The sequence below is a fragment of the Streptomyces xantholiticus genome, assembly GCF_014651015.1.
Classification (GTDB): Bacteria; Actinomycetota; Actinomycetes; order Streptomycetales; family Streptomycetaceae; genus Streptomyces; species Streptomyces xantholiticus.
The window spans coordinates 1-56,788 of the sequence record NZ_BMWB01000035.1; the positions used below are offsets into that span (position 1 = coordinate 1).

General features: G+C 68.3%; 42 protein-coding genes and 11 pseudogenes. 19 read left to right on the top strand and 34 right to left on the bottom strand.

Annotated features, from left to right (window positions below; all coding sequences use genetic code 11):
* Positions 1–122: 122 nt before the first annotated feature.
* A pseudogene (locus tag IE198_RS31905) lies at positions 123–611 on the top strand (IS701 family transposase); the annotation flags it as partial.
* 115 nt (positions 612–726) lie between these two features.
* On the opposite strand, the gene IE198_RS36230 reads toward IE198_RS31905, so the two are convergent.
* The 7 genes and pseudogenes from IE198_RS36230 to IE198_RS31930 form a co-directional block, all read right to left on the bottom strand.
* The gene (locus tag IE198_RS36230) at positions 727–852 is read right to left on the bottom strand and encodes a hypothetical protein (protein ID WP_268246517.1); all 126 of its coding nucleotides are present in this window, start codon (positions 850–852) and stop codon (positions 727–729) included.
* A gap of 9 nt (positions 853–861) precedes the next feature.
* Positions 862–1,188, bottom strand: a pseudogene (locus IE198_RS36830) (phosphotransferase family protein); the annotation flags it as partial.
* Between the two features lie 1,919 nt (positions 1,189–3,107).
* A complete protein-coding gene (locus tag IE198_RS35820) occupies positions 3,108–3,386 on the bottom strand; it encodes a transposase (RefSeq protein WP_229834642.1) in 279 nt (92 codons plus the stop codon).
* Between the two features lie 86 nt (positions 3,387–3,472).
* Positions 3,473–3,769: pseudogene (locus IE198_RS36450) on the bottom strand (hypothetical protein); the annotation flags it as partial.
* Between the two features lie 287 nt (positions 3,770–4,056).
* Positions 4,057–5,232, bottom strand: a complete 1,176-nt coding sequence (locus IE198_RS31920; protein WP_189892986.1) for a low temperature requirement protein A — start codon at positions 5,230–5,232, stop codon at positions 4,057–4,059.
* A 718-nt stretch (positions 5,233–5,950) separates the two neighbouring features.
* Positions 5,951–6,544, bottom strand: coding sequence for a hypothetical protein (locus IE198_RS31925; RefSeq protein WP_229834644.1), 594 nt, complete (start codon positions 6,542–6,544; stop codon positions 5,951–5,953).
* A gap of 210 nt (positions 6,545–6,754) precedes the next feature.
* A complete protein-coding gene (locus IE198_RS31930; RefSeq protein WP_189892988.1) occupies positions 6,755–7,348 on the bottom strand; it encodes an MBL fold metallo-hydrolase in 594 nt (197 codons plus the stop codon).
* A gap of 94 nt (positions 7,349–7,442) precedes the next feature.
* On the opposite strand from IE198_RS31930, the gene IE198_RS31935 reads away from it, so the two are divergent.
* Entirely contained in the window at positions 7,443–8,387 is a 945-nt protein-coding gene (locus tag IE198_RS31935; RefSeq protein ID WP_189893051.1) for a GlxA family transcriptional regulator, read from the top strand.
* Positions 8,388–8,496: 109 nt separating this feature from the next.
* On the opposite strand, the gene IE198_RS31940 is transcribed toward IE198_RS31935, so the two are convergent.
* Entirely contained in the window at positions 8,497–8,712 is a 216-nt protein-coding gene (locus IE198_RS31940; RefSeq protein WP_189892990.1) for a hypothetical protein, read from the bottom strand.
* Between the two features lie 359 nt (positions 8,713–9,071).
* Here IE198_RS31940 and IE198_RS31945 point away from each other — a divergent pair, with 359 nt between their 5' ends.
* Entirely contained in the window at positions 9,072–9,653 is a 582-nt protein-coding gene (locus IE198_RS31945; RefSeq protein ID WP_189892992.1) for a protoglobin domain-containing protein, read from the top strand.
* 442 nt (positions 9,654–10,095) lie between these two features.
* Here IE198_RS31945 and IE198_RS31950 read toward each other — a convergent pair whose 3' ends face one another.
* The 3 genes from IE198_RS31950 to IE198_RS31960 form a co-directional block, all read right to left on the bottom strand.
* Complete coding sequence (locus IE198_RS31950) at positions 10,096–11,031, bottom strand: enoyl-CoA hydratase/isomerase family protein (RefSeq protein ID WP_189892994.1); 936 nt, start codon at positions 11,029–11,031, stop codon at positions 10,096–10,098.
* A 301-nt stretch (positions 11,032–11,332) separates the two neighbouring features.
* Positions 11,333–12,478 (bottom strand): acyl-CoA dehydrogenase family protein, encoded by a 1,146-nt coding sequence (locus IE198_RS31955; RefSeq protein WP_189892996.1) that lies wholly within the window; start codon positions 12,476–12,478, stop codon positions 11,333–11,335.
* Positions 12,479–12,614: 136 nt separating this feature from the next.
* Positions 12,615–13,268, bottom strand: coding sequence for a TetR/AcrR family transcriptional regulator (locus IE198_RS31960; RefSeq protein WP_189892998.1), 654 nt, complete (start codon positions 13,266–13,268; stop codon positions 12,615–12,617).
* 56 nt (positions 13,269–13,324) lie between these two features.
* Between IE198_RS31960 and IE198_RS31965 the strand changes: the two genes are divergently transcribed.
* Positions 13,325–14,410: a DUF2855 family protein gene (locus IE198_RS31965; protein WP_189893000.1), complete on the top strand. Its 1,086-nt coding sequence runs from the start codon at positions 13,325–13,327 to the stop codon at positions 14,408–14,410.
* Positions 14,411–14,687: 277 nt separating this feature from the next.
* On the opposite strand, the gene IE198_RS31970 is transcribed toward IE198_RS31965, so the two are convergent.
* Together IE198_RS31970 and IE198_RS37030 are read right to left on the bottom strand one after the other, a co-directional pair.
* A complete protein-coding gene (locus IE198_RS31970; RefSeq protein WP_229834647.1) occupies positions 14,688–15,176 on the bottom strand; it encodes a hypothetical protein in 489 nt (162 codons plus the stop codon).
* Positions 15,145–15,255 (bottom strand): toxin C-terminal domain-containing protein, encoded by a 111-nt coding sequence (locus tag IE198_RS37030; RefSeq protein ID WP_506417286.1) that lies wholly within the window; start codon positions 15,253–15,255, stop codon positions 15,145–15,147. The genes IE198_RS31970 and IE198_RS37030 overlap by 32 nt, the downstream gene beginning before the upstream one ends.
* On the opposite strand from IE198_RS37030, the pseudogene IE198_RS31975 reads away from it, so the two are divergent.
* Positions 15,232–16,190: pseudogene (locus tag IE198_RS31975) on the top strand (transposase); the annotation flags it as partial. The gene IE198_RS37030 and the pseudogene IE198_RS31975 sit on opposite strands and share 24 nt — an antisense overlap.
* Positions 16,191–16,509: 319 nt before the next feature.
* Here the strand turns inward: IE198_RS31975 and IE198_RS31980 are convergent.
* From IE198_RS31980 to IE198_RS31995, 3 genes are all read right to left on the bottom strand, one after another.
* Positions 16,510–16,998 carry a DUF4265 domain-containing protein gene (locus IE198_RS31980; RefSeq protein WP_229834670.1) on the bottom strand — a complete coding sequence of 163 codons (489 nt, stop codon included), beginning with the start codon at positions 16,996–16,998 and terminating at the stop codon, positions 16,510–16,512.
* A 204-nt stretch (positions 16,999–17,202) separates the two neighbouring features.
* The gene (locus IE198_RS31990; protein WP_229834650.1) at positions 17,203–24,315 is read right to left on the bottom strand and encodes a polymorphic toxin-type HINT domain-containing protein; all 7,113 of its coding nucleotides are present in this window, start codon (positions 24,313–24,315) and stop codon (positions 17,203–17,205) included.
* Positions 24,316–24,426: 111 nt separating this feature from the next.
* Entirely contained in the window at positions 24,427–28,044 is a 3,618-nt protein-coding gene (locus tag IE198_RS31995) for a laminin G domain-containing protein (protein WP_229834653.1), read from the bottom strand.
* Positions 28,045–28,880: 836 nt separating this feature from the next.
* On the opposite strand from IE198_RS31995, the gene IE198_RS32000 reads away from it, so the two are divergent.
* Positions 28,881–29,309, top strand: coding sequence for a hypothetical protein (locus IE198_RS32000; protein WP_189893007.1), 429 nt, complete (start codon positions 28,881–28,883; stop codon positions 29,307–29,309).
* Positions 29,310–29,847: 538 nt separating this feature from the next.
* On the opposite strand, the pseudogene IE198_RS35830 reads toward IE198_RS32000, so the two are convergent.
* From IE198_RS35830 to IE198_RS36835, 4 genes and pseudogenes are all read right to left on the bottom strand, one after another.
* Positions 29,848–30,023, bottom strand: a pseudogene (locus IE198_RS35830) (lamin tail domain-containing protein); the annotation flags it as partial.
* Between the two features lie 431 nt (positions 30,024–30,454).
* Positions 30,455–31,105, bottom strand: coding sequence for a DUF4328 domain-containing protein (locus IE198_RS32005; protein WP_189893009.1), 651 nt, complete (start codon positions 31,103–31,105; stop codon positions 30,455–30,457).
* Between the two features lie 1,284 nt (positions 31,106–32,389).
* A complete protein-coding gene (locus IE198_RS32010) occupies positions 32,390–33,010 on the bottom strand; it encodes a hypothetical protein (protein WP_189893011.1) in 621 nt (206 codons plus the stop codon).
* Positions 33,011–33,359: 349 nt separating this feature from the next.
* A pseudogene (locus IE198_RS36835) lies at positions 33,360–33,464 on the bottom strand (hypothetical protein); the annotation flags it as partial.
* A 632-nt stretch (positions 33,465–34,096) separates the two neighbouring features.
* Here IE198_RS36835 and IE198_RS32020 point away from each other — a divergent pair.
* The 4 genes and pseudogenes from IE198_RS32020 to IE198_RS35840 all read left to right on the top strand — a co-directional run.
* On the top strand, positions 34,097–34,321 hold the full coding sequence (locus IE198_RS32020) for a hypothetical protein (protein ID WP_189893013.1): 225 nt from the start codon (positions 34,097–34,099) through the stop codon (positions 34,319–34,321).
* Between the two features lie 882 nt (positions 34,322–35,203).
* Complete coding sequence (locus IE198_RS32025) at positions 35,204–36,415, top strand: hypothetical protein (RefSeq protein WP_189893014.1); 1,212 nt, start codon at positions 35,204–35,206, stop codon at positions 36,413–36,415.
* A gap of 111 nt (positions 36,416–36,526) precedes the next feature.
* Positions 36,527–36,853, top strand: a pseudogene (locus IE198_RS37035) (AbeC-like domain-containing protein).
* Positions 36,846–36,997: pseudogene (locus IE198_RS35840) on the top strand (IS5/IS1182 family transposase); the annotation flags it as partial. The pseudogenes IE198_RS37035 and IE198_RS35840, both read left to right, overlap by 8 nt.
* Before the next feature lie 131 nt (positions 36,998–37,128).
* On the opposite strand, the gene IE198_RS32035 reads toward IE198_RS35840, so the two are convergent.
* Together IE198_RS32035 and IE198_RS32040 are read right to left on the bottom strand one after the other, a co-directional pair.
* Positions 37,129–38,247, bottom strand: a complete 1,119-nt coding sequence (locus IE198_RS32035; protein ID WP_189893019.1) for a hypothetical protein — start codon at positions 38,245–38,247, stop codon at positions 37,129–37,131.
* A 950-nt stretch (positions 38,248–39,197) separates the two neighbouring features.
* Complete coding sequence (locus IE198_RS32040; RefSeq protein WP_189893021.1) at positions 39,198–39,791, bottom strand: TetR/AcrR family transcriptional regulator; 594 nt, start codon at positions 39,789–39,791, stop codon at positions 39,198–39,200.
* Between the two features lie 58 nt (positions 39,792–39,849).
* Here IE198_RS32040 and IE198_RS32045 point away from each other — a divergent pair, with 58 nt between their 5' ends.
* Positions 39,850–40,800, top strand: a complete 951-nt coding sequence (locus IE198_RS32045; protein ID WP_189893023.1) for a patatin-like phospholipase family protein — start codon at positions 39,850–39,852, stop codon at positions 40,798–40,800.
* Entirely contained in the window at positions 40,797–42,248 is a 1,452-nt protein-coding gene (locus IE198_RS32050; protein ID WP_189893025.1) for a flavin-containing monooxygenase, read from the top strand. The genes IE198_RS32045 and IE198_RS32050 overlap by 4 nt, the downstream gene beginning before the upstream one ends.
* 49 nt (positions 42,249–42,297) lie before the next feature.
* Here the strand turns inward: IE198_RS32050 and IE198_RS32055 are convergent, their stop codons facing one another.
* Complete coding sequence (locus IE198_RS32055) at positions 42,298–43,947, bottom strand: serine/threonine-protein kinase (RefSeq protein ID WP_189893027.1); 1,650 nt, start codon at positions 43,945–43,947, stop codon at positions 42,298–42,300.
* 745 nt (positions 43,948–44,692) lie between these two features.
* Here IE198_RS32055 and IE198_RS32060 point away from each other — a divergent pair.
* The 4 genes and pseudogenes from IE198_RS32060 to IE198_RS32075 all read left to right on the top strand — a co-directional run bounded on the left by IE198_RS32060 (position 44,693) and on the right by IE198_RS32075 (position 47,268).
* Entirely contained in the window at positions 44,693–45,058 is a 366-nt protein-coding gene (locus IE198_RS32060; protein ID WP_189893029.1) for a S26 family signal peptidase, read from the top strand.
* A 40-nt stretch (positions 45,059–45,098) separates the two neighbouring features.
* A pseudogene (locus IE198_RS32065) lies at positions 45,099–45,410 on the top strand (helix-turn-helix domain-containing protein); the annotation flags it as partial.
* A gap of 152 nt (positions 45,411–45,562) precedes the next feature.
* Positions 45,563–46,207 (top strand): class I SAM-dependent methyltransferase, encoded by a 645-nt coding sequence (locus IE198_RS32070; protein ID WP_229834671.1) that lies wholly within the window; start codon positions 45,563–45,565, stop codon positions 46,205–46,207.
* 458 nt (positions 46,208–46,665) lie between these two features.
* Positions 46,666–47,268, top strand: coding sequence for a DUF6000 family protein (locus IE198_RS32075; RefSeq protein ID WP_189893031.1), 603 nt, complete (start codon positions 46,666–46,668; stop codon positions 47,266–47,268).
* Positions 47,269–47,330: 62 nt separating this feature from the next.
* On the opposite strand, the gene IE198_RS32080 is transcribed toward IE198_RS32075, so the two are convergent.
* The 5 genes from IE198_RS32080 to IE198_RS32100 form a co-directional block, all read right to left on the bottom strand.
* Positions 47,331–48,929, bottom strand: a complete 1,599-nt coding sequence (locus tag IE198_RS32080) for an ISL3 family transposase (protein ID WP_308426892.1) — start codon at positions 48,927–48,929, stop codon at positions 47,331–47,333.
* Positions 48,930–49,135: 206 nt separating this feature from the next.
* Positions 49,136–49,870, bottom strand: a complete 735-nt coding sequence (locus IE198_RS32085) for a DUF1775 domain-containing protein (RefSeq protein WP_229834661.1) — start codon at positions 49,868–49,870, stop codon at positions 49,136–49,138.
* A gap of 31 nt (positions 49,871–49,901) precedes the next feature.
* Complete coding sequence (locus tag IE198_RS32090) at positions 49,902–51,416, bottom strand: PepSY-associated TM helix domain-containing protein (RefSeq protein ID WP_373300041.1); 1,515 nt, start codon at positions 51,414–51,416, stop codon at positions 49,902–49,904.
* A gap of 242 nt (positions 51,417–51,658) precedes the next feature.
* A complete protein-coding gene (locus tag IE198_RS32095; protein ID WP_229834668.1) occupies positions 51,659–52,270 on the bottom strand; it encodes a hypothetical protein in 612 nt (203 codons plus the stop codon).
* Between the two features lie 263 nt (positions 52,271–52,533).
* Positions 52,534–52,722: a heavy-metal-associated domain-containing protein gene (locus IE198_RS32100; RefSeq protein WP_189893035.1), complete on the bottom strand. Its 189-nt coding sequence runs from the start codon at positions 52,720–52,722 to the stop codon at positions 52,534–52,536.
* Between the two features lie 190 nt (positions 52,723–52,912).
* Here IE198_RS32100 and IE198_RS32105 point away from each other — a divergent pair, with 190 nt between their 5' ends.
* The gene (locus tag IE198_RS32105; RefSeq protein ID WP_189893037.1) at positions 52,913–53,122 is read left to right on the top strand and encodes a hypothetical protein; all 210 of its coding nucleotides are present in this window, start codon (positions 52,913–52,915) and stop codon (positions 53,120–53,122) included.
* A gap of 203 nt (positions 53,123–53,325) precedes the next feature.
* Here the strand turns inward: IE198_RS32105 and IE198_RS36235 are convergent.
* From IE198_RS36235 to IE198_RS32125, 4 genes and pseudogenes are all read right to left on the bottom strand, one after another.
* Positions 53,326–53,427 (bottom strand): annotated as a pseudogene (locus tag IE198_RS36235) (YnfA family protein); the annotation flags it as partial.
* A gap of 10 nt (positions 53,428–53,437) precedes the next feature.
* On the bottom strand, positions 53,438–53,758 hold the full coding sequence (merT, locus tag IE198_RS32115) for a mercuric ion transporter MerT (RefSeq protein ID WP_189893038.1): 321 nt from the start codon (positions 53,756–53,758) through the stop codon (positions 53,438–53,440).
* On the bottom strand, positions 53,739–54,185 hold the full coding sequence (locus IE198_RS32120; RefSeq protein WP_189893040.1) for a MerR family transcriptional regulator: 447 nt from the start codon (positions 54,183–54,185) through the stop codon (positions 53,739–53,741). The genes merT and IE198_RS32120 overlap by 20 nt, the downstream gene beginning before the upstream one ends.
* Positions 54,182–54,517 carry a hypothetical protein gene (locus tag IE198_RS32125; RefSeq protein ID WP_189893043.1) on the bottom strand — a complete coding sequence of 112 codons (336 nt, stop codon included), beginning with the start codon at positions 54,515–54,517 and terminating at the stop codon, positions 54,182–54,184. The genes IE198_RS32120 and IE198_RS32125 overlap by 4 nt, the downstream gene beginning before the upstream one ends.
* Positions 54,518–54,857: 340 nt before the next feature.
* Between IE198_RS32125 and IE198_RS32130 the strand changes: the two genes are divergently transcribed.
* Positions 54,858–55,082 carry a hypothetical protein gene (locus tag IE198_RS32130; protein WP_189893045.1) on the top strand — a complete coding sequence of 75 codons (225 nt, stop codon included), beginning with the start codon at positions 54,858–54,860 and terminating at the stop codon, positions 55,080–55,082.
* Between the two features lie 181 nt (positions 55,083–55,263).
* Positions 55,264–55,524: pseudogene (locus tag IE198_RS32135) on the top strand (IS5/IS1182 family transposase); the annotation flags it as partial.
* 11 nt (positions 55,525–55,535) lie between these two features.
* Here IE198_RS32135 and IE198_RS32140 read toward each other — a convergent pair.
* Together IE198_RS32140 and IE198_RS32145 are read right to left on the bottom strand one after the other, a co-directional pair.
* Complete coding sequence (locus tag IE198_RS32140; RefSeq protein ID WP_229834669.1) at positions 55,536–56,090, bottom strand: hypothetical protein; 555 nt, start codon at positions 56,088–56,090, stop codon at positions 55,536–55,538.
* Positions 56,091–56,438: 348 nt separating this feature from the next.
* A partial coding sequence (locus IE198_RS32145; protein WP_506417287.1) for a DUF8817 family protein occupies positions 56,439–56,788 on the bottom strand: 350 nt, incomplete at its 5' end.

A 56,788-nucleotide genomic window follows, 5' to 3' on the forward strand; every position in this document is an offset into this window, starting at 1 on the left:
GGAACTGACGCACCAGCAGCAGAAGTCACACAAAAACTAACGATCAACTACTGGCGCAGGACACTAGTAGTGCTTTGTTAGCTGCTCTTGTCACGGCTTGTGTTCGGTAGTTCGCTGGCTGTATGAGGGCTGGGGAACTTGCTGCGGTGCGCTTCCAGTTGGAGGGGTTCGCCTCTGAGGTGTTCGCCCCGTTGGTCCGGCGGGATCAGCGTGCCAAGGGCTCGCTCTACTTGCGGGGGCTGTTGCTGGACGGGCGGCGGAAGTCGATGCAGCCGATGGCCGAACGCCTCGGTATCGATCACCAGCAGTTGCAGCAGTTCATGACGTCCTCGACCTGGCCCGTTCAAGAGGTACGGGCCAGGTTGGCCTGGCGGGCCGCGAAGGTGGTCCGGCCGCAGGCGTGGGTGGTGGACGACACGGGCCTTCCCGAGGACGGCATTGCCTCGCCCGGGGTGACCCGCCCCTACTCGGGCACTCTGGGCAAGGTCGGCAACTGCCGGATCGGCGTCAGTGTTCATGCTGTCTCCGACACCGCCTCGTGCCCGCTGTCCTGGCGCCTTTTCCTGCCTGCCGGCTGGGACACGCCCGAGGCGGCCGACCGCCAGGAACGCAAGCCACACCAGCGGTTCAGCGGTTCAGGTAGGTGACCCAGGCCCTGCCGGCATCGACCGCCCGGGCTCGGTACGCGCGCAGCTGCGGGGACCCCTGGTCTGCTCGGCGGGCCCATCATGTGGTCAGCGCGGAAGCGAAGGCGCTGACCGCTTGGCTGCTCACTTGCTCGTAGGCGGGGATGAGAGTGGCCCACTTCTCGGCTTCTGGGGCCGTGTGTCCGGCGAGGATGAGCTGTGGCACGAGGAACGCGGTGTCGATCCAGGCTGGACCACGGTGTGGCCAGGCCCAGTCGATGACCCGGATCCGGTTGTCCTCTGCGATCAGGAGGTTGTCGGCGTGTAGGTCGCAGTGGAGCAGCGTGCCGCCGGTCAGCAGTTCGCAATGCTCGGCCGCGTCTTCAAGGACCGGGTTGGTGGCGATCTCGGGGGCGTCGGGGAGCGGGCACGGGATCAGCGAGTCGTGGAGCCGGCCGATCGCGTCGATGACGGGCTGCAGATTTGGGGAACGGGCGTCAGGTCGGGGTGGCGGCCGGTGATGAAGCCCAAGGCCAACCCCATCCGTCCGTCGCTTTCGAATGAGGTGAGCAGCCGGGACCGATCCCGGTCGGCAGTGCTTGGTTGGCGGCGGCTTCCGCCCGGTACATGTCTGTCACCCAGTCCCCCAGCTTGACCAGCTCGTCGTAGCGTTCCCGGGTCACACGGCCGATCATCTCGGGCAATCGGACACCACCCCCACAGGCCGACCCGGGGGCGGCACCCTATCCAGGCCGCCAACTTGCCCTGGCAACCGGTTACTTCGCACCGTCCGAACGCCCTCCGGCCGCCTGAAAGGGCGTGTGTCCCCGGCGCGTGGAGCAGCCTCGTGGCCGCCGGATCCACGGTCTCACATCCCGCGCTGCCCAGTGCGCCGCCTGTGCCAGGCCCGTTTGCGGCAGCGGGGAGAGCAGGAGATTGCCGAGACGGGATGCTCGACGCCTACGGTCCAGGACACCCTGCACTCCAGGCAGCTGGACATCAACCCGGCCTGGACCGCCTCGGTCCTCGCCCGTGTCCGCCGCATCCGCCGCCAATGCCGCGACCGGCAGGCGGACGAGCAGAACACCGCCGCCGCCTTCGCCGTCGGCATCAGCGGACCTCCGCACCCGCGGCACAGCCGCGGCCCGGTGTCGTCGTCCGTGACCACGACCAGCCTCAGCCGGGGCAGCCCCTCCTTGCCCATTCAGTCACCAAGTGGGCCGGACGCCCGCCCAGGCGGTGGGAGCAAAGGGAATTGCAGGTCAATCATGCCGCTGGCCCGCTGACCTGAGGTCTGGGCGAGTGCCCAGGGCCTGCCGGGCAGCCGCCAAGAATCGCTCGCGGTGGGCTGTCTGTGACCGCACTTCGTCCCAAGCCACGCCCTGCTGAGAGGGCGCATCCGAGCGTTGCTCCCGCTGGGCGGCATACCGCTGGTGCTCGAGTCCCGCGGCTCTCGTCAACTCCGCCGCGCACTCCTCTACAGACGAGGGACCAAGGACCGAGATGCGCGCGGATCGCTCGACCATGACACGCACCTGCTCCCCCAACGCCTCCACCTCGCTCGCCGACGGCAGGCACTCCGCGAGCTGGACATCACGACCGGACCGTTCACTTCGCGACCCGCGCTCTTCGGCAGCGCGGAGGGCATCGGTGGCCACACGCGCGAAGCTGTCGTACGCACGCATGAAGCCTTCATAGGCTTCGAGACGTTGTTGCCGCAGCCAATGAGCGTGCTCAGCGGTGGCTTGGTCGCGGACCTGCTGTTGTGCGGCCCGCGCAGTTCGCTCTGCCCCCGTCCGTGCGCCCCAGGCCGCCGCAGCACCCCCAATCGCGGCTCCGATCACACCAAAAACACCCGCAGCCATCGCCGCTATCCCCTGATCCACACGGAGATTGTGGCGTGCCTCCCCCTCGCTTGCGTACCTATTGCCGACGACGGCAAGGCCACCGACTCGCATGCAACCCTCTCAACGCTCTCGGTCAACGATCACCGCTGAGACAGGGAAAGGCCTTCAACGCGCGTCGGCCCCACAGGTCGAGCCCACTCGTGAACACCCTGCCCTTTGTCATGCAGGGCTCAGACACAGCTTCTGAGCGTCACACGGGGCTGAGCCGTCACAGGGGGCTAGCCGGACGGAAAGGCAACCGGCGGCCGGCCGGCGGCAGGGTTCCGGCGCCTCAGGCCGCGGTCCGGGCTTGCAACGCCTTTGAAGAGTCGACACGGCCAGCACACCGCTCGCGCTGCCTGCTTCGCCGACCACTTGGACGGGGTGGGCCACGTTCGTCGACGCCCTGCCGGCGCCCGTCCGTGCGGCGGACGACCCCGCCTGGTCACAAGCAGAGCGCGAGGACTACCACTCGGAGTTCGCCGTCATGCTCACCCCGCGATGGACGCGGTGTTCACCACGGTCAGGAGGCTGCTGCTGGTCAACCGGCGCCAGCAGGCCGGCGCCCGGCGAGGGCTGATCATCTCCGGCCCGGTCACCAGGGGGAAGACCATCGTCCGGCGATGGCTTCGATGGTGTCGGTCATGTGCTCGCGGCGGCCGTGGTGGAGGGCGAGGGCTCGCCAGTTCTTCGGGTGTGCAATGCCGTGCTCGACCCTGACGCGGCGGGAGGAGTGAGCCTTGCGCCGGCGTTCGTCGATCTCCTCGTACCAGTCCAGGGCGTTCTTCTTGACCTTGCGGTGCGGCGGTGTCGCCACTCGACCGCCCGTCTGGGCACCGAGCCCCTGGTAGCCGGCGTCGGCGAGGATCTCCACGGCAGGCCCGTCCGCAAGCAGCTTGGGCCTGACTTTCGGGCATGAGTGATGTCGGCACAACTGGCCGGCTGGGCGGCGCTGCAGAACAGCAGCTTCCCGTGCGCGTCGGTGACGGCCATGGACGTGACGGCGTTCTGCTTGTTCTTGCCGGAGACGCACTTCTCCCGGTCCTCGCGTCCCGCGGCCGGGCGGCGCACCCGGGTCTCGGTGCCGTCGATGATCTGGTCTGTCCGCTCGCGCCGAGATCGTCGATGACCTCGGCGAGGGTATACGCAGCCCGGTGCCCGGCGCGACGGTGCAACCGCGCGCCGCCGGCCACGGCCGGACGTCGCCGATTGCGCGCGTGACGGTGGAGCGGTCGACACCGAACCAGCAGGCGGCACATCGTGCGTGACGCCGTGCCGCAGGTGGACGAGGGCGGCCAGCAGCCGGTCGACGAAGACCGGCTTGTGCTTCGCCGCGGCCCCGACCGCCCGGGGCCCGCGACGCGAGCGCGGCCTGGTGCCGCTCGTGCCGCAACAGGCCGATTTGGGCCATGAGTTCAGCCATCACATCCGGCGACTGATTTGCCGGCTTCGGATGATTGCTGCACGCGCCCGAGCCCCCACCACGCAAACCATGATCAACGATCGCGGTTTCACCCCGCCGGCGCCCACCATGCACGCGCTCGTCAGGCGGGCGTACGAAGAGTCCCGCCCGCCCTCCGCCTGTACAGGACCGCCCCTCCCGTCACCCCGGCCGCCAGCAGCCCCAGGGCGAGCAGTGCGGGGATCAGGACGACCACCACGCCCGCGCACAAGCAGCCCACCCCTCCGATCGCCAGGACCGCGGACCTGCGGCCGTCGGTGCGCAGCAGGATCGCCGCCGCCGCCAGCAGGAACACGCCCACTCCCCCGGCCAGCGCCCAGGCCACCAGCCCGTGCAGCGGCTCGGACAGGTCGTAGTGCTTGCTGTCGGCGACCTGGTGGAGCGCCTTCTTCATGCCCAGCGCAGTGAGTACGACTCCCGCGACGAGCGGCAGGTGCAGGAAGGTGTAGACGTCGCGTGCCAGCCGCGTGCGGGCGTCGCCGTCCAGCGTGGTCAGCCGGTGCTCGGCCCTCTCGCTGATCTGCCGGAAGTACAGTCGCCACAGTCCGGCGACGACCATCACCCCGGCGGCAGCCGCAGCCAGCACCGGCACGGAGATGGGGAGGCCGGACACGCCCACTCCGATCGCGACGATCGACTCCCCCAGGGCGATGATCACGATCAGGCCGTGCCGCTCGGCAAAGTGCGCGGGCGACGCCACCCGCCAACCCGACGCCCCCGTGACGTAGATGCCGCAGTAGTCGATCAGGACCGCGCCGAGCCAGACCAGGGTCTGCGCGATGCCGGTCAGGGTGCTGCCGACCAGAAGCAGCACGAAGGGCGGTGCAACGGACAGCAATGCGGTCCGGCGCAGTGTGGCATGGAGTGCGTCGTCACCGGGGCTGGAGATCCAGTAGGAGACCAGGTGGAGGACCCGGACCGCGCCGTAGCAGAGTACGAACACCAGCGGCGCGTACAAGCCGCCGGACAAGTCCGCGTACACCTCCGGCACGGTCAGTGAGACGACCAGCACGACCACCATCACCGCGACCAGCACGGTAAACATCGCGCCGGAGTCGGCTCGCACCACATTGCCCAGCCAGGCGAAGCAACACCAGCACCACCACAGCAGGGCAAGCACCACGGTCGCGCCGAGCAGCCGCAGTGGCGTCGGATCGGCCGCCATCAGTGCGGTGACCTGTGTAATCGCGTACACGAACACCAAGTCGAAGAACAACTCGGCCGGCGTCACCCGGTGACTGTCATCGGTGGCAATCATCCGGGAACGCTCTCTACCTATAGCCACAGACTCTCCCCCTCCGCATACGGCGCCCAGTGCGGCCGAACACGCGCCGAACGATACCTATCGGATCCGCGCGTTCACCGTCGCTCAAGGCCACGCCGCCGACGCGTGCAGCAGCGGGCTCTTGTACCGCACGGCCACTGCCGGTACGCCACCTGGCGCAGCGCCGCCTCGCGGTACGCCGCCTCCAGCGCCGCGTAAACCGTCTCGCGCGGGCCGAGACGGACCGGCACCGGCCCCAAGAGCGCCCGCAACGACCACCGGGCCATGCTCGAAGTCATTGCGGACGACATTCTCGACGGTCAGCACGACACCGGGTCTCGGCCCTGCTCGCCCGCCGACACCGCCACACCGGTACCGTCTCCTTCTTCCGCTGCTGGTCACCGGCCCGGTCCCGCTGTCGAAGCCCGCCCGGTGGTGTGCTGCAGATGGAGCGTTGTTCGGCGAGCCAGGCGCCGACGGGGGTGGTGGCGGGTGCCGAGGTGGCCGTGGGTGTTGTGGAAGGCCTGGGTTGAGGCGAGGGCGGCGCGGCGGGAGCGCGAGGTGTGTCGCGGGGGTCGAAGGAGACCAGGCCCATGGCGCGGGCGACGTCAAACCGCGCCGCTCAGGCGCCCTGTTTGACAGTAGGAACGCCGACGGGGCGGCATGCTCCAGGTGCCGAGGGATGCCGCCCCGAGTGGGACGAGGCGCGGTATCAGTCGTCTTCCACCGCAGACGGCGCTGTGCGAGCAAGGTCGAGAACGTACCGCTCAGGGGTGGGGCAGTTGGCCCAGGCTTGCGTGATGCGCTCCGGCTCCCAGTGTTCGTCGATCTGTTGAAGGGTTTCGGTGTAGTAGTCGGCGCAGGCTTGCCGACCGCTCCACCAGGCGGTGCCTTCGTAGACGCCAGGCTGGGGCAGGGTCATCTCTCCGGCGGGGCCGAGGGTGAACTGGTTGATGACGAGGATGCCGGTCTTGGAGTCGAGCGTGACGGTGGTGTGGCCGTCGGCGTCAGCGGGGGGTGGGGGCGGGGTGTCCCACAGGCGAATGGTGACGTGGACCCGGATGTCAGGCTGCAGGGAGTGCAGGTAGAGGTGGTAGCCGTGGCCGGCAACGACGTGGTCGCGGGCTGCTTGAAGGGCCAGCTCGTCGCCGAGGTAGTCGTCTGCGTCATAGACCTGGACGATGCCGCGGTCGGGGCGGGCGGTGACGCTGTACTCGGCGACAAGCTGCATCGGATGGGCTCCTTGGTCAGGGGGGATCTTCATGTAGAAGGGGTCGCCGTCGAGTATGCGGTTGGCGGCGTACATGCTGTTGAGCAACCGGCAGCCTTCCCGCCCGAATCCCTGGCCGGGGCTCTGGCGCCCAGTTTCTGACCTCACGCGGTCCCTGGGTCGGGATAACCCGGCACAGCGACCCGGAAGACCGATTGACCGATTGCCGGCGAACTCCGACGACCGGGCAGTTCGTGTCGCCGAAGCTTGAACAGAATTTGCGCAGCCCACACCGGAACAGAGCGGCTAGCGTGGCGTGGTGTCGTCCGCCCTGAACGGGCCGCCGTGGCCGGGCACGATCAGGTCCGCGGCGGTCATCACCCGGAGCCGGGAGGCGCGCAACATCTCACGGTCGGGGGCTACTGGGTCGTCCGCCGGGCCGTCCGCGTGCCACCACAGGTCACCGGCGAAGGCGACCACGCCCGAGTCCGTGCCCGCCAGCAGTGTGATGTCCTCGGCACTGTGGCCCGGAGTGCGGATCAGCCGTAGCGACGGGGTGAGTTCGTAACCCTCCGCATCCCGGTTCCTCCACTGATCGCCGAGGTACTCCACGTGGTGGTCGTGCACCCGGGCCCGTCCGAACAGGCCCACGTTCATGGTGTTGTCCGGGTGGTGGTGGCTGAGCACCACGTCGGTGATGTCGTCGGGACCGAGCCCCAACTCGTCGAGCGGGGCGAGGATGCGGTCGCGACTCGCCACCATGCCCGGGTCGAAGATCACATGCCGGCCGGCGTCGGATACGTAGGAGACGGTGGCGGCGACTCCGGGGCCGGTGGAGCCCACATATCCGGTGGTCAGGATCGTGTACACGGCGCTGCGGCCGAGCGGTGCGTCTGTCATGGCCTCAATCCTTGTGGGTAGGCGGATCGTTCACGAGTGGCACAGCTGCCGCTGATCGCAGGATTGGTGCCACACTGCACGTGTGCCTCCCTTCATGACCGTCGCCGCGTACACCCCGCCCGGAGTCGGCATGCTCGCCGTCGGCATCGTTACCGAGGTCTTCGGCCCGCACGGCGAGACACTGCCCGGCTTCGACTTCGCCCTGTGCACCGACCGGCCCGGACCGGTCCCCACTGACCTCGGCGTGCCGCTCACCATCACGCACGGCCTGGATCGGCTCGCCTTGGCCGATCTGGTGATCGCCCTGCCATGTGCCGGCTTCCGCACACCACCCGCTCCCGCCGTGCTCGATGCTCTGTCGGCCGCACACGAACGCGGCTCACTGGTCGCGGCCCACTGCGTCGGCGCTTTCGCGCTCGCCGCCGCCGGACTGCTCGACGGCCGGCGGGCCACCACCCACTGGCGGTTCGCCGAACTGCTCGCCCGCCGCCACCCCAACGTCATCGTTGAACCCGACGCCCTCTACATCGACGAAGGACGCATCATCACGGGCGCGGGAGCCGCCGCGGGCTTCGATCTCTGCCTGCACCTGCTGAGGCGGGAGTACGGAGCCGCGATGGCCAACGCTGTTGCCCGGGACGTGGTGCTGCCCTCCCACCGCGACGGCGGGCAGGCTCAGTACCTGGCCGCCCCTGTCCCCGAAGACTGCCGCGACGAGCGTCTCGCCGAGGTACTCGCGTGGGCCCGCGAGAACCTCCATGAGCCGCTTCCCGTCGCGGAACTGGCCCGGCGTGCCGTGATGAGCAAACGCTCCTTCGCCCGCCGCTTCACCGCCGCGACCGGCACCACCCCCCACGCCTGGCTGCGGAGCCTGCGCCTGAGCAGCGCCGAGGAGCTCCTGGAGACCACGGACCTGCCGGTCGAGGAGATCGCCCACCGCGTCGGATACGGAAGTGCGGCCGTCCTGCGCGAACAGTTCGTGCGCCGCCGGGGAGTGCCGCCCCGCTCCTACCGCCGTTCCTTCACGAACACGCCGTGACGAACAAGGCGAGCAAGCGCCGCTCCGAGCAGGGCCGCCTCCCACTCCCGCAGAAACCTGGCTGCGGCCCGGCGGGTGCTGGGGGTCTGGCGGACAGCGGAGCGTGAGGTCAGCTCGTTCGGGACCGGGCGTGCGCGAGGAACGCGGCGAGGGCGCCGCCTGCGCGGCGGGTGAGTTCGGGCCGGACGACGTCGTCGGCGTCCGGGTCGTAGACAGTGCCCGGCGTCGGCGGCGAGCATGCCGGAAGGCCGCTGGTGGTGTGGCGGGCACCTCCTCGAAGTCGGCGACCGCTGTCGTGCCGGCCAGGGCCTCCGTCGTGAGCCATGTCGCCCGGTCCTCCCATGAGCAGTTCTCGGCCTGAAGGACGCGCCCGCTTCCTTCGGACACGAACAGTGATGCAGGCCGGAGGAGTTCGTAGTTGTTCAGGTCCAGACTCACTGCGTCGTCATCACCTGTCGGCGGGCTGCCCCGTTCCTGGCTCGTTGAACATGGCATCGCGTGCGTTGAGGGTGGGCCATCAGGTCGACCACCTGCCCGCCCTTCACCGGGCCCTGCGGGGCGGGGCCGGCTGTGTCGCGAGGCATCAACAGGTTCGTCCGACACGCTGCAATCGGGTGGCCGTTCTCCATCTCCCATGTGATGACGCATTCAATAGGACCACGACTGACAGGAGAGGCGATCCCCATGACCACGCAACCACCAGCCGGTTACGCGTACGGCTCCACTCCACCCGGTCCCGTCTCGAGGGACGAGCTGGCCAAGCTGGAAGCGACTGTTCTGTTCACCGCCGATGACGTGCAGGACCTGCGCATGGCGGGAGACGTGCTGGAGGACCAGGTTGAGGACATCCTGGACGTCTGGTACGGATTCGTGGCCTCACATCCGCACCTCGTAGCCTATTTCGCCACCCCTGATGGAAGGGTCCTGGACGATTACCTGGCGCGTGTACGGCAGCGATTCGGCCAGTGGATCATGGACACCTGCCGTCGTCCCCACGACGAGGAGTGGCTCTCCTACGCGCACGAGATCGGACTCCGCCACACACAGGACAAGAAGAACCAAACCGACCAAGCCGCATCCGTACGTCATATCCCCCTGCGCTACATGGTGGCGTTCATCTACCCCATCACTGCCACGATCCGCCCGTTCCTGGCGAACAAGGGCCACGACGAGGGGACTGTGGAGCGCATGTACCAAGCCTGGTTCAAATCGGTGACGCTGCAGACCGCCCTTTGGCTCCAGCCGTACGCCGCCGACACATGGTGATCGAACCGTCCTGCCAAGAACCGAAGCCTGTGCGCCATGGTGCGGGCGGCAGCCAGGACCGGCAACACGATGACATCGAGAGCGCCTTCCGCGTCAACCCCGATCGCGCCCCGAATGTGTGGGAACGAGGCAACGGAACGAACCGACGGGTGCGGCCGGTGACCGACACAGCCAAGGCGCGGCACGCACACCCGACAGCATTGAACAGGCCCCTCCCCCTCGGCGCCCCGACCTGGGAGGACGTAGAGAGAAGGCTGTGGGTCATGGGTCCGACTCGCTTTCCGGCGGGCGTTCCCGGCTGCGCGCAGGTGCCACTCCCCCGCCGCCGCCGGGGCGCAGCGCATCGGCTGCGCCCCAGGGGCCGGGTCGGTCCTGGACGAGTCGCAGCGGGCGGGCCTGGCAGCCCTGTCGAGCACCACTGGAGCCGTCCATGACGAGCAGGTCAGGCGAACCGCCCGCGCGCCATGGCCTCTTCCAGCGTCGCGGGGTCCAGGCCGGCAACGTCACCTAGCTCCTTGGTGCGGGCCAGGTACGCACGCTGGGCTTCCAGCGACTCCGTTGTCGTTGTGGTCGCCAGCCACTCGGCGCCCTCGAACCGCAGCCCTTCCTCAAGCGGAAGGCAGCCTCCCTCACGGACGGCTCGCTTCACGGCCCCGATGGCCGCTTTCGGCCGTCGGCCCAGCTGGGCGGCGTGCTCGATGGCCGCATCGAGCAGCGCGTCGGGCGGTACGACTCTGTCCACCAGGCCCATCTCACGGGCGTCGGTCGGGCTGATGGGCGTGCCCTCCAAAGAGATCTGCAGTGCCCGGCGTCCGCCCAGTAGGCGCGCCAGCCGCTGGGTGCCGCCGGAACCGGGCGGGAACCCGAGGAATATCTCCGGTTGGGAGATGCGATAGGGGCCGTCAGCCATGAAGCGGTAGTCGCAGGCCAGAGCCAGCTCGCAGCCCCCACCACCCGTGTCCCCGTTCAGGGCCGCAACCCAGACGGCCGACGAGGTCTCGATCGCATGGAAGACGTCCTTCATCTGCTCCCAGGCCATGAGCCCCACCAGCGGGGAGCGGGCAAGCAGTGCACTGCCACCCGGCGCCTTGAGAACCGCGCCGGTGGCCCGGAGCCCGACGCGGATGACCGAGGCCCGGAACTTGGGAGATCGCTTGGCGCCTCCGTGGATCAGCCGTACATCGAAGTGGGCGAGGAACCGCGACGAGTGGGTGCCCGTGAGCACAACGGCGCCCACGCTCGGATCACCGTCCGCACGGCGTACCAGCGCCCCGAGTTCCAGGACCATCTCGCGGGTCATCAGCGCGGACGGCGGGCTGTCGAGCCGTGCCACCAGGACGTTGTCATGTTGTTCGACGAGGACGGTCTTCTTCGTCATCTTGCCTCTCCGGGTCAGACACCCCATGTCGTTCGGTGTCAAGCGGCATGGAAGCGGGCATGGTGCGACGAGGCGGTCGCTTCGTCGTAGGCGGTGCAGGTTTCGAGGCAGCCGTGGAGGATGCCGACGAGACGGTTGCCGACCTGGCGGAAGGCGGCGTTGTGGCCGACCTCGCGGGCGCGTTCCTGTCGTCGTACGGGCGCACCCGGGGCGAGGCACCGAGGGCTGCGAACGCTTGGATCCGGAATGCGTCGGCGAGCCAGCTATTCGGACGCAGCGTGCGGCCCTGGAAGCGGTGCGGTCACAGACCGAGGTCGCGGCCGATGATTTCCTTCATGATCTCGTTGGAGCCGGCCCAGATCTTGGTGACCCGGGCGTCGCGCCAGGCCCGTGCCACCCGGTACTCGTTCATGAAGCCGTAGCCGCCGTGCAGTTGGACGCAGGCGTCGAGCACGTCGTTCTGCACCTGCGCGGACCACCACTTGGCCTTCGCCGCGTCCACGGCGGTGAGTTCGCCGTCGTTGTGTGCCATGACCGCCTGGTCGACGAACGCCTGGGCCACCTCCAGCTGCGTCACCAGTTCGGCGAGCAGGAACTTGTTGTACTGGAAGGAGCCTATCGCCTGGCCGAACGCCTTGCGCTGCTTGGTGTATTCGATGGTCTCCGTGAGGATCTGCGCGGCGTGCGCGAGGTTGGAGACCGCCGCTCCGAGGCGTTCCTGGGGCAGTCGCTCCATCATGTGGGCGAAGCCCTGATCGACTTCGCCGATCACATGGGCGTGCGGTACCCGGACGTTGTCGAAGAACAGCTCCGCCGTGTCGGACTCGGTCTGCCCCACCTTGTCGAGCTTGCGCCCCCGGGTGAACCCCTCCATCCCCGTCTCCACGCCGAACAGGGTGATGCCACGGGCCTTCTTCTCGGGACTGGTCCGTGCGGCGACCACGACCAGGTCGGCCGAGTAGCCGTTGGTGATGAAGGTCTTCGACCCGTTGAGCACCCAGGTGTCACCGTCCCGCACCGCGGTGGTGCGCAGGGCCGCGAGATCGGAGCCGCCGCCGGGCTCGGTCATCCCGATCGCCGTCACGATCTCCCCGGAGCAGAAGCCGGGCAGCCAGCGGCGCTTCTGCCACTCGGTGGTCAGATCCACCAGGTACGGGGCGACGATGTCGGTGTGGATGCCCAGGCAGGAGGAGAGTGCCGCGGTCACCTTGGCGAGCTCCTCCGCCAGCACGGTGTTGTACCGATAGTCGCGCGCCTCACCGCCCCCGTACTCCTCGGGGATTTCAAGCCCCAGGAAACCCTGCTTGCCGGCCTCGATCCACATGTCGCGCGGGATCGCGGCCGCCTCGATGAACTCCTCGGTACGCGGGTGGACATGGCGGTGCAGGAACTCCCGTACAGAAGCCCGGAAGGCTTCGTGATCCGCTTCGAACATGCGGCGCTTCATGGTCGGCCACCTCTCAGTTGACTAAGCGCTTGCTCACCCTGCTGGCGGTCAACCTTGCGGGTGCGCGGCGCCGCCGTCAACCACCGGCCGTGACGCCCCGCTATGAGTCGGATCACAGGGCGCGCCGGTGCCGGGCTCAGTCCCGCGGCATGCACAGCGCGTTCGTCCAGAGCTTGGTGACGGTCTCGACGAGCGTGTCGAAGGGAACCGCTTCGCCCAGGGCGAAGGTCGCGTACGCCAGGCGGCTGACCATCGCGCTCAAGGCCCGGGCGGTGACGTCCGGGTCGAGCTCCGGGTCGGCGAGGCCCGACTGCTGGAGGCGGGCTATGGCGGCGGCGCTGCGGTCGATGAACACGCGCGACCGTTCCAGCCGCATTCGCACGAACTGCGGGTCGACGGCGGCGGCCTGTTCCATGGCGGCCATGAGGCCGGCGTTGCGGCGATAGGACTCCAGGTAGGCGCGGTTGGCGTCCTCGACCCCTCGCCACAGGTCCTTTCGCTCGCCGTCGCCGCCGTCGCTGACTCCCGCGTGCAGCATCTCGTCCCGCAGCCGCTCGAGGACGGCGGCGAACACGTCCTCCTTGGATGAGAAGTGTGTGTAGAAGCTGCCGGTGGCCACCTTCGCCTCGGCTGCGATGTCGACGATGCGGGCGTCCAGATAGCCGTCCCGCTCGAAGATCCGCCGGGCCGCGGCCACCAGGGCGTCATGGGTGCGCTTGCCGCGCCGGGTACGGGTCCCGGCCGGCCGGGGCTGCGCGGGCTGTCCGGTTCCGGAGTCAGGGGAAGGCATGGGTGCATCCTAAACCATGGTTGAATCCGAATCCGGATTCACGTAGTTTGCGGGCCATGGACAACACCACCGCTACCACCGCCTGGAATCTGCTCGTCCGCCGCGACGACCTGTCCACCGCGGAGCTCGCCGACGCCCCCGTCCCGCACGTGCGGGACGGCGAGGCGCTGCTGCGCGTCGACCGGGTCGGCCTGACCGCCAACAACGTCACCTACGCCGCACTCGGCGACTCGTTCCGCTACTGGGAGTTCTTCCCCGCGCCCCGCGCTGGCTGGGGCATCGTCCCCCTTTGGGGCTTCGCCGACGTCGTCGCCTCCCGGGTCGAGGGCATCGAGACCGGCAGCCGCTACTACGGCTACTTCCCGTCCGCGAGCCACCTGCTGGTGCGCCCCGACCGAGTCGACGAGCGCGGCTTCCGCGAGGCCAGCCCCCATCGCCGACCACTGCCCCGGCCCTACAACGCCTACGCCCTCACCACCGGCGACCTCGCCTACGAGGTGGGCCGGGAGGACCTTCACGTTCTGTACCGCCCGCTGTTCTGGACCTCCTTCATGCTGGCCGACTGGCTCCTCGACAACGCCTGGCTGGGCGCGAAGACCATCGTCCTGTCGTCCGCCTCGAGCAAGACGGCCTACGGCGCCGCCCACCTGCTCCAGGGACAGGGGTGCGAGGTGGTCGGCCTGACCTCCCCGCGCAACCTCGCCTTCACCGAGGGCCTCGGCTGCTACGACCGGGTGCTGACCTACGAGGACGTCTCCCGGCTCCCGCGCACACAGACGCTGTACGCCGACTTCGCGGGCGACGAACAGCTGTCCGCCCGGCTCGGCGCCCACCTCGGCGACTCGCTCGTGCACCAGGTCGTCGTCGGCATCACCAACCAGGAACCCGCACCCGCCGGCACCCTTGCAGAGACCGGGCCGGGCATGTTCTTCGCCCCCGACCAGATGCGCAAGCGGATCGGCGACTGGGGGCGAGAAGGACTGGACCACCGCTTCGCCCAGTCGTGGAAGGAGTTCCTGCCCGTGGCCGAGGGGTGGGTCGACATCGTGCACAGCGACGGCCCGCAGAATCTCGAGCGGGTCTGGCACGAGGTCCAATCAGGGCAGACCTCGCCGCGCACCGGGCACATCATCACCCCGTAGCGATCGCCGTTGCGCTCGACGTGTGGAGCAGCGCCCCGCCGGATGCCGACTGGGCGACGCCGTCGCTCCAGAGGTGTCTCCAACGCCAGGCCATCGATGCTCTCAGCACCGCGCTCGACGGCCCGACGAACGCCAAGACACTCAATGCCGACGGCGACGAACCGTCACCCTGCGCTGCCCTTGTCCGCTGACGTTGCCGTCAACTACTGCCGTCACGACGCACAGAAGCTCCGCCAGAGACAATCTGGCGGAGCTTCATATTTGCGCTTGCATGCTTTCACAAACCCCAGGAAGACTCACGGAACTGCCGCACTTGGGACGCGCTCGTAATCCATTCGGAGATGCGATTCCCGTCCTCGTCGACTTCGCAGCGAGGCTCTACGTGCCGCCACGGTTCTTGCGGGTCGAACGGTTCATCGAGCTCATCCAGAAAGATGAGCGAATTCTTGACATGGATCACGTCTCCGTCGCGATACATTGGCCAGCAAGAAATGAAGTTACTGGCTGCCGGATCAGTGATCGAAGCAATCAGGCAAGAGGTCGCTTTCTCGGAGCGTTCGAGTTCCCTCAGGGCACGCTCCCAGCTTCTACGGTATTCATCCGCCGACCAGAAGCTCAGATCCATCAGGAACGTCTCCATGAAGCTGCCGACCCTGATCCTGGCGACAGCATCGGAGGATGACGGGGCCGCACCCTCCGCAACCGGATCGTCGATCACCTCGATTGAGAATTCACTATTCCTTGAGGTAGTTGAGATCTGGGTCATAAGTTCCGATCCGTTGTCCTCTGCGGTTGAACATCTTCCAGCCGTCCGTCACGTTATGGCCATCGACACCGAGACGCATGAGCGGATCGACGTCCTGGCCGACCGCACGGCCGACACCCTGGAAGCCTGGCGAGCATCAGGGCATCGAGGTCGTACGCCGCGACGGCTCAACCACCTACGCCGAGGCCATCCGCCGGGCCTGCCCGACGCGGTGCAGGTCGCCCACCGGTGGCATCTGTGGCACAACCTGTGCGCAGCCGCCCTGAGCGAGGTCAAGGCGCACAGCACCTGCTGGGCCACCGTGCTGGACGCGCCCCTCTACGACGGGCCCCGCGCACAGACCACCCTGGAACGCCGGCATCAGGTCCACGACCTGCTCGACCGGGGCGTGGGCCTGCTCGAATGCGCCCGCCGCCTGCAACTGGCCCTGAACACCGTCAAACGCTACGCCCGCGCCGACCAGCCCGAGCGCATGTTCCGCGTCCCCAAGTACCGTGCCGGCCTCGTCGACCCCTACCGCGAACACCTGCGCAAACGCCGGGCCGATGACCCCGCCGTCCCCGTCCAGCACCTCTTCGACGAGATCAAAGCCCTCGGCTTCACCGGCTGCCTCAACCTCCTGCACAGGTACATCAACCAAGGCCGCGTGGACGCCGACCGCAGCCACATCACCGCCCGCAGGCTCGCCCGGATGCTGCTCACCAGGCCCGACAACCTCAAGGCCGAGCATCACGACCTCCTGGCCCGGCTCACCGCCGCCTGCCCCGAAATGACCCAACTGGCCGCCCGTATCGGGAGCTTCGCCCAGCTCTTGAAGCCCGCCCGGGAAATGCCGACACGCTCGGACTCTGGATCGCCCAGGTCCGCGCAGCCGCTCTGCCGCATCTGCACGCCTTCACCCGGGGCTTGGAGCGCGACCGTGACGCTGTGATCGCCGCATTCACACTCTCGTACCACAACGGCGGAACCGAAAGCCTCAAGACCAAGACCAAGCTGATCGCGCGCCAGATGTAGGGTCGGGCATGCTTCAGCCTTCTCCGCCACCGCATCCTACTCGGTTAGCGTCGCTCTCCGTCACAACCGAATGTGAGACAGGGCCTAACGATTTACAGTCCCTGTACCGGCATAGCCGAGGCACCCCCCGGTCGGTGGATGGGCGTTTACCCGGGCTGACAAGCGCGTTCCCGTCCCTGCCAGCAGCACCTCCCTGATCGAGACGTGGAACCCGGCGGCCACCCGACGCGACAGCCGGGCCATCATCCTGACCACGACCAGCCTGAACAACCGAAACGGCCCGCCGAAGAAACCGACGGACCGTCACGAAAGATCGAAGCTAGCGTGGGTTTGCGCCTACCCAAACATTACCGATGCAGGATTCCTCGTAATCCCACCAGTCGGCTTCAGAGCCTTGAATGAGGAGCCCCTTTACACCGGGAATATCTGCCGAAGGCGGCACGCTGAGAGCAATCATGCCGAATTTCTCAATCGCTTCAGCATGTACTCCCAGCGGCGAGAAGATATCTACAACCCCCTGGGGGTCTCCTGCAAACCGGCCCGACCCGTAGGGAATGATGCGCACTGTGCAGTTCCCCGACCAGGAAACTTTCCCAACCGCCGCAAAAGCCCCACGGGCGTCCGTGCGGGTCCTTACGATGTCATTTAGCGCGAGGTCTCGCACGAACCACGGCACGTTATCAATTCGAACTAGATCGACATCCACCGGAATGGCCCACAGTCTCTCACTGGCCACGGGGGGCCATCCATCGTTCTGTTCGAGCTGGAATACAACTCGGACCCGATCGTTCACTTCACCCTCAGGCATCGTCACTCCACCAGTATGCACCCAAGGCGGCAGGTGGTAGGCGGGGCGGGTGGGCGTCACGCCAAGCGACTACCACCCGCACCACCACCAGGGCGCCCTCACAGCCAGCGGGAGCAATCAGCTCGCCCTCAAACCCTGGTTAGGCGGAGTTGAGCCCGCCGCCCGCCGCTCTCGAAACGATGCTTGATTACATGGATCGCCCAGTTACCTAAGTGGGCCTTTTGGCGTATCGAGCCAAAATTCGTTACACGAGTAACAGGTAACGCGTCCATTCCACAGAGACCCCGGGCCACCCAAACTCTGCGGCCAGATATGGTCAACGCGGGTTTCCTGACGATTCACAGGAACTCCACTTCGCGATTGAGTGGCCGGAACGGTCTCTATCTGGCAGTCATCGCAGACCGTCTTCCCGCCATTGACGCCCCTATTTTTCGCGAGCACCTCCCTTTTACCCTTGGGCGTGAAAGCCTTGCCAGCCCGCGACATGTCAGCTTGGAGATCAGTTACTACGCCATTCGAGTTGACCTCGAAACGGGCGGCAGAGCAGGGGCCGCTGTTATGCACAAGGACCGGTGTCTCGCCAGCGAGTACATAGTACGTGTGCAGGTCGTCGACCGTCAGGTTGTAGGTGCGAGCTCGCTGGGTGTAGGCACGGTTCTGCACCACGGTTATGGGGCTGGCGTCGACTGACAGCAGTGTCATGCCCGGGCGAAGCCGTCCCGCTTCGATCCATTGGTCTTCGGATGGTGACCAGAAGGGGTGTTCGTGTGTTGCCGTGAGCTTTTGCGAGCCTTGTTTCGTGGCAAGGGTCAGCTCGTTGAAGTGCTTGTCGTGCTCAGTGACGATGAGCTGGGTTACTTCTCGGGCCCCGGATTCTCCACTTCGGGGGTCTGTGGCCAGGACCTTGTCTCCAAGTTCCACGTCCTCGATGTTCTTGGTGCCCCCATCGGCCATGAGGATGTCGGTGCCGGCCAGGAAGCATTTGAAGCAGTCTGAAGCGCGCTTTCCATTCTTTACAGCCTTTGCGCCCTTGGCCACATTAATGATCCGTGGGACATTCTTGGCGGCGCTTCCGGGGACGATGACGGATTCGATGATCATCAGGGCGATCGCTTGCCAGGGTTCGAGGGGATCCCTGCCCGGCAGTGAACCGTTGTAGTTGTAGCAGCCCCCGGCCTTTCCGAGGCAGAGCATCCATTGCCCGGACGGCAGGCTGGTCAGATAGTTTCCGTAGCGGTCGCCGTAGTAGAGCGCGTCGGACCAGTCGATGACGATTTCCTCAGGGGGCGGGCCCGCTTCGGTGTGATCGCCGAAGATGATGTCTTCACCCAGTTCGGTGCTTGGGGCGGCTGGTTTGGGCTGGCTTCCGGGTCGGCCAAGTCCTCCGTTGGAATGCCGGGGTGCGTCCGGCTTACTTTCGTCGTGAGGCTTCTTGTTGCTTCCGTCGGATGCGTATTCGCATGCTCCGCCTCCGCAGCCGTAGTCCAAGCCGGTCGGGTCTGCGAGGGTCGTCGGGTTGTTTCCTGCGTAGCTGTAGCCGTTGACGGACTGGGCTTCGGCGGTGTTCAGGATGGGGTCGACGCTGATGAACTGCCCAAGGCTCGGGTCGTATTGCCGGGCGCCGATGTGTGTGAGGCCGGTGGTGTCGTCCTCGGTCTTGCCGAGGAAGCCCTTGTCGTCGGGCCAGGTCCCGGTCGGGGTGCCGCGTTCAGCGCCGAAGGGGGTCGTGTACCGCTTGCTGATGGTTTGAGCGTCGTCGGCGGTGAGGGCGAGGGTTTGCGTGCCGTGGTGGTCGCCGGCCAGCCAGGACAGTTTTGATGTCCCGTCTTCGTTGCTGCGTAGGGCGATTGTGGTGCCGGCGACGGTGTAGTAGCGGTTCGCCCAGTGCTTGGTGCCGGTGGCGTGCACCTCGGTGGAGCCCAGGTAGAGGATGGTCTCGCCGCCGACGGTGCGGCGGATGAGAAGTTCGCCGTCCGCGTCGTAGAGGTAGTCCGTGCTGGATGTGCCCTCCGTGAGTCGGCTGAGTTGGCCCTCACTGTTCCAGTCGAGGTCCTGGCTGGTCGTGCTACCGGTCTTCTCGACGCGGCGGGTCGTGTTGCCTCCCGCGTCGTAGGTGTACTGGGCGGCTGCTCCGGTGCAGCTGCCGGTGGTGGTTGCGGTCAGAGCGTGGGTGCGGGTGTCGCTGTAGCAGTAGGTGCGGGTGGTGTTCCCGCTGGTGGTGTGCTGGGTTTCTGTGGTGCGCTGTCCGGCGGTGTTGTAGGTGTAGCTGGTCCAGTAGGGCGCTGGGCCGTCGAGGTTGGCGGTGGTGCGTCCGGTGGTCGAGCAGTCGTTGGTCTTGGGGGTCCAGGCTTCGGTGAGGCGGCGATGACCGTCGTAGGTGAAGCACTGGTGGTCGGCTTCGGATGTGCCGCCGAGTGTGGAGGGGTCGGAGATGGAGGTGACGTTTCCGGCTGGTGCGTACGTGTAGTTGAGGTCTTGCAGTGTCCAGGGGTGGGTCTGGTCCGTGACCATGGACTGCAGGAGCCGGCCGGTGCCTTCCTCGAACCTGTTGGTGAGATAGGCCTTCTTGATGCCGAAGGCATCAGAGGTGCCCAGGGTCATCTGCTGGACCTGGCCGAGTGCGGTGTAGCTGACGCCCAGAAGGTAGCTCGAGGTGCCGGAGAGCTCTATGGGCAGGCCGTAGCTGTTGTACTTAGGCGAGACGATCTCGGCCGGGAGGCCTGCGGCGGCGGGCTCCTTGACGTTGCTTATCGTGCCGTCGACCCGGTAGGCGGTGCCGAAGGTGGTGGTTGCGGATATGGCGCCGGACACGACCAGCGGATGATCGGCGGGCAGGCTCAGCTCTGTACTGGTTGCACGGCCGAGGGAATCGTAGGCGGTGACCTTCTTGGTGTAGGCCTCGCCGGTGACTCCGCCGACATAGCGGGTGGATGCGGCCGGTTGTCCCTTGAGAAGGGTGTCGTAGGTCCAGGCAGCGAGTTTGTTCTCGTCCGTCTTCGCTGTCTGCCACAGGCCGGTCTTGCGGCCGAGTTCGTCGTAGCTGTAATGCAGTGACTTACCGCGGGCGTCGGTGGTCGTCGCCGTCTGGTCGAGGGCGGTGTAGGTGGTGGTACGGGTGCCGCTGTCCGGGTCGGTTGCGCGGATTTGCCGTCCGAACAGGTCGTAGACGTAGGTCCACTTGGCGTTGTCCGGGCCCGTGATCTGAGCCGGCTTGCCGTCTCTGTTGTAGGCGTAGGCGATGCTGGCGTACGAGGTGCCGGTGGCCGCGCCGTACTGCGTGTCTGCTGGACTGGTGCCGGAGTAGGTACGGGTTTCGGTCGTGCGGCCCAACGCGTCGGTGACGGCGCGGGTCGCGGTGCCGCCCTGGACGGCTGTGCTGGCGACCGAGTCGCCGGTGTAGCTGGTGGTGGTTTCCCACTTTTTGACGCCGAGCACGAGCAGGCTGGAGGTGGTTGGCCTGGCTGCGGCGTCGAAGGTGGTCTGGTTCAGGACTGGGGTGTGGGCGTAGGAGGCGCGGGTGTAGGTGCCGTTGGGGGCGTTGGCGTTGTCGTAGATGTCGCCGTACGTCTCATAGGCGAGGCCGCGGGAGTCGTAGCGGGTGTCGGTGAGGATGCGTCCGCCCAGAGGGGAGGGGATCTGGGTCTGCAGGGGGCGGAGCAGTGAGTCGGAGATGGCGTAGCTGGTCTGGTAGGTGGTGCCGTCCGCCTTGAGGGTGGAGGTGGATGTCCAGGGTTCGGCGTTGCGGGCGAGGTGGTAGGCGTAGGTGACGGAGGCGCTGTAGCCGGCCGACTTGTCGCGGTTGGGCAGCCAGGTTGCGGTGAGGCGCCCGAGGGCGTCGTATGTGCGCTCTGTCCTCTTCAGATTGGCGTCGAGGCTGCGGGTGATGGTTCCGCGGGCGGGGTCGAAGTAGGTGTAGGCCTTATGGGTCTGTCCGTTGGAGGCGAGTGCGGGGCCGGTGATGATGGCCCCGGTCAGCGGACCGGTTGCTGCCGGGTAGTAGGCGGTGGTGGACGTTTTGCCGTCGGCGTTGGTGATGGAGATCGGTCGGCCGAGCTTGCTGGTGGCGGTGTCGTAGGTGGTGTGGGAGATGGTTTGCCAGCCGCCGTTGACGGCGGGGTGCCGGTCTGCGGTGCCGATTGGTGCCGGGTAGGCCTTGGCGCGACCGGTCCAGGTGGGCAGGCCGAGGCTGGGCGTCTGGTCGGCGATCCAGCCGGTGGCGTTCGGGGTGTCGTAGACGAGGGCGGTGTCGGACAGGATGTCGCCCGGCGTGTCGGAGTTTGCGGGCAGGTTCAGTTGGTCGTCGGTGATCAGTGCACCGGAGGCGAGGCAGGCGCTGCCGACCGTTCGGGTGCGGGAGACGAGGCTGGTCAGGCCGGCGTCGGGGTTGCGGGCGTACCAGGTGCGGGTGCAGGTCTCGTCGCCGGCTTTGGACCAGTCGCCGTGGTTCTCCGTGCGGGTGAGCATGCCGTAGGTGTCGTCGTAGGTGTACGACGTCACGGCGGTGCGCCACTTCTTTGCGGCGGTGAGGTAGGTGTCTGAGTAGGTGCGGCTGGTGCGGACGAAGTAGGCCTTGGTGTGGGCGTAGGACTTCTGCTGGCTTGCTGTCTGCTTGAACCAGATGCTGTTGAACGTGTTTGCGATAGCGGTGGCGCCGTTGTAGGTGATCTGCTGGCGCAGTTGGCCGGCGTAGACGTCGAGATCGTTGGCGTCGCCGAGGTCGCGGTTGTCTGTGGTGATCGACGGGTCGTTGTCGAGGTCGATGCCCTTGACCACGGCCGTGCGGGTGGTACCGTCCTTCCGCTTGTCGCCGTGCATGCCTTGCATGAAGAGCTTCACGGTCTTGGAGCGGGGGTGGGCGCTATCGCCGGTGTAGGTGGTGACCTTCTGGTAGCCGCGCCAGGTTGACCAGGTGCGTTCGTTCTCTTTGGTCAGCGGGTCGTCGTTGTAGTGCCAGCCCGGGGTCTCGTAGGTGTAGGAGTATTCGAGGGCTTCGTTGTTGCCGGCGGGGTCGGAGACGGTGACGGCTGTGACGTTGTATTTGTGGAACCAGTCGAGGGCCGGGTCGCCGGCGTTGATGGGCCAGTAGACGGGGAAGCAGGAGAGGTTGTTGTTGTCCTCCGCGGCGGGCATCTTGCTGCCGATGACGCATTCGGGGGCGGACATGGTGATCGTGGTGATCGCGCCGGTCTCGGAGACGATTTGGTTGAGGCGCGGCATGGACACGGGCGCGATGTTGTCCGACGGGCTGTCGACCCGGTTGGGCCGCATGTGGTAGGTGAAGTCGACCGCGGGCAGAGTGATCGCGGTGCCGTTCTTCCCGGTTCTCTGCAGTGACTTGAGCGTCAGGGACTGGTCGGAGCTGTTGCCGATGTCCTGGCCGTCGAGGAATTCCTGGGTGAGCTTGTAGCTGTCGACCGGCTTGAACGCGTCCGGTTCGAGGGCGGTGGACCAGACGCTGGTGTCGATGCCGGTCAGGCGCTTGCGCGTGAAGAACGCCGGGGCGTGGGCGATGCAGTCGGTCTCGCTGGCGGAGCAGATCGCGTCGAAGGGGACGTCGGGCCAGTTGTCGGCGGTGTCCGCGTTCAGCGAGCTGCAGTCGGCGGCGGTGCAGCGCTCGGCGTACGTGAAGTCGATCTTGCTGGCGGTGACGCCGGTGAACAGGGTGTCGGCGCGCTGGCCGTACTGGATCTGCTTGAGGTAACCGCCGCGGGTGTAGGCGGCAAGGTTGGTCTTGTCGCCGTTCTTGGCGTAGTGGTTGGCCTCGGCCGTGTACCAGTAGGTGGAGGCGTTGGCGTGGACATCTTCGACGACGTCGAGGTTCCAGCGCCAGGCCTGGGTCTTGGCCCGGCCGGCGAAGGTGGTGCCGGAGCTGTATCCGGGTTCGCCGGAGTCGTCGCCGAAGACGGGGACGGTCCAGACGGAGTTGGTGCGCTCGGTACCGGCGCCCGGCAGCTTGTTCAGGCCGAAGGTGTAGGTGGTGCCGTCACCCTTGGTGAGAACCCAGTGCTCCCCCTTGCCGTCACCCGTGCCGTTGACGATGTCGTCACCGTCATCCCCGTTGTCGGCGCCCGTCTTGTGGGTCACCTTGGAGGCATCGTCGTTCTTGAGCCTCCACGCTCCCGTGGTGTCGTCCTTGACCAGTTCGGTGGCCTGGCCGTTGAGGACGAGCGTGGCGTTCTCGTATTTCCAGCACAGGTCGCTCTTGCCTTCATGGCCGTCGTCCTGGCATGGGCCGTACTTGCGTTCGATGTAGGACGAGGTCAGGTCGAAGCCCGCGCCGACTTGGGATCCCTGGTTGTTGGTGTTCGCGGTCCGGCCGTCGATGGCGCCCGAGTCGTAGGAGAGCGCGAGTGAAGGGCCTGGCCCGGCGACGGCGGGCGGCACGACGATCGGATACGACCAGGTATAGCCTCCCGACGACGTGCCGGCTTCCCAGGTGGAGGAAGACGCCAGTGGGGTGGCTTCGTGATCCCCCCGTTCCGAGGATGCTGAGGTGGCCGTCAGTGCCATCACGGTCTGGGACGTGCCCAGCATGGTGGCCGGTCCTGCGTCGGCGGATGCGGCCGACTGGTCGCTGCCGAGTGATGCCGCCGTGACGGTGGTGCGGGCGGTGACTGTCTGGGCAGCGGTGTCGTTGGTGGACTGCAGGGGTGTCTGCTTGCGACAGGCAGGCCTCTGCGGAGTGGTCAGGGCACATGCGGGCAGGCTGACCAGGCCCAGACGACCGGCCCAGTTGCCGCCCACCGCGGACGCGAAGGACTGGTAGTCGATGGTCACCTGCGCGCTGCCGGGGACCTCGGCGGCAGCGGTGAACAGGATTCCGGTGACGCGCGCCTTGCGTGCGGCCTTCTGGTCGAGGATCTCGACCGTCGCTGTCCCCTGGGCCGCCGTAGTTGCCTGCGCCGCAGCGCCGCGCTTCGCCTTGGCGGGAGCGGCGGGACGCAGCTGGACGAGGTCCGTGGGGGCGGGCTTGGCCCCTAGGTCTCGAGTGTGGCTGGTGGGTTTGGGCCAGGTCACGGCGCGTTCGGCGCGGGCGGTTTGTGCGCGCTTGGCGTTGTCGGCCTTGGCCTTGGCGACGCGTTCGCGGGCTTCCTTGGCGCCGGTCGGCGCGGGTACGACCTTGCTGACCCGCGGCCCCGGCACGTCGGGGCGTCCCAGTGGCTCAGCCGCCGCCGCGATCGGTGTCAGGCCCGCCGGTACGGACAGGGCGAGCACCAGGGCGCCGATGACCGGGACGTGCAGGCGTGCTGTGCTGCGTGCGGCTCGTGGCGCACGCGCCGATGGGGGCTTCCTTGGGACGCGGAAGGGGAGGGACACGGGGATGTCTACTCTCGGCTTGGGCCGGCCAGGCGGCGGCGCTGGGGGAGGTGTCGGTGGGGCGGCCGGGACCCGTTGCAGAGGGTCCCGGCCACCAGGGAGGAGGGGGTGTCAGGTGGTGCTGTTGGTCCCGACGACGTCAGCTACGTGCTGTCCGTCCGCCAGGGCTCCCGACCAGAGGCGGATGTCGCTGATCCGGCCGGGCAGGTAGTTGCCCCAGACGCTGTTCAGGTAGCCCTTGCCCGCTGCGAACTCGCCGGATCCGACTGCGGCGGTGTAGGCCAGGGCGTCATCCTGTTGTTCGGCTGTGAGGTAGAGGCTGATGGTTCCGGCCTGTGCATCGAAGACGCCGGTGAGCCGTACTTCGTCGTCGGCCAGCGGATCCTCGATGCTGGAGACGGAGACGCCGCTGCCATCGGCGGCCAGCCGCCCGAAGTGCCACCTGCCGACGGGGACCTTGCGGTACTGGACTTGGCCGTTCTCGTCGACGACCGGCTCGCCGTTCTCGTCCCGGACCTCTTCGTCCCTGGTGCCGGTCTTCTCGAACCACAGGCTCCACGAGGATCCGGTGGCAGTGCGCTGGCCGAGGATCTGTGCCTTGTACCCGACGGGTTTGGTCAGCATCTTGGCCGAGTCGACCAGTGCCTCTGTAGTGACGGTGAAGGAGCCGGAGTCGTCGACCAGCGGCCCCGCTGCGGTGCCGGCGCCGCTGGTGCCGTCCAGGACCAGTTCTACGCCGTTCAGCGAGGCACCCGGGCTCAGGGTGAGGGGCCGGCTGTAGCCGGAGCTGTCCGCCAGTGAGGTGCCCTGGGCTCCCGCGGGACGGTAGGAGGCGACCAACTCGGCGTGCGGCTTGCCGTTCGCGTCCTTCAGCCCGGCGTGCTTGACGAACTGATCGCCCGCGGTGGTCGCCGCCTGCTGCCAGATGGCGACTTCGTCGATGGAGCCGGGGAAGTAGGTGACGTAGGAGCCCGACCATTTGACCCGGCCGATCTGCAGGGGGCCGGTGGCGTTCCACGCGGTGGTGTAGGCAGTGGTGCCCTGCAGCTGGCCGTTGACGTACAGGCTCAGCGTCTTGGTGGCCGCGTCGTACACGCCGACCAGGTGCGTCCATACGCCGGAGACCGCATTGTTTTGCGATGCGACACGCTGATAGGACCAGGTGCCTTCGGCGGGAGCGTCGGAGTCGACGGCACGGAAGGTCCACTTCTTCAGCGAGTGCTCGTAGCCGAGCAGGAACGGGCTGCGGTTGACACCATCCTGGCCGAGCACCGTGTGGTTACCCGTCGGCTGGTCCATGCGGACCCAGGCCCCCACGGCGTAGGAGGCGCGGGTGTCGATCACCGGGCCTGAGGTGGCGGCGTAGGCCGTGGTGCCGTTCAGGCTCAGGCCGCTGTCAGTGTCTGTGCCGGTCAGCTGCCCGCGACGCCCCCGGTCGGTCAGCGTGGCCCCGCCGTACAAGGTGGCGTCGTCGCGGAGGTCAGGTGTCGGCGCGGAGGTGTCGATGACGGCGCCCGTTGTGGCGTCCGTGGTGTCGAAGTCCCAGGAGCCGAGTGGTCCGTCGCCTTCCTTGACGTTGAACTGCACGCTCGTCTCGGCACCGTCGCCAGCGGTGTCCTTCGCTTCCGCCGACAGAATGATGGTGCCGGATGTCGAGGGAACGACCGAGATCTGCACCGTCGCTCCGGGAATCCAGCCGGACCAGGTGTTGTTCGTCGAGAGCTTGTAGCGGTAGGCGGTGTTCACATCCCCGGCCGCGGGACCCAGGGTGAACTTTCCTTCGATGCCCACACCGCCCTGCGGGTCGCAGCTGGTGGCGCATTGGGTGTAGGGGCCGTTGAACGTGATGGTCGGCGCCTTGGGTGCCGTGGAGTCGACCTTGAAGTAGCACCAGCCGGTCGTGGAGGCGTTCGAAGGGCCGGACAGGTAGCCGCCGCCGTAGTAGGAGCGGGTCCAGGCCCGGTACCGGTAGAGGGCGTTCTCCTCGAGCGTGGGTGTGGAGACGGTGACCCGGACGTTGTCACCGATGTAGCCGCTGGTGGGGCGCTCGATGTCGGCGAGGTTGGTCCAGGAGGTGCCGCTCTTCTTCTCGGTGTCCATCACGGCCCGCAGTTGTGCGCCCGCTTCGCCTCCGGCGACGGTCTGTGGTGTGGCCGTCAGCGCAGGGTTGGGGGTGGTGACGGTCAGCGCGGTGGCTTCTGTGTTGCGGCACGTCTGGGTGTTCGTGCCGGTGACGGGACCGATGTTGCTGGGGAGGGCCGGTTTGCCGACGTAGTCGACGCTCAGCACAGCGTCGTCGTCGAACCGCTTCCAGGCGACCGTGTCGGTCTCGTCCTTGGCCATCAGCATCAACGTCAGGCGGGCGAACTTGCCGTCGGCGAAGGCCCGGACGGTGGGCGTCAGGTTCTCGTCGGGCTCCGCCGGATAGTCGTTGAACTCGATCGGCGCCCGCGGCTGGGTGGGGTTGCAGAGGCTGCCGCGGCCGGCGGAGACGTTCCGGTCCCCCATCTGGTCCAGCTTCGTCGGCCCCGGCCACTTCGACGCCGAGGAGATGTTGTTCGTCCGCTCGAGATCGACCCACCGGGCCTCGCAGGCGAACGACCAGGTCTCCGTCACCCGGAGGGTCGCGTCGAGAACGTGCTTGCCCTTCAAGTTGCCCGGGGCGAACTCGAAGTACATGCGGTTCACGTAGCCACTGCCGCAGTAGTACGCGACACCGTTGACCACGCCGGTGCCGCACTTGCCGACGCTCATCCCGGTGTCTCCGCCGGAGAAGTTGTAGAACACGTCGCCGTCCGAGGACAGTACCGTGCGCTCGGACTCGTTCAGCTCGACAGACGGGTCGATGTACAGGGGGAACGCATCCGATGCGGTGCCGGTCAGCATCTCGGCGTCGGGCGTGACCGTCACCGTGTCCTTGCTGACCTCGAGGTCCAGGACGGCTGACTCGTCGCCGGCCCCCGGCCCGGCCAGCGGGTCACCCTCCTCCACCGGGCCGGCCGGAATCGGAGTCGACTCGGCGGCAGATTCTCCGAGGGGACGCACGCCGGCCACCTGAGTGTTCACACCGTCGGCAGGCTGCGCCGTGTCACCCGCGGAGTCCCACATGCGTGCGGCCGGTGAGCGGAAGACGACCTGGCCGTTGCCGTCGAGGGCGTCCACTCCCCCACCGGCACCCGGCTCCATCCGCAGGTTGTCGGTCCCCAGAGCGAAATCGAGGGTGCGCAGTGCGGGATTGGCAGCCGCCTCGGGTGTCTTCACCTCGAGGACCTGTCGAAACCCCTCGACCGTTGCCGTCATGATCAGGTCGACGTCCGGAAGGACGTTCGGGTAGATCGCCCGATCCCCCTCGAGGCGAGGCGGCGGCAGCTCGCCAGGCCAGCCCAGCGCCACCGCCTGTCCGTCGTCGGCAATCCTCACCAGGTCCTTGCCATAGCCCCCGGCCGAGAACGTCAGGTCGACAGTGGCCGCCTTCGGCCCCACCGACCCGTCCGAGCGCCGCACCAACGTCGCGTCCGGGGCGACCCAGCCGCCCTCCGGGGCAGCCACACGCACCGGGGTGATCGACTTCTCCAGCGTGAACGTCACACCATCGGGGTTGGCAAACACGGTCTCCCGCTCGGTGCGCTCCCCGACAACCTCGACCCGCTCGCCCGTCTCAGCGGCCTGGGCCAGAGCCTTCTGATCGTCAGAAACCTCGGATGCGACGGCCGACGATGCTGGAGTCACGACCGGGGCAGCCACTGCCCCAGGAAGAGCCGGCACACTCAGAACGGTCGCCAGCGAGGTCACCGCCGCCCACCGTCCCAGACCACCCGGCGCACGCTCACGCCTCCACCTCAGTCGCACAGTCCCCACCCCACGGTCACATGATCTACAAAAGTTCCCAGAGTGAACGCTGTAACCCAGCGGTACGTCAAGATCCCCTGCCGCAACGCCAAGGGCCGCCCGTGTCGTTGAAGTGCGGGAATGCGTGTACATGCCCGAACCACGGCACATCAGATGCAAACCGTAGAGGTGACTGCGCACCGTGAGCGTGAAAGAACTACTCAGCCGCCATCGGAGCCACCTCCTGAAGCGCTTCCCTCAACGCACCTTCCAGGAAGCCGAGTTCGACGGACCAAGCAGCCGGGTCGCTACGTCAGCGATCAGACCGAATCCACTTCAGTTGCACAGAGCAACCATCGCGACCAACTTCGAGCGTGAGGCACATCACCTCCCGCCACTCGTGCCACGGATAGCCAGCATCTACCAGGCACTTGCCAACACGCCAAGCGCGAGACGTACCCCGCGTCGAGGCGGCGCACGCAAGCCTCGCCGCCATCAAGACCGCCACGAGGCGGCTGACGTAGGGACCATCCCCCCGCGGGGGGATGGTGCGGTAGTGAACGGAATGCCGTTCGCGGGGTGACGAAAGCCTCTTCTGTGGGCTGAGCGCTGCGGCATATGACCAGGCATTCATGAGCGGCTGTGGGGGCAATCCGGTGGGCTTTGGACGTGGATGGCGGTCGGCTGCGACCGGAGCGGCTGCGACCGGAGCGGCTGCGACCGGAGCGGCTGCGACGGTGCTCCTCGCGGCGTGCGCCGCAACCGGCGGCCACGAGGCCGCACAAGGGCCGGCCGCGGAGAAGGAGCCCATTCCGGCCGCGTCTGGTCAGCCCGGCGGTGCGAGCGGGGTCCTCAATGCGCGTCAGGTGGCCGACGTGCTGCCGCGGCAGGGGGCGGTGCCCGGAGCGGTCGCCGTCGGCAAGCGGATGGTCTTCGGGCCCACGCATTCGGCCATGGGATGCGCCCCCGGCAAGCCCAACGCCGACCTCTGCGCAGACGCCCTGGCGATCGGTCACTCCCTGTTCTCCAAGAAGGTCCAGGGCACCGTCACCTTTTCCGTCACGTCCTACAAGAACACCAGCGCCTCCGCTGCCTACGACACACTGCACGCGATGTGGCAGGCCGACCGCGATCTGACCACTCTCGCCATCGGCCCGGTCGGTTGAGGCCGAACGCAGGATGAGGTGAACGTCCCAACCGCCGTCACAAAGCTTGAGGTTGATTCACTCGATGAAGACGACCGCGGATCACAGACGCGGTGACATGATCTGCTGGAACACCTCGGCCCGCAGACCTCGGCCAGGTTGAAACGGCTTCCGGCGTACGACACCGTGCGGGTTGGTAGGGCGATGCCGAAACAATGCTGGAGATCCGCGACGGCTCGGTCGCTGGTGACGAGGGTATGCAACCGTCGCGTCAAACAGAGTGGGTCAGCGGCTTCGCCCTCAACGGGCCCGGTCTTGACATTGCACGGGTGGTTGCCCAGGGGGAGACAACTGGCTGGTCTCTGCCTCGTCTTGCGCTGGACTGCAGTGGGTCTACCGCCGCGGTGCAGGGGGAGCCTGAAGCGCCGGCCCGAGCCGTGCTCAAACGGCGCGAGTGATGAGCAGCTGCAGCTCCACCACCGGTCAGGCGGTGCGGTGAGGCTGCCGTCCGGACGCGGGTTTCAGTGGAAGGTGACGTAGCGGTTGCCGTCGCGGTCGCTGCCGCGACGGCGAACCGGTTACCGGCAACATCCTTGACGACGTAGCCGTGCAGGTTGACGGTCCCCGTGCGCGAGTAGTTCTTGATGAGTCAGGTACTCGTCACGGGTGTTGCCGGTGCTGCAGTTGCTGGAATCACGGCACGTATTGGGTGGCCTGGGCCGGACCGGCGGTCAGCGCGGCGAATGCGCCGGCCGTGGGAACGGCGGCGATGGCGGCATGGGTGTGTAAAATGGAGGTCGCCCCTCAGGAGTGCTGATGAGCGGCGGAAGGCTACAGACAACGTCGACACCGAACAGCAGCCCCAGCACCGCGTGCGGGGGCGTGCCGCAAATGAATCAGCGTGGCCGCAGCCGGTCCACAAAGACCAGTTGATGCCGGGCACCTGCCCCCCGCAGCCCGCTTCCTCGCTCCGTCTCGTGCCTCATGACGGCGGCCTTCGACCCGTGCCACAGGGGCAACTCCTCGGCCAGAGGGCCAGATGTCGTCGTGGCACCGCCCTGTGACAGGCTGATGCGCAATAACCGCCCGACTCACCGTGATCGCCACGGTCGGATCATGCCACCCACCAGCGATGACGCCCTCACCCGCTATGACACACCAACTCGTCAGTGAACCGGCGCTCCAGCCACTGCTTCGGGGGCCGCCAAAGGGGTTGCTGTGACGCCCTGCATGGCGTCGTGTTGAAGCCTGGTGAGGCGGTGAACGAAGAGTGCGGCCATAACGGCTGCGACGACGTCCAGGATGACAGAGACGTTCATCAGGGCGAGGGCGTTCTGAATGGCTCCCGGCCCCTCGGCGCGCTCATACATGCGGCCCGCGACGTTGGCCAGGACCTGATCGGCCAGCCAGGCCGCCCACCACAGCTCGACGATCGCCGTTGAGGACCGGCGCTGATCACCCTCCGTACGCGGCAGGCTGGCCTGCCAGCTGTCGAGCGCGATCCGGCGCGGGAACCACCAGAACACCACGGGCACGAACCACCCCCACACGGCCCAGGCCCGCGCCTTGCTGTGCGCATCCGGCGCCAGCAGCTCTGCGTTGCGCCGTACCCGGTAGAACCACACGATGAAGGGCACAGCACAGGCGACCAGCGCGGAGAACTCCAGCACTCCCAACCAGCTGTAACGGGACTCGACCCGTTCGAAGTTCGACAGGGAATCCGGAGATAGCGCGTCCCACCCCTGCGCGGCGACATCCCCCCACAGCCCGTGCAGTCGTACGCCTGTCGCCAGCGAGCAGAGGTCGGCGGCGACCACGAGGGCCAGCGCGGCGTACACAGCCCATGACCACGCCTGAAGCGGCTGAAACCCTGGTCTCTCGCTGTCGGAAGTACTTGAGGACATGATGAACAACCCCCCACGGATCGAATAGGCGCGGCCAGCGGGGCCGCCGCGTGAACATACGTGATCAGAGCCGAACGGTCCATCGACAACCTCGACGAGGCTGCAAGATTCGTATTCACGACCCCATCTCCTTGCTACTCCCAGCACAGAGATCGCCGCTGGCTCGTGACCTCTCGGACCTCGAACGGGGAGTCGTTCAGGACGTGGCTCAAGGGTCCATGGAAGCCTTTCCTCTCCCCTCTACTTCCCCTCTGCTTCTGGAGTCCTCATGCCGACTTCTCTGCGGCGCAGGCCCGTGGAGCCTGACGGGCCGGTGTTCCGCCTACGTCCGGCGGCGACGCGGCGTACCCGCCGCCCGGCCCGTCGCTCTGGGTGGTTGTTACTGCGGCGCCGATCCCCCTCGTCCTCATGCCATGGCGGTGCAGCACGGATCGCGGAAGTGGGATGCCATGGTCACTGTGCCTGGGGCTGAGCTTTGCGGTGGCAGTTGAGGTACCTGTCACACTCGTTGGGGCACCGTAGCGGGATGACCTGATCTCCGTCACGCTCGACAACGGGCTGCTGTGTGACGCCGGCACCGTCCCGGGGTGGCTTGGGCAGCGCCTTGTCCAGGTTGCACTGCTCCTTCACGGCGGGGCTGACCGAGGGGCCTTGATTGTATTTGCCTCGGGCCTGCGCCGTACGCTCGTTGGCCTGTGTGGCGGCTTCGGGACCCTGACGGACGGCCTCCGCCCGTCGAAGGTGCCCGGCGCAGTTGCTGTCCCGGTCGGCGTGCACAGAGATCGCGGGTGCTCTTGGGCCCACGGATCGTGAGCGTCAGCCGCATCGAGTTCGCTTTCCGCAGCAGGTCGAACGCCTTCTCCGCTATCCGTTCGCCTGGCGGTCGTTCCCCAGCCGGTCGCGCGTCCGTGCTCGCACCATTCTGCGGGAACGCGTCCGTGTGCCCTGTCCCTCCGGCGCAGCCCGCCGCAGCGCCAGCAGGAGAGCCCTGACCGTCGGACCCAGCGGCAGGGGTGTTCTCTCTGCGTACTTCGTTCCCTTCTCCTGTGTCACGCGGCCGTCAGCTCAAGGTCGTTCGTACGCAAGCCACAGGGGGCCTCAGCCCACGGGTAGTGACGGCGGCCACCAGCCAGGAACACCGCTCGAACCGGGTCACCGGACCACGAGGTCGTACACGGGCGTGCATGACATGCGTGGTCACGGCTGGGATCGGATGACCGCGACGCAGCACAGCGCCACGAGGGCCACAGCCGCCACCGCCGAACCCGCGAGGGCCTCCGCGGCGGTGGCAGGCAGGATGCGGTCGGTCGGCAGGACGGAGTCCTTGGGATCGAAGACCATCGTGAGGTGCTGGCCCGCGCGCGCGGTGGCGCCGCAAGTGCGCCAGGCTTCGGTCGGGACCGGGGTGCCGTCAAGGAGGCGTACCGAGCAGGAGTTCTTGACGTAGTTCCGTCCCTCGTAGCGGTGGACATGGACCTCGGTCACCACCACCGTACGGCTCTCTCCGCGCGCCGCGTGGACGGCCTGCGCGGTCTGGCCTGGTATCCACCAGGCGAGGGCCCCACCGATCAGGGCGACTGCGCCAACCAGGACACGTCCCGCGTTCGTCGAGAAGAGATACCAGGCGGCGGCCAGACCCACGATGACACCGACCACCGAGCCCACGGTGTCGAAACCGGTCAGCACACCCGTCACCGCGGAACCCGCGACCAGGCCGGCGGTGACGAGGCCCACAGCGACACCCTCCACCACCAGCCGGATGGGCGGCCGTCCGGAGAAGTTCGCAGGACCCCACAGGAACGCGCTGTCGTAGGACATGCTGCTCCGTTCGTCGTTCGGAATCTTGCGGGTGGGAAGCCTCCTGGGGTGCGGGTGCCGGGCAAGCCCGCACCCCGCACCCGCGCCCCAGGAGGCTGGAATCATGTCCCCATCCGCTCTCCCCGTAGACGGTCGTAAAGCTGGTGCCGCACTCCCGTCGACGACGGTCACCAAGGTGACGCCGCCACCGACGGTGTACACGGGATCTCCGTCGCTGTTGGCCACCCACGGATCTACTCCAGTCCGTCGGGAACAACAGTTCATCCTGTGCGTTCACCGCCCGGCCGTAGAGCTGCACTTCGCAGAACGGGCTGCCGACGAGTTGGCAGGTGGCCGCGTCCCACAGCCGGACCATGCCCTCATCGCCCACGCTGGCCAGGAGAGTGCCGTCCGGCGAGAACGCCACCGCGAAGACCGAACTTTCATGCCGGTGAGGGCCTGCAGTGCTGCGAATTTAACGAATCGCTGGACGAGCCGCGGGGAAGCGGACGCCTCGATACCCAAAGGTTCCAGGATGGAAGGAGCCGGTACGGCTTCGTTCTCGGCACCTTGGTCTTCCTGACTTGCCGCAGCGCAATACGGGAGACGGCGAAAATGGTAGAGCATGGCGCAGCGCACGGACTTGAGGCGGGGCTCGCTGCCGAACTTCTCTCGCCGCGCCACTTGATGGAGGCGACGGACAGCTCCACCCAACTACGTCGACGTCTGCCGAGTTGCTGGCGGACGCCGAAGGCAGTAGCGGTCTCGTGCTCCTGGACGCGGTGGTCGACACGTGCGGCGTGGTCGCTGTGACCAAAATCGGCAAAACGGTCTGGTTCGAGTGCGCGTCGCGCTAGGGTCCCGATCCTGCTTCGTACGGACTGGGGGGATGGGCGATGCTCACCGAGGCGGTGGTGGCGGCTGCTGCGGCAGGGGGCACAGCGGTGGTGGAGGCCGCCGGCTCGGATCTTTGGGCTTGGTTCCGGAAACGGTGCGCCCGGCTGGTCGGCCGGGGTGATCCGGGCCGCGAGGACGAGGCGCTGGAGCGGCTGGACCGTACCGCCGCCGTTCTGGACGCCGCGGACGAGGATGAGCGGGAGCAAGTGCGTGATAGGCACGTTCGGTTGTGGCAGGAGGAGTTTTCGTCGCTGCTGGAGAGCCTGGAAGAGGCCGACCGGGCGCGGTCCCACGGCCGAACTGCGGTCGCTGAAGGAGGAGTTCGGCGACGGTGTCGCCGGAGTGGCCGTCTCGGGCAACACCTTCCACGGGCCCGTGGCCTTCCAGACCGGCAGCCACAGCCGTCAGGACAACCGCTTCGGGACGGCGGGGTGAGCGGTCACGGGCCCGGTGAGGTGACCGGCAACTCCTTCCACGGTCCCGTCGCCTTCCAGACCGGTGCGCACAGCACCCTGAACGTGAACCACTATGCCGTGCCCCCTCACCGCTCGACGCCTCGGCCGACGAGCTGGCCAGGGTGGTGTGCGCCCAGTGGGACGAGGAGGCGCAGTGGCGGCGGCTATTGGTGCCCGCTCCGCTGCCGGTCCGCTGGCGGGTGACCAACCGGAAGGTCACGGACCGGGTCGCCGGTGCGACCGCCGAGGGGAGAAGGGCCCGGTTCGCCCAGCTGCCGGGTCTGGCGGCGGTCACCCGCGAGCAGCTGCGCCGGGGCGGCGGCCTCGACGAGCTGCATGCGGTGTACGTCGGGCTGGCCTCGGGCCGGATATTCCTCGTGGGGTCGCCTGCGGGCAAGACGGCTGCCGCGGCGCTGTTGCTCCTTGACGCGCTGCGGCACCGCGCTGATGCCGCCCCGCAGGACAAGGCGCGCATTCCGGTTCCGGTACTGCTGACCTTAGACGGCTGGGATCCGGCCCGGCAGAGCCCGACGGAGTGGGCGGCGGCCTGGCTCTCCCGCCAATACACCCTGTTCCAGGGTCGGGGCGGGCGCGAGCGGGCCCGGCGACTGCTCGAGTCGGGCCGAATCGCGCTGTTCCTGGACGGGCTGGACGAGGTCGGCGGCAAGCTGCGGAATGCCATGGTGAGCGCGCTGGAGCTGGCGCCGTTCCGGCTGATCCTGATCTCCCGGGGCAAGGAGGCCTTGCTGACGGCCAAGTGGGCCGGCTTGGGCGGTGCGGTGGCTCTGGAGATCCTGCCCCTCGTTCCGTCCGACGCAGCCGAGTATCTGCTCGACGAGTTTCGCGAGCAGCCACCACCCGCGTGGCGAGCACCACTGAGCGCCTTCTGCACGAACCCGAGAGTGCCGTGGCCAAGGCACTGGCCAGTCCGCTGGCAGTCACCTTGGTGCGCGACGTCTACGCCGACGGCAGCCCGGTCGACGAACTGCTCGACGACAGCCGGTTCGCCACCAGCGAGGCGATCGAGCACCACCTGCTGGACAGCGCCGTCGTCGCCGCCTACACCCCACGGCCGGGAGACCGCCCCCGGTGGTCCCCCGAGACCGCCGAGCGGACCCTGCGGTACATCGCCCGGCGGCTCAGCGAGGACAACAGCTACGACCTGCCGTGGTGGCACATCCCCGGCTGGACGCACCCCCGTCCGCGGGCGCTCGCCGTATGGGCGGCGGTCACAGTGGTGTGCGGGGTGCCCGGCATCGTACTGGTCTGGATGCTGACGCACTCCGTGTACACCTGGCTGATCGGCATCCCCTCCGCACTCGTTGGCGGGTGGGCGGCCGGTGACCGCTTCACGGAGCTCAGCGATCCACAGCGGCTGGAAAGCGCGGGATGGCGGGACACGCTGGAGAGCGCCGGCTGGCGGGACATCTTCACTCGCGGAGCGGTGGTGTCGGGAGTGGTGGAATGGCTGGCGACGGGCACCTTGGCGACCCTGACCAGTCCACTGCTCCCGGGCAACAACACGCCTCCCGCCTGGCTCTGCTACCTCACCACACTGCCGCTGGGGTTCATTGGGGCGCTGGTGACGGGCCGCGGGTACCGGATCGTGGCCGGGACACCGTTCCTGTCCGCCCGGGCGGGCTCCTGGTACGACGATGTGCGGGAGTTCTACAGCCGCCCTCCCGTGGCGGAGACCCGCTCGATCGGTCCGCGCGAGGCCTGGCGGCACCACATCGGACTGCGTCTGGTCCTCGGCCTGCTCACCGGACTCGCGGCGGCACTGCTCACCGCCCCTCTCCTCGCCTGGTCGGTCGGGCTCGGGACCGGTTTGGTGAGTGGGGTCTCGGCGGCGCTGGTGGTCGGCGTCATGACCGGACCGGTCGGCAACCTCGCCGTCGCCACCGCCCTCACCGCCGTACAGCTCTCGACAGAGGAAGGCACCCCGGTACGTCTGATGGGCTTCCTCGAAGACGCGCGCCGCCGCAACCTCCTCCGTGCCACCGGGCCCGTCTACCAGTTCCGCCACGCCCGTCTCCAGAAGCGCCTGGCTGCGCGGGGAATGAATCCCCGTTGACGACTTCGTGTTCAAGCGCGGCCTTCGTCCGGCTCGTGCCCGCCCCAGCGGCCAGACGGGGGCGAGCGGCCGGCCCGGGGAGGCCCTGGCGCCGACGGATGGCCGGACGGGGTGGACCTCGCCGCGCACGAGCGGTTGCGACACTTCGTGGCAGTGCGCATCGGCTGCTGGGAGGAAGAAGTGGTCATCACTCTGTTCTTCCGTGTTTTCGTCCAGGGCGGCCAACTGTAAGTGGAGAGCCTCGGTTTTGTGCTGCCGCCGATCGCCGAGCGCTTCCATGTCGTGGACATCCTGGTACCGCCGAACCGCCCGGAAGAGCAACTGGCTGCCGCTTGGTACGCCCTCACCCACGTGAACCGCACGCTGATGCAGACCTTGTCAGAACCCGTGCGGATCGCATACACCGCCTGGTGTCCTCGGCGCAGCCTTCGACCGTGACGCCTACAAGCAACGCAATACGGTCGAGCGCTGCATCAAAAACTCAGGCAGTGGCGCGGCCTGGCCGCCCGATACGACAAGACCGCCACCATCTACCTCGCAGGCCTCCACATCGCCGCCATCTTCATCTGGTCAGCGAGGTGAAATCGGCCGTTTCCTGAGGATCACGTTGTCGACGAAATGGAGATGGCGGCCGGGTCGGCGGGCTGCGGGGTCACTGCGCGGATGCCGCGAGGCCACGGGTGCCACCGATCAGAAGCTCCGCAGGAGACGGCCTAGAAAATACCGGCCTGCATGTTGCGCGTGAGGTTGTCGAGGATCTCGCGGAGCCATGGGGTGCGGACGGCGGGCAGGCGGACGAGGGTGGCCCGGAAGATTTCCGGGTCGGCCTGGAACGGGTGGTGGTAGCGCGGTGGGGGGAGCGGGTAGTCGTCGCGGAGGACGCCGGCGGGCATCCGGCCCGACGTCGGGACGGGCAGGTACGGCTCGGGAAAGGCCATCGACTGCCACACTCCGAACGGCAGCGGGACCCGGTATGCGGAGGCGGCCGAGTCGGCGGGGGTCCAGGTCTGCCCGGTCTGCGGATGGGCGGGTACGAGAAGGATGTCGGCGTCCGCGTCGAGGGCGGGCAGGCCGGGTCCGGCAAGGACGGCGTGCCGGGACGGTGGGCCCGCGGGCAGCAGGGAGTCCAGGGCGCGTTGGAACACCTCGGCGGCCAGGCCGTCCGGGACGGTTACCGGCCGCCTGTCGGAAGCCACGAGGAGGTGAGCGAGGGCCCGGCCCGCCGCTGCTTCCCATTGGGGGCTCCACAACGACCACCTTTTCTCCTCCCCCGGCCGGCACCCCCAACGGGTGATCGGCTCGAAGGGGGGTGTGCCCTCCCCCGACTTCACCAGCTCCGCCCAGGAGAGCAGTGGCGCTTCGGGACCGTCGAAGGGGAGGCGGCGTACGGCGGTCGGGTCGAGCCACACGGCCTGCCAGAGCGAGCAGTCGTCGATCCGGGTCGCGACGGGCTGGCCGCAGGCCGCGCACGCCATGTTCGGGCCGCCCGCCCCGTCAAGACCGCAACAGTAGCCGCTGCCACGGTTCTCCGGGTTCAGGACGGTGCCGTGCGCCTCGCCCGGTGCGATGACGACCGCACCGGGCGCGTTGTCGGAGAGTCCGTGGACGGGCGCGAAGATGCCGCGCGCCTCCGCTTCGTCCGGATCGATCTCCGCCCATCTCCGCCAGGGCGGTCCCCAGGGCTCCGGTTCCACGGCGAACGTGCCGGGTTCCATGAGCACGGGGAGCTGGGTCCCGTTGCCGTACTTCTGGTGAGCGTGGACCGGCAGGGCAACTTGGGACAAGGGGCCGGTCAGATCGGCGCCGCACCCTGCACACACAAAAACGAACAAACGTCCTCCGTCTGGGAAACGGGGGCATCATCGCATGTCGGGGCGGGGCCGGGCCACGCACCGGGCCTTTGGTCCGCCGGCACAACGACCCCTCCCTCGCCGCCGATGACCCGGTCCTCGACAATCCCCTGCACGCCGACCCCGCTGGGGGTGACCGCTACGAGGCTCCCTCGGGTCGCAGGAGATCGACGAACTCGAACACTCCGTCGAGGTGTTCGACCCGGTTACGCCGCCGGTGTCGGTCACGTCACGGGCTCCATGCGGCGGCCTCCCGGGCGATGACGGCGGCGTAGCGGTCGAGTGCCGCTTCGGAGTCGGCGTCCGCGACCCGCATCGTGGCTTCGTTGATCTCTACGAACAGCGTTTGGCGACCGGTTCCGGAGGCAGTTGGTGCTCGCCTGGCTCACGGATCTCGATGAGAAACGACGGCACTGTCGTGTCCACGAACGTGGGACGGCCAGCCTCTCGTCAGAGCGGCTGGCCGTCGAAGGGGTCGCCGGAGCCGGTCTTGAACGTCGTGCCGAGGGCGTACTGCGCGATCCCGAGGGGTTGAAAATCGGCATCGGCAAGGACGCGGTAGAGAACTCAGAGGTGGACCTATCGCACCGGTCCCATGCGCCGCCGTCATCGGACCGCCCAAGGACCGGGTAATCGCCCGGCCTCTCGGCATCGATCAGCCAGAAGTACTCGTCGGCCCATTCAGTGGAGCCCCACCGACCGGCACACGCAACAAGCAGGACTGCGCCCTGACCGACGTCCACGACGTCGAAGCCTTCCTGGCGACCATGCCCATGCCGTCCGCAGCGTTCCGGTCGGCGACGGCTCCGTGAACGACGCAACGGCCCAGCGCTCCTTCGGCAACACGGCTTTCGCGCCGATCGCTCCGCTCGCCTCCGAGCCGCCCCTTGCAGCCGGGTGCCCGCACCGTCAGCGCAGCAGCATGGGCACCCTCAGGGGCGCCCGCTCATGACGCTGCGCAGCAGGTCGACGATGGGCTGCACGGGTACGGTCGGGTCGAAGGCGCGCTGGACGCCGAGCCCGATGCCGAGGCTGAGCAGGGTCAGGGCGGCGGTGTCGGCGGGCAGGGCGATTGTGATGCCGAGTTCGTCCGCCTGCGCCCGGATCAGGTCCGCGAGCGCGTCGGTGACGATGCGCCGGCGCTGGGCGAGTTGCTCGCACACCTGCTTGTCGCGGCGGTTGGCGGTGGCGAACTCGACTTCCAGCGAGGTCCACGAGCTGTCGCCGATGGTCTCGTCGGCCCAGCGGGCGAATCCCGCGATCCGGTCCTCGAAGAGGGGCGCGTCGCCCATCGCGGCGGCCAGCTGTGTCACCTGTTCCGCGGCGATGCGGTCGAGCACGGCCAGGCACAGCTCGTTCTTGGTGGCGAAGTTGGAGTACACCGCCCCCTTCGAGTAGCCCGCCGCCTCGGCGACACGCTCCATTGACGTCGCCGTGAAGCCTTCGCCCAGGAAGAGCGCGTACGCGGTGTCGAGGACGTGTTCGCGGGTGCGGGCCTGGCTCTCGGCCCGGGTCAGTCTTGCCACCCTCGCAGGATACCGCTAGCTTTCGGATTCCCTTGGAATTCAAATACCGGGAGAATCTATGGCGGGGTGTCAACGACGCGGGCTGGTCGTCGGGTGCGGCGGCACCCTCGGCTTCGCATGGGCGGTTGCGGCGCTGGCCGCGGTCGAGGAGCAGCTCGACTGGGATGCCCGCACGGCACAGGTGCTGGTGGGGACGTCGGCGGGGGCGGAGGTCGTGTCCGTGCTCGGGTCCGGCCGGTCGGTCTCCGACCTGCTCGCGGCACTGCAGGGCCGGTCCGACGCGGACCCGTTGCTCCTGCGGCACGTCGGCGCGCACCCGGGCGCCCTGCCACCGGTTCCGTGGCCGGGGTTGCCGGGCGCCGGGCTGACGGCGGCGGCAATCCGGGGCCGTGTCCCGCTGGGGTCGGGGCTGCTCGGCCTCCTGCCGCGCGGCCGCGGGGATGCGGGGTGGCTGCGGGGCTTCGGCGCCGCGCTGGCGGACGGCCACACGTGGTTCGCCTCGTCACGTACGTGGCTGGTGGCGACCGAGACGCGCTCCGGCAGACGGGTCGCGTTCGGTTCGCCCGACGCCCCGGTCGCCGACATCGGCAGCGCGTTGGCCGCGTCGTCGGCGATCCCGGGCTGGTTCCCTCCCGTACGGATCGACGGGCGCGCCTACCTCGACGGCGGGGTGGTGTCGCCGACGTCGGCCGACCTCATTGCCCCGCTCGGCTTGGACGAGGTGGTGATCGTCGCCCCGATGGCGACGTCCGGGGGCGCGCCCGCCACCGGGCTGAGCCGCCTCGAACGCGTCGCCAGGCGCTGGATGACCCGGAACCTCGACGCGGAGGAACACCTGCTTCGGGCAGCGGGGACCCGCGTCGTCCGGATCGAGCCCGGCGCCGAGGAACTGGCCGTCATGGGCTTCAACTTCATGGAAGTCGCCCGCCGACCGGCCACCCTCGACGTCTCCCTGCGTACCGCACCCGACCGTGTCAAGCGAGCCATCGACAGGAGCACCACGGCATGAGCGCCCATTTCGAGGTCATCGTCATCGGCGCCGGTATCTCCGGGGTCGGCGCGGGAGTCCGGTTGCGCGAGGCCGGAATCCGGGACTTCCTGATCATCGAGGCCGCCGACGACTTCGGCGGCACGTGGCGGGCCAACACCTATCCGGGCTGCCAGTGCGATGTGCCGTCCCGGCTCTACAGCTACTCGTTCGCGCCGAACCCGGACTGGACGAGGGTGTACGCGCATCAGCCGGAGATCCTCGCCTACGTGAAAGGTGTCGCCGACCGGCACCGGCTGCGCGAGCACACCCGGTTCGGCGTGCGCATGACCGAGGCACACTGGCATGCCGAGGCGGCACGGTGGCGGATCAGCACCAATGCCGGCGAGTTCACCGCCCGGTTCCTGATCGCCGGTGCCGGGCCGTGGAACGAGCCTCTCATCCCCGATATCCCGGGCCTTGCGGAGTTTCCCGGCAGGGTGTTCCACTCCGCGCGCTGGAACCACGACTACGACCTGCGCGGCAAGCGGGTCGCGGTGCTCGGCACCGGGGCATCGGCCGTGCAGTTCGTCCCGGCCATCGCCCCCCAGGTCGACCGGCTCCACTTGTTCCAGCGCACCGCCCAGTGGGTGCTGCCCAAGCCGGACCACCGCATACCGAAGGCCGAACGGTGGGTGATGCGGCATGTGCCCGGCGCCCGCGCCGCGGTGGCCGCGGTGGAGTACCGGGCCATGGAGTTGCTGGGCCGCGGATTTCGCAGGCCCTCGCTGCTGCGCGGCGTACAGGCCGTGGCACGCGCACAGTTGCGCGCCACCGTGCGGGATCGTGAACTGCGCCGCAAGCTGACCCCCGACTACACCATCGGCTGCAAGCGCATCCTGTTCTCCAACCACTACTACCCTGCCCTGACCCGCCCGAATGTGGACGTGCACGCCTGCGCCGTCCGCACGGTCGACCGCACCACCGTGCTCGGCGCCGACGGCAGCAGCGCCGAAGTGGACGCGATCATCCTCGGCACGGGCTTTCACATCCTCGACATGCCCCTGTCGAACCTCATTCACGACGGCGCCGGACGTTCCCTCGCCGACCACTGGCAGGGCTCCCCCGAGGCGTACCTCGGCACCGTCACCGCCGGGTTCCCCAACGCTTTTCTGCTCCTCGGTCCCGGCCTGGGCACCGGACACAGCTCCGCTTTCACCATCCTCGAGGCCCAGCTCGATCTCGTCTTCGGCGCGATCCGCTCAGCACGCGCCGAGGGGTGGGCGTCGGTGGAGGTACGCCGCGACGTGCAGAGCGCCTACAACACCGAACTGCAGGCCGCCCTCGCGGGCACCGTCTACAACACCGGCGGATGCCGGAGCTACTACCTCGACGCCAACGGCCGCAACAGCTTCAGCTGGCCCTGGTCGACCGGCCGGCTCCGCACACAGGTGGCACGCTTCGACGCCCGCGACTTCACCGTCATGTGAAACGAGCTGGGGGGGTTGGGAGCTGCACAGGTCGGCCGGACGTCGGGGCTCAGTCGCGCGCCAGTTCACCCTCGCCCATGCCGATGGCGAAGACCGGGTGGTCGGACTCGTCGAAGTAGTACCGTGCGGTGTCGGTGTCCAGTCCGGTCAGGGAGATCTCCACGTCGTCCACGCAGCTTCCGGCGCCATAGGTGAGATGCTCCACGACGTTCACGCGGTCGGACGTACGGTTCTGCAGCGTCCAGTACCCGCCGCAGCCCAGCGTGGGGTAGTCGACCTTGGCGACCCGCTCGCCCCGGGCTCCTCCGGTGTACTGGATCTCGACGTCGTAGATGCTGGCCCCGTCCCCCTGGTTCACGATCCCCCGCCACCTCCCGGTGAAGTCGAACTGCCGGGGCGAGGACGGGGGCGACGTGCTCCGTCCGGTCTCCTTGGAGGGGGACGGCGAGGGCGATTGGGTCGGCTGAGCCGTCGGGCCGGTCGCGGCGCTGGACCGTGCCGGTCCCGCCGTCCCGCCCGGGCTGCCCGCCTCGTTGGTGCCGTCGTCGCGCATCATCAGCACGAGCGACAGGATGATCCCTCCGACGAGGACGACACCCAGGGCGGCCAGCACTGGCGCCATGGGTCGGCGCGGTGGCGTGGGCGGGAGGAGAGGCGTCACAGGTGGGAGTGCCGGTGCCGGTGGAGTGGGGGCACCTGCTGGGGGCGTCCGGGCAGCGAGTCCGGGCACGCGGGCGGACGTCGCGGTGGGCGCGTGGTGCAGGGAACGCGCGGCCGTATCGACTTGGGTGGGCACGGCGCCTTCCAGCGCGAGCAGCCGCACTGCCTCCTGGCCCAGCCGGGTGGTGAGCTGCGGCGGAAGCCAGCCGCTGTCGGGGAGTTCGGCCCCGACGGCGCGGATCGCCTCGGCCTCGATCTCCGCCGCCGAGGGCCGGTCCGCAGGATCCGCGGTCATGCAGCGCCCCACCAGGGTGCGCAGCGTGCCGTCGATGCCGTCGAGCCGGGGCGGCTGGGAGATCACCCGTATGAGGACCGCGTGCGGCGCGTCGTCCTCACCGTCGAAGGGGCCGCGGCCGGTCGCGGCGTAGGCCAGCAGCGCGCCCAGGCCGAAGACGTCGCTCGCTTCGCCGAGTCGCTCTCCGCGCACCTGTTCGGGAGACATGAATCCGGGCGATCCGATGACGGCACCGGTGCGGGTGGCCACGCTGGAGTCGACGGCCCGGGCGATGCCGAAGTCGATGACGCGGGGCCCGTCCAGGGTGATGAGCACATTGGACGGCTTGACGTCCCGGTGCAGGACGCCGGCGCCGTGGATGGCGCCCAGGGTCGCCGCGAGCCCCCGCGCCAGGTGCCACACCGACGTGGGCGGCAGGGGGCGCTGCCACTCCTCCACCACCCGCTGGAGTGACGGGCCGGGCACGAACTCCGTTGCGAACCAAGGGGTGTCGGCCTCGGTGTCGGAGGCGACCACGGATGCCGTCCCGGCTCCGGAGACGCGGCGTGCGGCGGCGACCTCGCGCCGGAACCGGCGCCGGAACTCCGGCTCTTCGGCGAGGTGAGGGTGAATCAGCTTGACGGCGACGAATCGGCCGTCCTGGGCACGGGCCAGGAACACCTGGCCCATCCCTCCGAGCCCCAGCCGACCCAGGAGCCGGTACGGCCCCAGTGCCCGAGGATCACTGTCCCGCAGCGGCTTCATCGCACCGTCCGTTCCAGGCAGGCACCTCGACCCCCTCCGCCGCCTGTTCCCCTGCGGTGACGGCCCCGTCATTGTGACAGCTCACACGGCAAGCGGCGCCGGATTCTCCAGGCTCCTCACCCGCGGGCGCGGCAGGCACGCCGGCGGCCACCCAGGTGCATCAGGCTTCCACCCTGCACCGGTTCAACATCGTGCGGGATCACTTCTCGCAGATTGGATCTCACCGCTCCCCCCTCCTGCTGGCTCACCAACGGCAGCCGTCGCGCACTGTGACAGCAGCATCGGCCGTACCCTGCATCGCAAGAACAGCATCCCTCGCCACTCAGCTCAGCCAGGGAGTGATCTGCCAGGCCGCGAGTGCCGGGAGTGGCCCGCGATGTTGACGTCGGGCGGGAAGCTCAGCCGTCGAAGCGCGTCCATGTGACGTCGACCGCGGCCAGAGGCGCCAGGACGCTGCGGTGAAGGGCCCGGCCCAGGCGCTGAATCCGTGGTCGTCGCCCTCTGCGACGTACATGACGAGGCCGGGTGCCACGTAGAAGCGGGCGTTCATCCCGGGCCAGAAGGGACGCGGGCACCAGGTGCATCCCGTGGGTGAGTCGGTCGATCTGGTGGCCTGTCAGCGAGTCGCTGCCGGGCATGGCCCGGTGGTCGGCGTTCATGATGGCCTCGAAGAGGGAGCCTCACTGTTGGAGCACGGAGAAGTAAATCGGTGGGGTGATGCAGGTGAATCTGCCACGATCATCGGATGGGTGCCTTGGATGCAGTGGCAGGCAGGGTTGCTGGCGGGGCCACCGTGGCGTTCCGGCCCAGCGGTTCCTCGATGGTCCCGCTGATACGCAGTCGGCAGCAGGTGGTCGTTGCTCCGGTCGACCCGTCCAAGTTGGACTTGGGGGACATCGTCCTGGCCCGTGTCGCCGGGACGGTCTACTTGCACTTGGTGTCGTCCGTGGACCTCGCCAGGAAGCGGGTGCAGATCAGCAACAACCGTGGTCACGTCAATGGCTGGACAAGCTACGACCGTGTCTTCGGTATCTGTGTGGCAGTCGACGGCGTCACCCGGTCAGGAGTCGCAGGCAAGACGCTCGAGGCTGACTCCAACGACTCCTCCTGAACCTGACGCTCCAGCAGCATTGGGCCGTCAAGCCATACGGGTGGCAGAACGAGTGCGCGTTCGCGAGATCGATGACGACGAGGGCCGGCGGTTACTTCTGACGGCCCGCAGAGGCACGGGCTCCGTGGTGACCTGGCGGCGCGCGCAGATGGTGCTGCTGTCCGCTCAGGGCATGCCGGTCGCAAAAATCGCTGAGGTGTCGTTCACCAGTGACGACCGGGTCCGCGACGTGATCCGCAACTCCAACGCCGACGGCTTCGACTCGCTCTCCCCCAAGTACTCCCGCGGCCGGCCGAAGACCTTCACACTGCCCGAGCGCCGCGAGATCAAGAAGCTACCTCAGACTCAACCACCGCTACGAACGACCCATCCTACCTGCCCTTTCTCGGCCTCGCCGCAGCCCTGCGCTGCTACAAGCAACGCGTCCGCCTCACCACACAGAACACCGTCCAAGCCGTCACGCCGCTTGATGACTTGGGTAGCCTGAGGTCGGTGGAAATGGGACTGAACGCAGATGACTGGCTGGCAGATACCCGGACGTCTTATGACACCGTCGCTGCAAGTTACGCAGAGCTGACACGTCACCTCTTGGACGAAACACCCGAAGAGGGCGCGGTCTTGGCCCTGTTTGCCGACCTGGTGCGCGCCCAAGGCGGCGGGCTGGTCGCGGACGTGGGGTGTGGGACGGGCAGGATCACAGCCCACCTGCGCAAGCTGGACCTGGACGCGTTCGGCATCGATCTGTCACCTGGAATGATCGGTGCGGCCCGTCGTGATCACCCCGATGTGCGGTTCGATCTCGGTTCCATGACGGACCTCCCCTTGGCCGACGCCTCGGTGACTGGCCTGGTCGCCTGGTACTCACTGATCCACGTTCCTGACGACGAGATCAGCTCGGTTCTTGCGCATTTCCGTCGAGTGCTTCGGCCCGGTGGGCCGTTGCTACTCAGCTTCCATGTCGGCGACGGATCGCAGTTGAAGACCGAGGGCTACGGCGGGCACCCGATGAAGGTCTATGTCCATCGCCGGCAGCATGACCAGACGATTGAGTGGCTTAACGAAGCTGGCTTCACCGTCGAGACGCACAAGACTCTCACCTCGGCCGAGAGCAAGCTGGGAGGGATCATACTCGCGCGTCGTCAACCTTGAGCGGCTCAGCCAGTCGCCTGGCGGAGTCGGGATCAGGAGGCTCCTGCGGCGATCTCGCCGAAAGTGGCCAGGCCCAGGTGGATGACTGAGGGCTTGAGAGAGGCAGAGCGGGCGCGTCCCGTCGATCAGTTCGCGCCTGAGTTCAGCTGTGATCTCGTGGACGGCCCGCAGGCCGGGCAGCCGCTCGTAGGCGCCGCGGGCCCGGGCGCGGGCCACCGTCAGGGCGCGCGTGCCATCCGGTAGCCCTCGACGCGCTGGAGCGCCTGGTGGCCGACGTAGAAGGTGTAGGCCCACCTTTGGCTCTGTACACGGGAATGGGTTCTGGCTCACCTTCTGTGGAGCAATAACCCTGCGCACCCGACCCGGCCTCGATGGCGTCCCACCCCGTCTCGGGGCCACTGCAGGCGTATTCCGCCCCACGCCTCTCAGCTGCGTGCTCGTCGCGAGAGGATGGGGTGGTGATCCGCTACGACACCGAGATACAGGCCCTGTACCGCCGCTATTGCCTCCCCGCGCGCCGGTACCTGAAGCTCGGCGGAGCGGTACTTCGCATGTCGCGCGAGGAGTATGAGCCGTTCGTTCAGCACCTGGCCGCTGATGCGAGGGTTGTTACCGACGCCGAGCTCACCATCCTCTTCGAAGGCAGCTGGCGCGAGCGGCGAACCGCGGCATGGCTCGCCGCCGTCTCGCGCCGTGACCACTTCCGTGAGCGACTGGGTGCGCTGCTGCTGGAGAGTGAGGTCTGCTGCGCGGGTGGGGCCTACTGTGTGGCTCTGGCGAGCTTCGGCACCGCACGGGACGCCGACTTGCTTGCCGCTTACCTGGATCGCTACCTGCGTCGGCCCGATCTCGCCTACGACCAGCCGACAGCCATGGGCGCCCTGGCCTACACGGAGTCCGTCGTGCACGGCGACCGGGCCAGCCACCTCCTCCAGGAGGGCGGCCTGTGGCGGCAGTGGTTCCAGGACGCGCCCCACATGCACGGCGATGATGGCATCTCCAGCTACCTGGGCGGCATCCGCCTCGCCTGCGCCGTTGTAGACGAGTGTGCCGGCATCTGACCCCCTCGGCTTCGTTCACTGCGAAGACTCTGGCTCAACGCCCGGGACGCGGCCACCCTCCGTCACGCCAGTAGGACACGCTTGCGAAGAAGTTGGAACCCTGCACGGCCGAACATCTGGCGCTTGAGCATCTTGATCCTGTTGACATGGCCTTCGACCGCGCCCGAGCTCCAGGGCAGGGTCAATCCAGCGGTGACGGCGTCGATGTCGCGGTCGATGCCGGCGGCGAGGGTGTGGAGGCTGGGCAGATCGTCCTGTCGGACGGCGTCGAGCCAGGCCGGGAGGCGCTCGCCCTGGCGGTCGGTGAGCATGGTCGCGAAGGACCGGACGTGGAGAGTGAGGGCGTCGAGTTCGGGGCACTGGGTGCGGACGGTCTTGAGCTGGAGTTGTTCGTGCTCGGTGAGGGTTTCCGGGCGTCTGAGGATCCATCTGGAGACTGTTCGGGGTGACGGCGGCCGGGCGGTCACCGGTCGCGGTGAGGTGCGCTTCTTGTGCAGGTAGGCGCGGACGCGCTGGTAGCTGCCCTCGTAGCCGAGCGGCACGATCTCCTCCCACAGCTTCCAGGCGTTGGTGATGCCGTCGTTCCAGCGGTCGTCCAGGTAGGGCTTGTAGTCGTCGAGGACCGAGGTCCGGTTCTGCCACTGGCCGGTGAACAGGTCCTCCGGCTTCACGGCGTCGGAGAACCGTTTGACGGTGTGCCAGGCCATGCCGAGCTGCCGCTGGACCGAACGCAGGCTGTGTCCTGCCTCCAGGAGTGCGTGAACGGCGGCGTGCCGGGACCTGGTGCGGTCGGCGAACCGGTGTCCCGTCGGCCAGGGTGAACCGGACGGCTCGTCTTCCGGGGCGGGCTCAGATTCGGGTTCGGGGGCGGCCGGGACAAGGGCTCGCAGGCAGCGGCGGTGCTGGGCGACTGCCCGTTCGGCGGCCTCGCTCAGGTTGTGCCAGAGGTGCCACCGGTCCGCGACCTGGACGGCCTGCGGGGCGCCGGCGGAGGCGCCTTCGGCAAAGAACGGCGCCCGGTCGCGGCAAACGACCTGGACGCCCGGCCGTTCGGCGAGCCAGGCAGCCAGGCTGGACGCCTCCCGGTCCGGCAGCAGATCGACGGGGCGCCGGGTCTCGATGTCGATGAGGACCGTGCCGTAGTGGCGGCCCTTGCGGGTGGCGTACTCGTCGACGCCGACGACCCGCGGCGCGGGGATCTCGGGTTCGGGAAGATCGTCCACCAGCCGGAGCACCGTGCTGCGGCTGACGGACACCCCGAGAACGTGGGCGATGCGCGCCCCGGCGCGGCCCGCGAGGGCCAGGCCGACTGCGGCCAGGGTGGAACGCAACCGCTCAGTCCGCTGACCGTACCGACGTGTCAGGCCGGGCACCTGCTCGACGACGGTACGGCGTGCGCATCCCGAGTTCCCGCACGTGAACCGCCGGACCCTCAACTGGAGAACAACACTTCGGCCACCACTCGGCACATCAGCGGGAAACCGCACGTAGGAACCATGAACCCGGTTCGACCAGACTCCGCAGACCGGGCACACGTCACCGTCCGCCACAGATTGCGCATCAACGCGCACTATCTCGAAATTCACGTCCACCGACAGCACCGCGACGTCCGCGATCGACGGGAACAACAACTCTTTGAGCCGGAGCGCAACCTCTTCCACGGCCCCGAACTGTCAGCCCAACCGCCGAGCCGACGGGCCATTTCCGGGCGACTTTTCGTACGGCTCGAAGAGGTCCGGCCGTCACTCAGAGTGGCCGCGTCACAGAAGTTGAGCCAGAGCCATAAGTCGCGTACACAGCCACACCGTCCGAACGCGTGACGCTCCCTGGTGCCCGACCCCGTGGGGGCCGGGCACCGCTTGGTGGGTCAGTGGCGGGTGGCGGCACTGCGGCGCCGCCACCAGATCCCGCCGCCGACCGCGGCAAGCGCGAGCGCGCCGAGGGCCACGGGCATGAGCGGGGAGGTGGCGTCGTCCTGCTGGGCTGCGGTGTCCTTTCGGTCAGAGTCCGGGCCGGCGGTGTTGCCGGGTGCCTGCGTTGTCGCGCTGCTGCTGGGTGAGGGTGTGCCCTTGGCGGTGGCGCTGGGGCTGGCTCCTGCGGCGGCGGGCTTCAGGTCGAGCCGGGGGGCGGCGGCGTTGCCGTGCCCGTGGCCGGTTGATTCCTCCCGTTCGATCCAGCGGTCGATGCGGCCGTCGCTGTAGGTCTGCAGGGTCTTGAGCACCAGCGACTTGGTGTTGGGCAGTTGGCGGATGGTGACGGCGAATTCGGCGTCCTTGCCGGTGGCCACGGCTGGGCCGGAGACGGTGAAGGTCTTCTCCTCGCGGGTGAGCTTCCAGTCCTTCGGGCCGTCGGCGTAGGTGACGTCGGCCGGTTTCATGCCGTCAGGCAGGAACACCTGGAGTTTGGTGATGCCGGCCGAGGTGGACTCCGATTCGGCCATGAACTCCAGGCGGACGTCGGTGGCCAGTGCGCGAGCATCCTTGGCGGTGACCTCCACATGTGCGAACGCAGGGGCAGCGGCGGCCAGTACGGCCGCCGTGGCGGTGGCGGTCAGGGCGGTGTATCGGCGCGCGGTACACACCCGAGCGGGACGATCTGTCAAGGGTGACTCCTGAAGAGGTGGGTACGGTCGGCTACCTGGTCGATGCGTCGATGCTGCTGCGGCCATGGCGATAGTGGTGGATGAGGCCGAGGGTGATGTCCACGGCCAGGAAGCCGATGAGGGTGATGCCGAGGACCGGCAAGGCCCAGCCGATGGCCACCACGACCGGGATGCCGAGGAGAAGCACCGGCAGGGGCAGCTGACGCCAGGCTCCGCGCACGGGGGGCTTGCCGAGGGGGGCGTTGCGGTCTGCCCGGGTGGGTCGACGCTGCCACCACATGCGGTAGCCCCAGGCGGTGAGGAACAGCAATCCGATGGCGGTGGCGGCGAGGAGGAGCTGGTTGGCCAGGCCGAAGAGCCGCCCCATGTGGGCCTGGATGCCGAGCTTGGTGAGCTTGGCCAGCAGCGGGTAGTCAGACCACCGATTGTGGGCGGTGACCTGGTGGGTCTCGGCGTCGACGGCGACCTGGTCCAGGTGGACCGGCCACACCTTGTCGTCCTGGGCGACGGACCAGGCGCTGTGCTCGTCCGCCGGGGGTGTCAGATTGAGGGGGCCGGTGAGCCCGGAGTCCCTGGCGGTGGCCAGCACCGGGCCGATGTCGTCGATGGGATCGGTTGCCTGCTTGGACGAGGCCGTCCCGCCATGGTTCCCGTGCTTGCCGTGGGAGTCGCCGGAGCCGCCAGGGGCGGAGGACAGGGAGGTGTTGAGCTCGGGGGTGTGGGCCTGGGCCTTGTCCAGCAGGGTCTCGAAGCGGGCGCCTGCGTAGTTCGACCAGGTCAGGCCGGTGGTGCTGAGGAAGAACAGGCCCACGGCCAGCCACAGGCCGGTGGTGGCGTGCCAGCTGCGGGTGCGGCGCACGCCGCGGGCGCTGCGGTCGGGCAGGAGCGCCCGCCGGACCGGCTTGCCCTGCCTGGAGCGGCTGCGGGCCAGCCACAGCACCAGTCCGGCGGCGACGATGACCCACAGCCAGCTGGCGGCCGTCTCCGAGTACAGCCGGCCCACCTCTCCCAGATGCAGGCTGCGGTGCAGTTCGCCGAGCCAGGTGGCCAAGGGTGTGGTGTTGAACGAGGTGGTCAGTGCGCCCTTGACCTCGTTCGTGTAGGGGTCGACGAACACGGTGCGCTGCTTCTCACCCAGCTCGGGGACGGCCAGCACCACCCGGGTGGTCTCCTCCGGGGTGGCGGGAGTGAGGACCGAGGCCAGTGCCCCCTCCGGGTGAGCGGCGCGGGCGGCGGCGACCTGGTCCGCCAACGGGTGCGGCCTGCCCTCGACTTTCTCGACGGTCAACTGGTCGCCGTAGACCAGCTGGTCGAGTTGCGGGGCGAAGACGTAGGCGAGGCCGGTCAGGGCGGCAACGATCAGGAACGGCGCGACGAACACGCCCGCGTAGAAGTGCAGGCGCATCAGCAGCGCCCGTACTCCCTGCCGGGAACGGTTCTTCGGCCGGGGGGTGTCGTCGGCGGCTGAGGGGGGCGGTGCGGTGGCGGTCGTCGCAGAACTGCGTGTTTCCGATGGCTGGTTGGTGGGTCCAGCGGACGTTGCCATGGATGGATCTTCGGGCGAAGTGGACATGCGGAACTCCAGGTACGCGCCCGTCGGGCAGGCCGCAGGCGCTCAGCGCGAAGTCGAATCGAGGACCGCCGCTGCATGGGCGGCGTGGCGCACGTCGCGGCAGAAGCCGCGCAACCGGCCTGACGCCGCGCTCAAGGAAGGACAGCATGCCGCGCCCGCCCCGCAGGCAACCGTGGCCGTGTGGGGATGGTGAAAGCGCGTGGAGCGAGGTGTCGTCAGGCCGGTACCGGCAGCGGAGGCCCTCGGCGGGGCAGGCCACGCGCGAGCAGCACCGAGTACCTGACGCACAGCACCCGCGGGCCGCGCGGCAGCAACCACGGCGCGGGCTCCGGTAGCGGCGACAGCCGCAAGCAGCCCAATCTGGGAACCACCATCGCGGCCAGCCGCCGCACCAGCCGGTCCCCGTAGGCCAGGCAGACCGCCGCCCCCAGGGCCGCCGCGCCATGCGCCACCGTCATGTCCACCGACATCGCGTGGTGACCACCACCACTGACCGGAGCTGCGCTGGACCCCATCGCGCCGTGAAGGTGCGCATGTCCCGGCGACATGCCCGCCACCTCAGCGGCCGCCTTCCCGGCCAGGTGGAAGACGATGTGCACCACCAACTGGGCGGCACCCAGCACCAGCACCTGGACGTCGAAGCCTCGACGCCTACGGCACAGCACCACGCCCACCAGAGCGAGCACCGTGAACAGGGCGGTGAGCCATCCCCATCCGGGAAGCCGCCCACCCGCCGAGACGTGGCTCACACAGCCGAGCAGCAGACACAGCAGCGCGGCTGTCAGGCCACGTATGACCCGCTTGGCGCTGCTTCCCGATATCTGCACGGGGGTCAACCTACACAAGTCCCCCAGCAGCAATACGGCGTTGCGCCGCGACTTACGCGTTCTATGCATCTTTGCGCCCCGCGCAGGACGCGGCGGGTTGCCGCCAACGGGGGTGTGCTGCGTGGTTGTCGGCGTACGGGACGCTCTGGGCGGGCGCCGGCGCCGGAGCGGTGGCCGGTTCAACCACGCCGGTGGGCTGGGCAACGATGGCCTGCACGGTGCTGGCCATGGGCGCGGGCGGCTGCGTCCGGGGCGGCGACACCTTATCCGCCCTCCGTGATCGCGGTTCGCACCGAGGGGTCGTCAAGGTCGGTACCGCATACGGTGACCGCTTGCGCCGTGAGGTCGGCGACGACCTCGCCGACGCCGGGCACCTGCGATACCTCTCCGGTGATGCTCGCCACGCAGTGCCCGCAGCTCATCCCGGTGACGGTGTAGCGCTTCTCGGTCATGGCAATCCGCTCCGTGGGGCCGGTCCTACCTCCCCGCAATGTGAGGTACGGGGGCGGAGGCCAGTGCGTTCAGGTAGGAAGCGCCTTCCACGGTGATGCTTGTAGGCACGCAGCAGAGGGTATGCACCAGGCAGCCCCGGGAGGTCACTCTCCGCTTCGACTGCCGTTAATCCATGAGAGGTTGAAGACGATGAGCGACGTCAGCGGTCTGGAGCCAGTGGCCACCTTCTGCGGCAACTGCAACTGCGGCTGTCCGCAGCTGTTCGTCGACCCTGCCGCACCCGCAGAGCGCCGTGTGGTCCTGACGGACGACTTCGGCCAGCGGGTGCAGATGAGCACCGACCAGTTCGCCTCCCTCATCGAGCAGGCCAAGGCCGGGAAGCTGGACGGCACAGCCTGACGGCCGACCGCCCGGCGTCTCCAGCCGACTGGGGCGGGTACGCCCACAGCCCGGCCGCGGTGCGCGCCGGAGCCGCTGAGCTGCGGCTCCCGGGCCGGAGCGCCGCCCTGGAAAATGGCGGGTGCTCGAGCCCCGGGTCCCGCCAACGTATGTTCAGCTTGCCCGCCTACTCGGGTGACCTGGACGGAGACCTTCGCATCCTTCCGACCCTTGTGCTCGCGGATGCTCTGCCACACCAGCCAGGCGCCGCCGATCTCGAAGAGGGCGGCGACGACGAACAGGGCAACGGAACGAGCGACGGTCATACCCGGGACACTAACGGCGGCCCGCGCCGCTGATCTGCAGCGGGTCGGCCGACTTCTGGCAACCGCACCCGCTCTCACCTGCGGTCTTCGACGCGCAGGAGCAGGAGCGGCGGCGCCGGCCGAGCCACCAGGTGCCGACGGTGAGCACGGCCAGGACGACGGCCAGGGCGGGCAGCCAGGCCACCACCGCCCCGACCCCGGCCCCGGCCCCGACGACCCCAGCTGTGATCAGGAGGGGCAGCGCGCAGCACGCCACGCAGGCCAGCGCGGCCATGCCCCCGAGCGCCTTCGGGGCACGCCCTGGGCGGGGCTCAGCAGCAGGGTCCGGCATGACGGTTCTCCTCGGCGAGGTCGGTGAAAGGGATCGGGCAGCAGGCGCTCGAGGCGCAGACGGTCAGGTCGTCGCAGCCCGCCTCCACGGCGGCGGCCAGGGCGGTGCGGATGGTGGTGAGGTCAGCGATCTTCGCGTCGACCTCGGCGAGCTTGGCCGTGGCTCGGTCCTGGAGCCCCGCCACGGGGCGCCCGTGCCGGTGACGGCCGGCCTCCAGGAGCTCGGCGACCTCCTCCAGCGTGAACCCGAGCCGCTGGGCGGCCTTGATCACCCGAAGCGCGGTCACCGCGTCCTCGCCGTAGAGGCGGTGACCGCCGTTGCTGCGTTCCGGCTCGGCCAGCAGGCCGCGCCGCTCGTAGTAGCGCAGGGTCTGAATGTTCACCCCGGCCACCTCGGCGACCTGCCCGCTGCGCAGGCCCGTACTCACCGCTGCTCCCCGGCGGCAGCGGTTCGGGCCGCGATGGCGTCCAGAACGGCCTCGTGCTCCTGGTCGACCGAGATGTCCAGACGGATCAGGTCCTCGCCGGGGGTGGTGGTGAAGGTGAAGAACGAGCAGCAGCCGCTTTCACGCTCCACCAGGCCACGGACCCGGTCCTCGACGCCCGACCCGCCCGCCAGGTCCAGACGCAGGTGGAACGGCTGGGGTCTCGACAGCGCCGTCAGCCGCTCGCAGAACAGCCCATCCCACTCGGCGACCCTCAAAGGCCGCTCCTCGGCGGGCAGCGTGCAGGACTGCGGCACCCATGCAAGATCACTCATCGCGCTCACTCCCGTCATCAGTCCCCGTGGTGGGGCCATCTCCGACGGTAAACCTGTACCTGGGTACCGGTTGCAAGTCCGGCTCGGGGCGATGATCCGCAGGGCGGTCTTCTCCCTGGCCTCGCGCAGCGCGTGACCTCGGCGCGGCCCTCGCGGCCGCCACCGCCCGCCGCACCGTCATGCCTCTGCAGCGCGATGGCGGCCAGGCACGCGATCGCCCTGCACCTCGGAGGGCATCGCCTCCCGCAAGGGCCCAGAAATCGCACTGGCTCACGCAGGCATCTCCGTAGACGTTCTGGGGCATGACAAGGAGCTCCTGCCTGAGGGGTTCGCCGACCGCGTGCACGCCGCATTCCCCCGCGCGGATCTCGCCTACGAGATGACCGACCTGATCGTCCGGCAGACGCTGGCCAATCCCGCCAAGGCCGGCCCGCTCCGCTTCCCCTGTCAGCTCCTGCGCCGCCACCTGCCGCCCGGCACGCTGCCCGACTGGTACGACCTGATCGCCCAGGCCGGCTGGGGCGACCGGCCCACCACCGCTCACCCGGACACTCCGGCCACCTGAAACCCCGCCAACTACCGGCCATCTGTGCGCAGGGTCATGCAGACCTCGGCCATCGGGACCGGCCCGGCCTGCCTGCGGAGATCACTCAGCCGGTCGGCGGGACCGGCAGCTGCCGGAGTGCCTGCGCACCACGAGGAAGGGGTGCGTCAGGCCGAAGGTGAGGGCCGCACGCCATGGATGACGATCCGTCCTGCGGCGGCGGGGAATCCGCAACACGATCCCGGAGAAGAGTGACAGCCAGGCCGCCCGCCTGCGCAAGGGCTCACGCGGCGGACGGCCACCCGGTTTTGATGAGGCGAGGTACAAGAAGCGCAACACCGTTGAGCGGGCGATCAACCGCCTGAAGCAGTCCCGGGCGGTCGCCACTCGCTACGACAAGCGCGGCTACGTCTTCCTCGGCACCACCACAGCGGCAGCCCTTGCTGTCTGGCTCCGAACGTGATCAGTGGCTTCTTAGTGACCGTCGAGCCAGCGGCGTGCCGCCAGGCTCAGCGGTGGCTCGTCCGGCTCGTCCATCGTTCCCTCCGCCACCGCCTCGGCCCACCGCCGGAGGACCTTTGAACGATGCGGCGCTGTCAGCACAGAGGTGCTGATGTCGTGCTCCCATGTCGTCGCGAAGCACAGGACGTTCCCGTCGAGCGAGAGCATGCGGAACTCTGGACGGCAGGGGGCGCTGCCGAGCAGGCCGGCAGCACCTTTGCCCATGATGTCCCACTCACTCTGCAGCTCGACACAGAACCACCGAGAGGGGCTGCTCTCTTCAGGCTGGAGCGCGAGCAGGAACCTGCGGTCGGTCTCGGTGAACAGCTCTCCTTCGACCGACAGCCGGTACCAGTCGGCGTTGGCCTTCTCGCGTAGGTGCGGTTCGAGGACGTCGAGCATGGCCTCGACGCGCCCTTCCTCGGGAGGGCAGCTCGGTGCCTGGCCGGTGACGATGGGCGGGATGAGCCCTTCGGGCTCGGTCCACCCGTCCACGATTCGCAGGCCCGCCACGGCGAGAGACTTCATAACCCCCATCATGCGGTCTCCGCCGATCAGCACACGGGGCAGGGCCGTGCTTGGCCCCGCGCCCGGGCCGTCGCTGCCCGCTTCGGCAGACGCGGCCTGCGTTCCGCGCCACCGCAGCAATCGTTATCTCGGGTACTGGAACGGCCTCAGGCACGTAAGGCACGTGCGCGAAACGGTACGTGCCTCACAGATATCCCAGGGTTGCCAGGCATGTTGGTCATGTGGGACGGGCCGAGGCTTTGTACGTGGAACTGGACAACAGTGTCGATGACGGCCGGCAACACCCCGCTTGTGGCAGGAAGCGTGTCGACGAGATTGGGCAGCGCCTGGCCTCAGAACCACGGCACCCTAGGACCGTAGCTCGGCGAGTCGCGCCAAAGCCTCGGGAGACGACGCCCTTTCCTCCTCGGTGAGCTGGAGCTCAGCGGCCTGCGTCAGCAGCCGCGCGGCCAGGGCCTCGTCGCCAAGCCGCTGCGCGATGTCCCCCCGCAGCACCAGCAGGCGCAGATGCTGTGCAGGGGTGGGGCGCTCGTCCTCCGATCGCAGTGCGTAGTCGATGATCTTCGCGGCGCCCGGCAGATCCTCCTTGGAGTCGACGAACAGATCGGCCATGTGCACTGCCCGTGCGAAAGTTTCCTTGGGTACCGGCCGGAGTCTCTGGTCCTCGCTGATCTGCTGGCCGACGCGGATGCTGTTGC

Excerpts from the sequence above, each read along its gene's own strand:
- IE198_RS31920 (WP_189892986.1), bottom strand. The coding sequence starts at position 5,232 with ATGATTGCCACCGATGACAGTCACCGGGTGACGCCGGCCGAGTTGTTC.
- IE198_RS31925 (WP_229834644.1), bottom strand. The coding sequence starts at position 6,544 with ATGTACGCCGCCAACCGCATACTCGACGGCGACCCCTTCTACATGAAG.
- IE198_RS31930 (WP_189892988.1), bottom strand. The coding sequence starts at position 7,348 with ATGACAGACGCACCGCTCGGCCGCAGCGCCGTGTACACGATCCTGACC.
- IE198_RS31935 (WP_189893051.1), top strand. The coding sequence starts at position 7,443 with ATGACCGTCGCCGCGTACACCCCGCCCGGAGTCGGCATGCTCGCCGTC.
- IE198_RS31940 (WP_189892990.1), bottom strand. The coding sequence starts at position 8,712 with ATGGCTCACGACGGAGGCCCTGGCCGGCACGACAGCGGTCGCCGACTT.
- IE198_RS31945 (WP_189892992.1), top strand. The coding sequence starts at position 9,072 with ATGACCACGCAACCACCAGCCGGTTACGCGTACGGCTCCACTCCACCC.
- IE198_RS31950 (WP_189892994.1), bottom strand. The coding sequence starts at position 11,031 with ATGACGAAGAAGACCGTCCTCGTCGAACAACATGACAACGTCCTGGTG.
- IE198_RS31955 (WP_189892996.1), bottom strand. The coding sequence starts at position 12,478 with ATGAAGCGCCGCATGTTCGAAGCGGATCACGAAGCCTTCCGGGCTTCT.
- IE198_RS31960 (WP_189892998.1), bottom strand. The coding sequence starts at position 13,268 with ATGCCTTCCCCTGACTCCGGAACCGGACAGCCCGCGCAGCCCCGGCCG.
- IE198_RS31965 (WP_189893000.1), top strand. The coding sequence starts at position 13,325 with ATGGACAACACCACCGCTACCACCGCCTGGAATCTGCTCGTCCGCCGC.
- IE198_RS31970 (WP_229834647.1), bottom strand. The coding sequence starts at position 15,176 with ATGACCCAGATCTCAACTACCTCAAGGAATAGTGAATTCTCAATCGAG.
- IE198_RS37030 (WP_506417286.1), bottom strand. The coding sequence starts at position 15,255 with ATGCGTCTCGGTGTCGATGGCCATAACGTGACGGACGGCTGGAAGATG.
- IE198_RS31980 (WP_229834670.1), bottom strand. The coding sequence starts at position 16,998 with ATGCCTGAGGGTGAAGTGAACGATCGGGTCCGAGTTGTATTCCAGCTC.
- IE198_RS32010 (WP_189893011.1), bottom strand. The coding sequence starts at position 33,010 with ATGTCCTACGACAGCGCGTTCCTGTGGGGTCCTGCGAACTTCTCCGGA.
- IE198_RS32045 (WP_189893023.1), top strand. The coding sequence starts at position 39,850 with ATGGCGGGGTGTCAACGACGCGGGCTGGTCGTCGGGTGCGGCGGCACC.
- IE198_RS32050 (WP_189893025.1), top strand. The coding sequence starts at position 40,797 with ATGAGCGCCCATTTCGAGGTCATCGTCATCGGCGCCGGTATCTCCGGG.
- IE198_RS32055 (WP_189893027.1), bottom strand. The coding sequence starts at position 43,947 with ATGAAGCCGCTGCGGGACAGTGATCCTCGGGCACTGGGGCCGTACCGG.
- IE198_RS32060 (WP_189893029.1), top strand. The coding sequence starts at position 44,693 with ATGGGTGCCTTGGATGCAGTGGCAGGCAGGGTTGCTGGCGGGGCCACC.
- IE198_RS32090 (WP_373300041.1), bottom strand. The coding sequence starts at position 51,416 with ATGGCAACGTCCGCTGGACCCACCAACCAGCCATCGGAAACACGCAGT.
- IE198_RS32100 (WP_189893035.1), bottom strand. The coding sequence starts at position 52,722 with ATGACCGAGAAGCGCTACACCGTCACCGGGATGAGCTGCGGGCACTGC.
- IE198_RS32105 (WP_189893037.1), top strand. The coding sequence starts at position 52,913 with ATGAGCGACGTCAGCGGTCTGGAGCCAGTGGCCACCTTCTGCGGCAAC.
- merT (WP_189893038.1), bottom strand. The coding sequence starts at position 53,758 with ATGCCGGACCCTGCTGCTGAGCCCCGCCCAGGGCGTGCCCCGAAGGCG.
- IE198_RS32125 (WP_189893043.1), bottom strand. The coding sequence starts at position 54,517 with ATGAGTGATCTTGCATGGGTGCCGCAGTCCTGCACGCTGCCCGCCGAG.
- IE198_RS32140 (WP_229834669.1), bottom strand. The coding sequence starts at position 56,090 with ATGAAGTCTCTCGCCGTGGCGGGCCTGCGAATCGTGGACGGGTGGACC.